Annotated in this window: 52 protein-coding genes and 1 tRNA gene (2 of these 53 cut by a window edge); 26 read left to right on the forward strand and 27 right to left on the reverse strand. The window is 68.8% G+C overall.

What is annotated here, in order from left to right:
- From kdpB to AC2EWF_RS05555, 4 genes are all read right to left on the reverse strand, one after another.
- Nucleotides 1-215, reverse strand: partial view of a potassium-transporting ATPase subunit KdpB gene (kdpB, locus tag AC2EWF_RS05540; RefSeq protein ID WP_483638372.1) — the 5' end (the start) only. It extends 1858 nt beyond the left edge of the window; the window shows 215 of its 2073 coding nt (coding positions 1-215); its start codon is at nucleotides 213-215; the stop codon falls past the left edge of the window.
- Nucleotides 216-236: 21 nt separating this feature from the next.
- Nucleotides 237-2051, reverse strand: a complete 1815-nt coding sequence (kdpA, locus tag AC2EWF_RS05545) for a potassium-transporting ATPase subunit KdpA (protein ID WP_483638373.1) — start codon at nucleotides 2049-2051, stop codon at nucleotides 237-239.
- Nucleotides 2048-2140: a K(+)-transporting ATPase subunit F gene (gene kdpF / locus AC2EWF_RS05550; RefSeq protein WP_426662427.1), complete on the reverse strand. Its 93-nt coding sequence runs from the start codon at nucleotides 2138-2140 to the stop codon at nucleotides 2048-2050. The genes kdpA and kdpF overlap by 4 nt, the downstream gene beginning before the upstream one ends.
- A 271-nt stretch (nucleotides 2141-2411) precedes the next feature.
- Nucleotides 2412-3392, reverse strand: a complete 981-nt coding sequence (locus AC2EWF_RS05555; RefSeq protein ID WP_483639114.1) for a VTT domain-containing protein — start codon at nucleotides 3390-3392, stop codon at nucleotides 2412-2414.
- A gap of 143 nt (nucleotides 3393-3535) precedes the next feature.
- Here AC2EWF_RS05555 and AC2EWF_RS05560 point away from each other — a divergent pair, with 143 nt between their 5' ends.
- On the forward strand, nucleotides 3536-4537 hold the full coding sequence (locus AC2EWF_RS05560) for a polyprenyl synthetase family protein (RefSeq protein ID WP_483638374.1): 1002 nt from the start codon (nucleotides 3536-3538) through the stop codon (nucleotides 4535-4537).
- An 8-nt stretch (nucleotides 4538-4545) separates the two neighbouring features.
- Complete coding sequence (locus AC2EWF_RS05565) at nucleotides 4546-5112, forward strand: NUDIX hydrolase (RefSeq protein WP_483638375.1); 567 nt, start codon at nucleotides 4546-4548, stop codon at nucleotides 5110-5112.
- Between the two features lie 66 nt (nucleotides 5113-5178).
- Here AC2EWF_RS05565 and bla read toward each other — a convergent pair whose 3' ends face one another.
- The 8 genes from bla to rsmD all read right to left on the reverse strand — a co-directional run bounded on the left by bla (nucleotide 5179) and on the right by rsmD (nucleotide 12038).
- A complete protein-coding gene (bla, locus tag AC2EWF_RS05570) occupies nucleotides 5179-6066 on the reverse strand; it encodes a subclass B3 metallo-beta-lactamase (protein WP_483638376.1) in 888 nt (295 codons plus the stop codon).
- A gap of 96 nt (nucleotides 6067-6162) precedes the next feature.
- Entirely contained in the window at nucleotides 6163-7221 is a 1059-nt protein-coding gene (locus AC2EWF_RS05575) for a TMEM43 family protein (RefSeq protein ID WP_483638377.1), read from the reverse strand.
- Nucleotides 7221-8087 (reverse strand): MBL fold metallo-hydrolase, encoded by an 867-nt coding sequence (locus AC2EWF_RS05580; protein ID WP_483638378.1) that lies wholly within the window; start codon nucleotides 8085-8087, stop codon nucleotides 7221-7223. The genes AC2EWF_RS05575 and AC2EWF_RS05580 overlap by 1 nt, the downstream gene beginning before the upstream one ends.
- Before the next feature lie 161 nt (nucleotides 8088-8248).
- Nucleotides 8249-9973, reverse strand: coding sequence for a gamma-glutamyltransferase (ggt, locus tag AC2EWF_RS05585; RefSeq protein ID WP_483638379.1), 1725 nt, complete (start codon nucleotides 9971-9973; stop codon nucleotides 8249-8251).
- 21 nt (nucleotides 9974-9994) lie between these two features.
- Nucleotides 9995-10255 (reverse strand): YfhL family 4Fe-4S dicluster ferredoxin, encoded by a 261-nt coding sequence (locus AC2EWF_RS05590; RefSeq protein WP_483638380.1) that lies wholly within the window; start codon nucleotides 10253-10255, stop codon nucleotides 9995-9997.
- A 106-nt stretch (nucleotides 10256-10361) separates the two neighbouring features.
- Nucleotides 10362-10868, reverse strand: coding sequence for a hypothetical protein (locus AC2EWF_RS05595; RefSeq protein WP_483638381.1), 507 nt, complete (start codon nucleotides 10866-10868; stop codon nucleotides 10362-10364).
- Nucleotides 10861-11415 (reverse strand): pantetheine-phosphate adenylyltransferase, encoded by a 555-nt coding sequence (gene coaD / locus AC2EWF_RS05600; protein ID WP_483638382.1) that lies wholly within the window; start codon nucleotides 11413-11415, stop codon nucleotides 10861-10863. Before coaD ends, AC2EWF_RS05595 begins: the two co-directional genes overlap by 8 nt.
- 32 nt (nucleotides 11416-11447) lie before the next feature.
- Complete coding sequence (gene rsmD / locus AC2EWF_RS05605) at nucleotides 11448-12038, reverse strand: 16S rRNA (guanine(966)-N(2))-methyltransferase RsmD (protein WP_483638383.1); 591 nt, start codon at nucleotides 12036-12038, stop codon at nucleotides 11448-11450.
- A gap of 233 nt (nucleotides 12039-12271) precedes the next feature.
- Between rsmD and ftsY the strand changes: the two genes are divergently transcribed.
- From ftsY to AC2EWF_RS05635, 6 genes are all read left to right on the forward strand, one after another.
- Nucleotides 12272-13345, forward strand: coding sequence for a signal recognition particle-docking protein FtsY (gene ftsY, locus AC2EWF_RS05610; RefSeq protein ID WP_483638384.1), 1074 nt, complete (start codon nucleotides 12272-12274; stop codon nucleotides 13343-13345).
- Nucleotides 13346-13654: 309 nt separating this feature from the next.
- The gene (locus AC2EWF_RS05615) at nucleotides 13655-14761 is read left to right on the forward strand and encodes an AsmA family protein (protein ID WP_483638385.1); all 1107 of its coding nucleotides are present in this window, start codon (nucleotides 13655-13657) and stop codon (nucleotides 14759-14761) included.
- Nucleotides 14758-15804, forward strand: coding sequence for an A/G-specific adenine glycosylase (gene mutY / locus AC2EWF_RS05620; protein ID WP_483638386.1), 1047 nt, complete (start codon nucleotides 14758-14760; stop codon nucleotides 15802-15804). Before AC2EWF_RS05615 ends, mutY begins: the two co-directional genes overlap by 4 nt.
- Nucleotides 15801-16079 carry an oxidative damage protection protein gene (locus AC2EWF_RS05625; RefSeq protein WP_483638387.1) on the forward strand — a complete coding sequence of 93 codons (279 nt, stop codon included), beginning with the start codon at nucleotides 15801-15803 and terminating at the stop codon, nucleotides 16077-16079. Before mutY ends, AC2EWF_RS05625 begins: the two co-directional genes overlap by 4 nt.
- Nucleotides 16080-16160: 81 nt before the next feature.
- Nucleotides 16161-16236 (forward strand) — tRNA-Phe (locus tag AC2EWF_RS05630).
- 193 nt (nucleotides 16237-16429) lie between these two features.
- A complete protein-coding gene (locus AC2EWF_RS05635; RefSeq protein ID WP_483638388.1) occupies nucleotides 16430-16888 on the forward strand; it encodes a hypothetical protein in 459 nt (152 codons plus the stop codon).
- Between the two features lie 24 nt (nucleotides 16889-16912).
- Here the strand turns inward: AC2EWF_RS05635 and AC2EWF_RS05640 are convergent, their stop codons facing one another.
- Nucleotides 16913-18481 carry an MASE1 domain-containing protein gene (locus AC2EWF_RS05640; RefSeq protein ID WP_483638389.1) on the reverse strand — a complete coding sequence of 523 codons (1569 nt, stop codon included), beginning with the start codon at nucleotides 18479-18481 and terminating at the stop codon, nucleotides 16913-16915.
- A gap of 470 nt (nucleotides 18482-18951) precedes the next feature.
- Between AC2EWF_RS05640 and AC2EWF_RS05645 the strand changes: the two genes are divergently transcribed.
- A complete protein-coding gene (locus tag AC2EWF_RS05645) occupies nucleotides 18952-19209 on the forward strand; it encodes a hypothetical protein (RefSeq protein WP_483638390.1) in 258 nt (85 codons plus the stop codon).
- Nucleotides 19210-19331: 122 nt separating this feature from the next.
- Here AC2EWF_RS05645 and recQ read toward each other — a convergent pair whose 3' ends face one another.
- The 4 genes from recQ to lptF all read right to left on the reverse strand — a co-directional run bounded on the left by recQ (nucleotide 19332) and on the right by lptF (nucleotide 24505).
- Nucleotides 19332-21146, reverse strand: coding sequence for a DNA helicase RecQ (gene recQ, locus AC2EWF_RS05650; RefSeq protein WP_483638391.1), 1815 nt, complete (start codon nucleotides 21144-21146; stop codon nucleotides 19332-19334).
- A gap of 125 nt (nucleotides 21147-21271) precedes the next feature.
- Nucleotides 21272-22291, reverse strand: coding sequence for a low-specificity L-threonine aldolase (gene ltaE / locus AC2EWF_RS05655; protein WP_483638392.1), 1020 nt, complete (start codon nucleotides 22289-22291; stop codon nucleotides 21272-21274).
- Nucleotides 22292-22301: 10 nt separating this feature from the next.
- On the reverse strand, nucleotides 22302-23396 hold the full coding sequence (lptG, locus tag AC2EWF_RS05660; protein WP_483638393.1) for an LPS export ABC transporter permease LptG: 1095 nt from the start codon (nucleotides 23394-23396) through the stop codon (nucleotides 22302-22304).
- Nucleotides 23393-24505: an LPS export ABC transporter permease LptF gene (gene lptF, locus AC2EWF_RS05665; RefSeq protein ID WP_483638394.1), complete on the reverse strand. Its 1113-nt coding sequence runs from the start codon at nucleotides 24503-24505 to the stop codon at nucleotides 23393-23395. Before lptF ends, lptG begins: the two co-directional genes overlap by 4 nt.
- Nucleotides 24506-24600: 95 nt before the next feature.
- Between lptF and AC2EWF_RS05670 the strand changes: the two genes are divergently transcribed.
- Together AC2EWF_RS05670 and AC2EWF_RS05675 are read left to right on the forward strand one after the other, a co-directional pair.
- Nucleotides 24601-26088 (forward strand): leucyl aminopeptidase, encoded by a 1488-nt coding sequence (locus AC2EWF_RS05670; RefSeq protein ID WP_483638395.1) that lies wholly within the window; start codon nucleotides 24601-24603, stop codon nucleotides 26086-26088.
- Nucleotides 26089-26106: 18 nt separating this feature from the next.
- The gene (locus tag AC2EWF_RS05675; protein WP_483638396.1) at nucleotides 26107-26529 is read left to right on the forward strand and encodes a DNA polymerase III subunit chi; all 423 of its coding nucleotides are present in this window, start codon (nucleotides 26107-26109) and stop codon (nucleotides 26527-26529) included.
- A gap of 16 nt (nucleotides 26530-26545) precedes the next feature.
- Here the strand turns inward: AC2EWF_RS05675 and AC2EWF_RS05680 are convergent, their stop codons facing one another.
- Nucleotides 26546-30154 (reverse strand): hybrid sensor histidine kinase/response regulator, encoded by a 3609-nt coding sequence (locus AC2EWF_RS05680; RefSeq protein WP_483638397.1) that lies wholly within the window; start codon nucleotides 30152-30154, stop codon nucleotides 26546-26548.
- A 158-nt stretch (nucleotides 30155-30312) separates the two neighbouring features.
- Here AC2EWF_RS05680 and AC2EWF_RS05685 point away from each other — a divergent pair, with 158 nt between their 5' ends.
- From AC2EWF_RS05685 to AC2EWF_RS05695, 3 genes are read left to right on the forward strand one after another with little or no spacing between them, the layout of a single operon-like run.
- Nucleotides 30313-30954, forward strand: coding sequence for a YceI family protein (locus tag AC2EWF_RS05685; protein ID WP_483638398.1), 642 nt, complete (start codon nucleotides 30313-30315; stop codon nucleotides 30952-30954).
- Nucleotides 30951-31523 carry a cytochrome b gene (locus AC2EWF_RS05690; RefSeq protein WP_483638399.1) on the forward strand — a complete coding sequence of 191 codons (573 nt, stop codon included), beginning with the start codon at nucleotides 30951-30953 and terminating at the stop codon, nucleotides 31521-31523. Before AC2EWF_RS05685 ends, AC2EWF_RS05690 begins: the two co-directional genes overlap by 4 nt.
- Nucleotides 31520-32077, forward strand: coding sequence for a YceI family protein (locus AC2EWF_RS05695; RefSeq protein ID WP_483638400.1), 558 nt, complete (start codon nucleotides 31520-31522; stop codon nucleotides 32075-32077). Before AC2EWF_RS05690 ends, AC2EWF_RS05695 begins: the two co-directional genes overlap by 4 nt.
- A 70-nt stretch (nucleotides 32078-32147) precedes the next feature.
- Here AC2EWF_RS05695 and AC2EWF_RS05700 read toward each other — a convergent pair whose 3' ends face one another.
- Nucleotides 32148-32384: a glutaredoxin family protein gene (locus AC2EWF_RS05700; protein ID WP_483638401.1), complete on the reverse strand. Its 237-nt coding sequence runs from the start codon at nucleotides 32382-32384 to the stop codon at nucleotides 32148-32150.
- Nucleotides 32385-32459: 75 nt separating this feature from the next.
- Between AC2EWF_RS05700 and AC2EWF_RS05705 the strand changes: the two genes are divergently transcribed.
- A complete protein-coding gene (locus AC2EWF_RS05705) occupies nucleotides 32460-33842 on the forward strand; it encodes an L-serine ammonia-lyase (RefSeq protein WP_483638402.1) in 1383 nt (460 codons plus the stop codon).
- Nucleotides 33843-34033: 191 nt separating this feature from the next.
- Nucleotides 34034-35698 (forward strand): APC family permease, encoded by a 1665-nt coding sequence (locus tag AC2EWF_RS05710; protein ID WP_483638403.1) that lies wholly within the window; start codon nucleotides 34034-34036, stop codon nucleotides 35696-35698.
- On the opposite strand, the gene AC2EWF_RS05715 is transcribed toward AC2EWF_RS05710, so the two are convergent.
- The 4 genes from AC2EWF_RS05715 to ubiH form a co-directional block, all read right to left on the reverse strand.
- Complete coding sequence (locus tag AC2EWF_RS05715) at nucleotides 35685-35930, reverse strand: hypothetical protein (RefSeq protein ID WP_483638404.1); 246 nt, start codon at nucleotides 35928-35930, stop codon at nucleotides 35685-35687. The two genes, AC2EWF_RS05710 and AC2EWF_RS05715, sit on opposite strands and share 14 nt — an antisense overlap.
- A gap of 436 nt (nucleotides 35931-36366) precedes the next feature.
- Entirely contained in the window at nucleotides 36367-37161 is a 795-nt protein-coding gene (locus AC2EWF_RS05720) for a dienelactone hydrolase family protein (protein WP_483638405.1), read from the reverse strand.
- A gap of 46 nt (nucleotides 37162-37207) precedes the next feature.
- Complete coding sequence (locus tag AC2EWF_RS05725; RefSeq protein ID WP_483638406.1) at nucleotides 37208-38416, reverse strand: UbiH/UbiF/VisC/COQ6 family ubiquinone biosynthesis hydroxylase; 1209 nt, start codon at nucleotides 38414-38416, stop codon at nucleotides 37208-37210.
- Nucleotides 38413-39636 carry a 2-octaprenyl-6-methoxyphenyl hydroxylase gene (gene ubiH / locus AC2EWF_RS05730; RefSeq protein ID WP_483638407.1) on the reverse strand — a complete coding sequence of 408 codons (1224 nt, stop codon included), beginning with the start codon at nucleotides 39634-39636 and terminating at the stop codon, nucleotides 38413-38415. Before ubiH ends, AC2EWF_RS05725 begins: the two co-directional genes overlap by 4 nt.
- Before the next feature lie 98 nt (nucleotides 39637-39734).
- Between ubiH and AC2EWF_RS05735 the strand changes: the two genes are divergently transcribed.
- The 9 genes from AC2EWF_RS05735 (at nucleotide 39735) to AC2EWF_RS05775 (ending at nucleotide 49215) form a co-directional block, all read left to right on the forward strand.
- A complete protein-coding gene (locus AC2EWF_RS05735; protein WP_483638408.1) occupies nucleotides 39735-40334 on the forward strand; it encodes a hypothetical protein in 600 nt (199 codons plus the stop codon).
- Nucleotides 40335-40336: 2 nt separating this feature from the next.
- Entirely contained in the window at nucleotides 40337-40909 is a 573-nt protein-coding gene (locus AC2EWF_RS05740; protein ID WP_483638409.1) for a cob(I)yrinic acid a,c-diamide adenosyltransferase, read from the forward strand.
- A 9-nt stretch (nucleotides 40910-40918) separates the two neighbouring features.
- The gene (locus AC2EWF_RS05745) at nucleotides 40919-41842 is read left to right on the forward strand and encodes a histone deacetylase family protein (protein ID WP_483638410.1); all 924 of its coding nucleotides are present in this window, start codon (nucleotides 40919-40921) and stop codon (nucleotides 41840-41842) included.
- 369 nt (nucleotides 41843-42211) lie between these two features.
- Nucleotides 42212-44641, forward strand: coding sequence for an LPS-assembly protein LptD (locus tag AC2EWF_RS05750; protein ID WP_483638411.1), 2430 nt, complete (start codon nucleotides 42212-42214; stop codon nucleotides 44639-44641).
- A 31-nt stretch (nucleotides 44642-44672) separates the two neighbouring features.
- Nucleotides 44673-46037, forward strand: a complete 1365-nt coding sequence (locus AC2EWF_RS05755; protein ID WP_483638412.1) for a peptidylprolyl isomerase — start codon at nucleotides 44673-44675, stop codon at nucleotides 46035-46037.
- A gap of 11 nt (nucleotides 46038-46048) precedes the next feature.
- Nucleotides 46049-47119, forward strand: coding sequence for a 4-hydroxythreonine-4-phosphate dehydrogenase PdxA (gene pdxA, locus AC2EWF_RS05760; RefSeq protein ID WP_483638413.1), 1071 nt, complete (start codon nucleotides 46049-46051; stop codon nucleotides 47117-47119).
- 5 nt (nucleotides 47120-47124) lie between these two features.
- Nucleotides 47125-47922 carry a 16S rRNA (adenine(1518)-N(6)/adenine(1519)-N(6))-dimethyltransferase RsmA gene (rsmA, locus tag AC2EWF_RS05765; protein WP_483638414.1) on the forward strand — a complete coding sequence of 266 codons (798 nt, stop codon included), beginning with the start codon at nucleotides 47125-47127 and terminating at the stop codon, nucleotides 47920-47922.
- A 44-nt stretch (nucleotides 47923-47966) separates the two neighbouring features.
- A complete protein-coding gene (gene apaG / locus AC2EWF_RS05770; protein WP_483638415.1) occupies nucleotides 47967-48350 on the forward strand; it encodes a Co2+/Mg2+ efflux protein ApaG in 384 nt (127 codons plus the stop codon).
- 13 nt (nucleotides 48351-48363) lie between these two features.
- The gene (locus AC2EWF_RS05775; protein ID WP_483638416.1) at nucleotides 48364-49215 is read left to right on the forward strand and encodes a symmetrical bis(5'-nucleosyl)-tetraphosphatase; all 852 of its coding nucleotides are present in this window, start codon (nucleotides 48364-48366) and stop codon (nucleotides 49213-49215) included.
- Between the two features lie 236 nt (nucleotides 49216-49451).
- Here the strand turns inward: AC2EWF_RS05775 and secA are convergent, their stop codons facing one another.
- A complete protein-coding gene (secA, locus tag AC2EWF_RS05780; RefSeq protein ID WP_483638417.1) occupies nucleotides 49452-52163 on the reverse strand; it encodes a preprotein translocase subunit SecA in 2712 nt (903 codons plus the stop codon).
- A 202-nt stretch (nucleotides 52164-52365) separates the two neighbouring features.
- Between secA and AC2EWF_RS05785 the strand changes: the two genes are divergently transcribed.
- Complete coding sequence (locus tag AC2EWF_RS05785) at nucleotides 52366-52821, forward strand: DciA family protein (RefSeq protein WP_483638418.1); 456 nt, start codon at nucleotides 52366-52368, stop codon at nucleotides 52819-52821.
- A gap of 72 nt (nucleotides 52822-52893) precedes the next feature.
- On the opposite strand, the gene lpxC is transcribed toward AC2EWF_RS05785, so the two are convergent.
- The 3 genes from lpxC to ftsA form a co-directional block, all read right to left on the reverse strand.
- A complete protein-coding gene (gene lpxC, locus AC2EWF_RS05790; RefSeq protein WP_192164673.1) occupies nucleotides 52894-53808 on the reverse strand; it encodes a UDP-3-O-acyl-N-acetylglucosamine deacetylase in 915 nt (304 codons plus the stop codon).
- A 450-nt stretch (nucleotides 53809-54258) separates the two neighbouring features.
- Nucleotides 54259-55440, reverse strand: a complete 1182-nt coding sequence (ftsZ, locus tag AC2EWF_RS05795; protein ID WP_483638419.1) for a cell division protein FtsZ — start codon at nucleotides 55438-55440, stop codon at nucleotides 54259-54261.
- Nucleotides 55441-55706: 266 nt separating this feature from the next.
- On the reverse strand, nucleotides 55707-56521 hold the 3' portion of the coding sequence (gene ftsA / locus AC2EWF_RS05800) for a cell division protein FtsA (RefSeq protein WP_483639115.1). 421 nt of this gene lie beyond the right edge of the window; 815 of the gene's 1236 nt are visible here — the last part of the coding sequence; its start codon lies off the right edge, out of view; its stop codon occupies nucleotides 55707-55709.

Here is a 56521-nt window from a genome sequence, read left to right on the forward strand (position 1 = left end):
AGGCTGACCCAGAAGATGAAACCTGTCGGCGCCTCGCCGTGTCCGGCCAGCGCCTGCACCCACAGCAAGGTGGTGAGCACGCTGCACACGAACACCACGAACATCACCGGGTTCTTGAACTGCACCCGCGGGGACAGCTTGCGGAAGGCGTCGGCCACCGCGTTGAGGACCAGCTCGCGGTCGAAACCGCGCACGGCATGGGTATGCGAAGTCATGGATTCTTTGTCCCGGATGGATCAATGCGCCGACATCAGGTATTCGGCGATGGGGCCAAGCGCCAGCGCCGGCAGGAAGGTGAGTGCGCCGACCACGATCACCACGCAGGCCAGCAGGGTCACGAACAGCGGCGTGTGCGTGGGCAGCGTGCCGGCGGATTCCGGCACATGGCGCTTGGCGGCCAGCGCGCCGGCCATGGCCAGCATGGCGATGACCAGCGGGAAGCGCGCGAGGAACATGCATACGCCCAGCAACACGTTCCAGAACGGCGTGTTGGCGGACAGCCCGGCAAAGGCGCTGCCGTTGTTGTTGGAGGCCGAGCTCAGCGCATACAGGATCTCGCTGAAGCCGTGCGCACCCGGGTTGGCGATGCCCGCCACGCCGGCCGGCGCCATCACCGCAATGGCGGTGCCCACCACCACCAGCACGCAGGGCACCAGCACGGCGAGGCTGGCCATCTTCATTTCGAAGGCCTCAATCTTCTTGCCCAGGTATTCGGGCGTCCTGCCGACCATCAGGCCGGCAATGAACACCGCCACCACGGCGAAGGCGAGCATGCCGTACAGGCCGCAGCCGACGCCGCCGAAGATCACTTCGCCCAGCTGCATCAGCCACATCGGCACCAGCCCGCCCAGCGGGGTGAAGGAGTCGTGCATCGCGTTCACCGAGCCATTCGAGGCGGCGGTGGTCGCGGTGGCCCACAGCGTGGAGTTGACGATGCCGAAGCGGGTCTCCTTGCCTTCCATGTTGCCGCCGGCCTGCAGCGCCGAGGCATGCTGGTCAACGACGTGCTGCGCCACCAGGCCGTGCAGCGCCGGGTTGCCGGCCTGCTCGGCCACGGTGCAGGTCAGCAGCAGCGGCACGAAGATCACCAGCATCGCCAGCAGCAACGCCCAGCCCTGGCGGCGGTCGCCGACCATCTGGCCGAAGGTGTAGCAGAGCGCCGCGGGAATCAGCAGGATGGCCAGCAGCTCGGCGAAGTTCGACAGCGGCGTCGGGTTCTCGTACGGATGCGCCGAATTGACGTTGAAAAAGCCGCCGCCGTTGGTACCGAGCTGCTTGATCGCGATCTGCGAGGCGGCCGGCCCCATCGGCAGGGTCTGCGCGGTCACCGCCACCTGGCGCGTCTCGACCTTGCCGGCAGCGTCCTTGAGGGGATTGCCGGCGGCATCCTTCAGCGTCTCGACATAGCTGGAGGCCTGCACCACCGGCACGTCAACATAGGGCTTGAAGTTCTGCACCACGCCCTGCGAGACCAGCAACAGCGACAGCAGCAGCGACAGCGGCAGCAGCACGTACAGCGTGCTGCGCACCATGTCCACCCAGAAGTTGCCCAGGCCCTGGGCGCTGCGGCGGCTGAAGCCGCGGATCACCGCCACCAGCACCGCCACGCCGGTCGCCGCCGAGAGGAAGTTCTGCACCGCCAGGCCCAGCATCTGGGTCAGGTAGCTCATCGTCGATTCGCCGCCGTAGCCCTGCCAGTTGGTGTTGGTGGCGAAGCTGATCGCGGTGTTCATCGCCGAATCCGGCGACACGGCGCCCAGGTGCTGCGGGTTCAGTGGCAGCCACTGCTGCAGACGCTGCAGCGCATACACCACCAGCAGGCCGAGCACATTGAACAGCAACACCGCCAGGGCGTAGCGCTTCCACCCCATGTCCTCAGCCGGATCGATGCCGCAGAGGCGGTAGAGAACGCGCTCCACCGGCGCACCGAAACGGGTGACCCGATTGGGCGCGTCGGCGAAAACCCGGGCCATGTAACCGCCCAGCGGCTTGACCAGCAGCAGCAGCACGGCCAGGTAGAGGCCCAGCTGGATGAAATCGTTGGAGGTCATTCGAACCACTCCGGCTTGAGCAAAGCCACACACAGATAAACGGCCAGGCCCACCGCAATCGCGGCAGCCACGACGTAGACGACGGTCATTGGAATTCCCCTCGGGGTAGAACTCGGATGCGGGATGGGGCGCGCCGGCGCAGCGGCCTAGCGATGGCGGCCCAGGCGGTCGCAGATCAGCAGGAAGCCGAGACTGGCCGCGGAAAGCACGAAGGCGAGCAAAAGATAGATGACGTCCATAACACCGCGCCGCTGAAAATGTCGGCGGAAACTGTAGGCGCCGGTGCGTAAGAAGGGGATAGCGAATCGCCCGGGCGGCATATAGAACGCGTAAATTTTCGGGGCCGCCGGCGCCGGTGCCTCAAACGGTCGTTCTCGTCGCCACGGTCGTCCCGGCGAGCACGCCGTCGTTCGCCGATGCCAGCCGCTGCACCGCCTGGCCGGCCGCCTCCCAGCCATCCAGGCCGCCCCGCAACGGCCGCACGCGACGATAGCCGCGCTTGGTCAGCGCCTGCGCGGCGTGCGCCGCGGAGACCTCGTTCGGGCAGTTGCAATACACCACCAGCTCGCGGTCGAAGGGTATGGCGACGACCGCCTGCACAACGCCCTCGACATCGGCGAGCACGGCACCGGGAATGATCCGGTCATCCAGCTCCCGGGACACCGCCGAACGCACGTCGATCACCACCGGCGCACGGCCTGCCGCGATCGCCTCGGCGAGTTCCTCGGCGCCGATCCGTGCCATCCGCAGCGAACGCAGCAGGCGCTCGCGCCGCCACCACCTGGCGAGCACATAGGCCGCGAGCAGCACCACCGCTGCCTCCACCGCCACCGTGCCGGCATCGGCGACGGCGTCGAGCACGCGGTCGACCTCGCCCGCAAAGACGTAGCCGAGTGCGACCGCCACGCCTGCCCAGAGCAGCGCGCCCAGGCCGTCGAGCAGCACGAAGTTCCGTGACGGCAGGCCCATCGCCCCGGCCAGCGGCGGCGCCAGCATCGACAGGCCTGGCACGAACTTGGCGACCAGCAGCACCTGGCCGCGCCAGCGCTGGAAGCGCAGCTCGGACTGCTTCACGCAGGAATCCGGCGACAGCGAGACACGGCAGAGCGTGCGCATCACCCCTGCGCCGTAACGCCGCCCCGCCAGGAACCACGCCAGGTCGCCCAGCAGGCTGCCGACCACCGCCGCTGCCACGATGCCCGCCAGCGAGAGCCGGTCGCCCGCCGCCAGCGCGCCGGCCACGACCAGGGTGGGCACCGCCGGCACCGGCGCGCCCGCCTGCGTCGCCAGAACGTTGAGGAACACCAGCAGCAGGCCGTACTGGGCGATCAACGCAATGATTTCGTGAGCCATCGGGCGAATCCCCTGCAACGGCATGCCGTGGACGCATCATTGGGCCGGCCGGCGCGGCTTGCAATCGCCCTCCGGATGATGGTTCGCGGCGACCTGCCCCTATAATCACCGGACCCAGACCGCGACAGCCCATGAACTCGATTCCAGCCGACGTCAACCGCCCCGCCGACTTCGCCGCCGTGCGCGCGCTCGCCGACGCCGACATGCGGCGCATCGACCAGCTGATCCGTACGCGGCTGGCCTCCGACGTGGTGCTGATCAACCAGATCGCCGACCACATCATCGCCGGCGGCGGCAAGCGACTGCGGCCGATGCTGCACGCGCTGGCCGCGCGCGCGGCGGGCTATCGCGGCGAGCAGCACGTCAAGCTGGCCGCGGTGATCGAGTTCATCCACACCTCCACCCTGCTGCACGACGACGTGGTGGACGAATCCGGCCTGCGCCGCGGCCGGCAGACCGCCAACGCGCTGTGGGGCAACGCCGCCAGCGTGCTGGTGGGCGATTTCCTCTACTCGCGCTCGTTCCAGCTGATGGTGGAGCTGGACGACATGCGCGTGATGCGCATCCTCGCCGACACCACCAACACCATCGCCGAGGGCGAGGTGCTGCAGCTGCTCAACATCGGCAACGCCGACGTGGACGAGCACGCCTACCTCGCGGTGATCGAGCGCAAGACCGCGGTGCTGTTCGCCGCCGCCACCGAACTGGGCGGCCTGCTCGGCGGACTGCCCGGGGAGCAGGTTTCCGCGCTGCGCCGGTACGGCATGGAACTCGGCTACGCATTCCAGATCGCCGACGACCTGCTGGACTACACCAGCGACGCCGACACCCTGGGCAAGAACATCGGCGACGATCTCGCCGAAGGCAAGCCCACCCTGCCGCTGATCTACGCGCTGCAGAGCGCCACGCCGGAACAGGTCGCCTCGCTGCGCCACGCCATCGAGCACGGCGGCCTGGACTCGCTGGACCGCATCGTGGCCGCGATCCGCGACTCCGGCGCGCTGGAGCGCACCCGGGAACGCGCCGTCGCCCACGCCGCCGCCGCGCACGAGGCGCTCGCCGCGCTGCCCGCCTCGCCCTACCGCGACGCGCTGGCCACGCTGGCGGACTACTCCGTGCAGCGCACGTTCTGATCCCGCCGATGACGACACCCGACGATTCACGCCCCGCCGATGCCGATGCGCCGGAGGAAACCCTGTACCGGGGCCGCTGGCTGAGCCTGCGCAGGCGCGGACGCTGGGAGTACGCCGAACGCAACAACCCCGGCGGCGCGGCGATCGTGATCGCGGTGACGCCGGACGACCGCGTGCTGTTCGTGGAGCAGTACCGGGTGGCCATCCAGGCCCGCACGATCGAGATGCCGGCTGGCCTGATCGGCGACCTCGACGGCAAGGAAGACGAGGACATGCTGCTGGCCGCGCGGCGCGAGCTGGAGGAGGAGACCGGCTGGCGCTGCAGGCACGTGGCCTTCCTGCACCAGGGGCCGTCATCGGCAGGCATGAGCACGGAGATGATCGCCTACGTGCGCGCGTTCGACCTGGTGAAGACCGGTGCGGGCGGCGGCGACGCCAGCGAAAACATCGTGGTGCACGAGGTGCCCCGCGTCGAAGCGGGCGACTGGTTGTTCGCGCGCGCCGCCGAAGGCTATTCCATCGACCCCAAGTTGTTTGCGGGCCTGTGGCTGCTGGAGCACGCATCCGCCCGTTGAACAGGCCGCGGAGATCCGCGGCATTGCCCGCCAGCGGCCGTCCTGCACGGCGCCGCCCTCCCGGAATCACCGCTTCGCGGCCTGCTCTTGCGCCAGGCGCGCATCCAGGTTCTTCGCCGCGTCGGCGGCATAGTCGCGACAGGCCGGCGGGTCGACCAGCGGCGCTACGTCCGTCGGCGATTTGCGCTGCGCCACTTTCTCCCAAAAGCCGCTGGCGTCGGGGTGCGGGGTCAGCAGGATGTCGCAGGGCAAGGCCGCCACGGTGGCGAGGCTCCTGCGGAAGGCGGCCACATAGGCGGGGTGGTCGGTGAAGCGGTAGCCTCGTGCGCTGATCGCGCTGAGGCTGTCGGCGTAGGCGATGTGCAGGCAACGCCGGCCCGTGCAGGATTCCCAGGTCCACGAGGTGCTACCTGGCGTATGGCCGGGGGTGTAGTGCGCGGTGACGGCCATGCGGCCGAGCTCCAGGGTTTCGCCGTCGCGCACCACGTGCACCTGCTTCACTGGCGTGTAGCGGGGAGCCAGTCCGTATTGCGGATCGCCGGGATCTGCGCCGCCCAGCTCCAGTTCGCGCGCGCCGGCGGCGCTTGCCAGCACCTGTGCGCCGCTGGCTGCCTGCAGCGCGACGATACCGCCGGCATGGTCGCTGTGGGCGTGCGAGTTGAGGATCCACTTCACGTCGCGCACCCGGAAGCCGAGTTCACGGATGTGCGCCTCGATCTGCGCCGCGGATTCGGGCAGGTCGCCGTCGAACAGCGCCAGGCCCTGCCCGGTGTCCAGCAGGATCGAGGAGAGGCCGTGCGGTCCCACGTACCAGGTGTTGCCGTAGATGCGGAACGGCTTTTGCGGCGCGTTCCACTGGCTGCGGTCGATGTCGTACGGGGATTGCGCCGCAAGGGCCACCGACCAAGCCAGGGTCAGCGCCAGAATGGCGCCGGACAGCGAACGCAGGTGCATGGGGAAGTCATCCTTGGAAACGGATCTGCAGCATGTCCGCCGCCGCGGGTCTGCCGCGGGCGCGATCCTGACATTTCGCCGATGGCGACCGGCGATTCAGTGGTGCTGGTGATGGCGCGGGCGTGACGCGCGATGCCACCAAACCAGCAGCGCCAGCCCGACCAGCGCGACGACGAACCAGGCGATGGCGGATGCCGTGCTGCTGCCCAGCCACGGCATGGCGGCGAACACGCCCACCACGAGCAGGCCACCGCCCAGGGCCAGCCGCGGGTCGATGCGCGTGGCATCCCGCTGCCGCAACAGCAGGCCCATGCCCAGCACCGCCAGCAGCACGGCGAGGATGCGCCGCGGCCAGACCAGCAGCGGCTGCGCCGCCATGTCGGGACGCATATCCAGCAGCGCGCTGTCGCCGACGTTGACCTCGTAGTCCTTGCCGTCGACCGCGTTCGGCACTGTCACGAGACGATCGCCGTCGACACGTGCAATCACCGTCACTTCCTGCAGCGGCACCGCGCTCCAGCTCACGCGCACGTCGCCGAGCCGCGGGTCGCCCGGCCTGGTGCTGGTGACCAGCGCGCCGTCATGTAGCGAAAAACTGGCGGCAAGGTTCGCCGGCAACGCCTTCGCGTCGGGCGCCACAGGCTCGCTGCCCGGCAGGGCATGCACCAACGCGGGATCCAGCTTGTAGCCTCCCAGCTCCACGCTGCCGGCATCGAAGCGCTTGCCGGCGAGCGGGAACGGCCCCGGGTTGGCGTGACCCTGCGGCTGCGCGAAGCGGCTGGAATCCTGGGGCGTGTCCGCCCAGTCCAGCTCGTAGGTGACGTTGCCGCCGAGGCGCAGTTCGCGCCACTGGAACATCTGCACGCGGCGCGACAGCACCGGCGTGGCCGCCTGCTGGTTGAAGTCGGCGTCGTAGGGCGACTCCACCACCCGCGGCGTGCCGCTGATGCGCACCATCCGGCCCTGCAGGCCATCCTGCGGCTCCATGCTGTGACCGAGGTCGACTACCCCGCCACCATGCAGCTGCAACGCCAGTTGGTAGTTGCCCAGGCTACGCTCGGTCCACGCGGCCAGCACGATGCCCAGCACCAGCGATGCCAGGCCGACCGCGATGGCCTGCGGACCGCGCAAGGCGGTGATGCGGCCAAGGGACATCATCCGGGGCTCCCGTGCAGTTCAGGCAGCTCGTCCGCGCAGCCATAGCGACCACGCTCGTCGCGCTGCACGCGCGCCGCGGCGCAGGCATGGTCGTGGGTGAAGAACAGTCGCACGCCACGCGTCAGCTTGTCGTCAAGGAAGGCGCGCTTCTCGTCGATCAGCTTCTCGGGGTAACGGTCGTAGCCCATGGTGATCGGCAGGTGCACCCACGCACGGCCGGGGATCAGGTCGGCGCAGAACGCCATGCCGGCGACTTCGGCCAGCATCAGGCCCGGCGTATGGCCGTCCGAATAGGTGAAACGCACCGCCTCCCCCAGCACCTTCGCGTGCTCGCCCTCGACCAGTTCCAGGCGGCCGCTGTCCATGAGCAGCTGCGGCAGTTCCGGAATGAACGAGGCGCGGTCGCGCGGATGCGGCCTCAATGCGCGCTGCCAATGTGCCGCACCCATCACGAACGTGGCGTTGGGGAACAGCAGACGCGGCGACTGTCCCTCCTCCCACGCCGCCAGCAGGCCGCCGGCATGGTCGAAGTGCAGGTGCGACAGCACCACCGCGTGGATGTCCTCGTGCGCCAGGCCCGCTGCGGCCAGCGAGTCGAGCAGCACGTGGCGATCCTCAATCACGCCGTAGCGCTCGCGCAGCGACGGGTCAAAAAACGCGCCGATGCCGGTCTCGAACAGCACGTTGCGCCCCGGCACGCCGTTCACCGCGAGGCCTTTCACCAGCAGGCAGCGGCAGGCCAGCGGGATGCGGTTCTGCGCGTCGGGCTGGATCCAGCGCGACCACATCGCCTTCGGCGCATTGCCGAACATGGCGCCGCCATCCAACCGTTGCGAATTGCCCAGTAGGGAGAAAAGCTCCACGTCAGCTTCCTCGCGTTGCCGGCGGATTCGCCTGGGGCGCATCCGGACGCCGCAGGCGGCCCCGCGCACAGCGCAGGGCGAGTCCCAGGGACGGGCCGGCTATCGCCACGCCGCCGTCGAGCCGCCGCGGGTTGCCGGGCAGCGGGAAAAGCTCCACGGAATTACTCCACCTTGCCCAGTCCGGACGGCCGGCGCGGGTCGCTGGCGGCGTCGAGCTTGTTGTCGCGGTGGTCCCAGGTCACCACGTTCATGAAGCCCCAGGGTTCGCGCGGCTTCAGCGTGTAACCCATCTTCCTGAGTTCGGCGCTGGTGGCGGCGTCGAACACGCCGTCCTCCACGAACACCTCGTCGGGCAGGAACTGGTGGTGGAAGCGCTTGTCGGCCACGATCTGCTGCGCGCTCTGGCCGTCGATGAAGTGCAGGATGCCTTCCAGCACCTGGGTGATGATGGTGGAACCGCCGGGCGAGCCGATCACCGCGCTGCGGTCCTTGCCGATCACGATGCTGGGCGACATCGAGGACAGCATCCGCTTGCCGCCCACCGGCGCGTTCGCCTTGCTGCCGAGCAGGCCGTAGACGTTCGGCTTGTTCGGCACCAGCGCGAAATCATCCATCTCGTCGTTGAGCAGCACGCCGGTGCCCTTGGCGACGAAGGTGGAGCCGAGGATGTAGTTCACGGTGGAGGTGATCCCCACCATGTTGCCGTCTTTGTCGATGATCGAGAAATGCGTGGTGTGCATGCCCGGATCGTGCGACGGCCCGTGCGGCAGCATGGAAGACGGCGTGGCCTGGTCGGGCAGGATGCTCTGGCGCAGGCCGTCGGCGTAGTACGGCGACAGCAGCATGTCCAGCGGCATCTTCACGAAGTCGGGATCGCCAAGGTAATCGTTGTGGTCGCGGAACGCGCGGCGCATCGCCTCGATGGTGTAGTGCGCGCGGTGTGCCGGGTCCATCTTCGCGAGGTCATAGCCGCGAAGGATGTTGAGGATCTCGGCGATCGCCACGCCGCCCGAGGACGGCGGCGGCGCGGTGACGATCTTGTAGCCCCGGTAGTCGATCGTGATCGGCGTGCGCTCCTTGGCGCGATAGTTCGCCAGGTCCTGCAGCGTCCAGTTGCCGCCGGCGGCACGCACCGCATCTACCAGCTTCTGCGCCGTTGCTCCGCGGTAGAAGCCGGCGTCGCCTTTCTCGGCGATCAGCTCCCAGGTGCGCGCCTGCTCCGGATCGCGCCAGATCTCGCCCGCCGCCGGCGGCTTGCCGCCCGGCAGGTACTTGGCGGCGGAGGCCGGCCAGCGCTCCAGGTTCTTCTGTTCCCCGGCGATCGACTGCAGCAGGCGCGGATCGGGCTTGAAGCCTTCGCGTGCGGTGCGGATGGCAGGCGCCAGCGACACGCTGAGCGGCAGCTTGCCGAACTTCTCAGCCAGCAACACCAGGCCGGCCGGTTCGCCGGGAATGCCGGCGGACAGCGGCCCCTTCAGCGCCGCATCGCGGTTGGGCGTGCCGTCGGGGTTGAGGTAGTCCTTGGGGTTGACCGCCATCGGCGCGGTCTCGCGCGCATCGATGAACACGTCGCGGTTGTCCTTGGCGATGTGCAGCGTGGCCATGAAGCCGCCGCCGATGCCGGAACTCTCAGGCTCCACCACCGACAGCGTCGAGGCCACCGCCACCGCCGCGTCGAACGCGTTGCCGCCCTTGGCGAGCACCTCGAAGCCGGCGTTGGTGGCGAGGAAGTTCGCGCTGGCGATGCCGGCATGGCCGGGACGCTGCACCGGCTGGGCCGTCGCCGCGACCGGCGCGGCCTTGGGCGTGCCGTCTGCGGCGAAGGCCGCACTGCCGGTCAGCAGCAGGCTCAGCAACAACACGCGACCGTGCATCTGGAACTTCATGCGGCGAACTCCTTGGCTGGTTCAGGCGTCGGTGCTCGAGCCCGTCAGGTGGCGATATTTCAGTTCGAGCGCTTCGCGCGACTCGGTGTGCTCGGGGTCGACGATGATGCATTCGACAGGGCACACCTCCACGCACTGCGGCTCGTCGTGGTGGCCCACGCACTCGGTGCACAGCGCCGGGTCGATGACGTAGTACTCCTCGCCCAGCGAGATCGCCTTGTTCGGGCAGACCGGTTCGCAGACGTCGCAGTTGACGCAGGTGTCGAGGATCTTCAGGGACATGGGGACAAGCGGGGAACGAGGGACGAGTAGCGGAAAGCGGACAAGGGCCACGCGTCGGTCGCGCACCCTGCCTCGCTCAGCGCCACCCGTCCCTCGCTCCCGTCTCTCACATCTGCACGAAACGGAACGTGGCGCCGGTCGGCTTGATCACGTCCTCGACACGCTGCTCGTCGGCCTTGTCGCCGATGAACAGCACGATCACGTCCTTGAAGGTGCCGGGCTTGGCGTCCTTGAACGCGGCCACGACCATGTCGGCGGTGGTGGCGGACACCGGGCCGGCAAAGGCCAGCAGGTTGCCCGGCAGCACGCCGCGAGCCACGGTGTCCTGCACGTTCTGCAACTGGCGGTCGTTCTGCGCCTTGTCGTCGTCGGTCTGGCCCGGGGTCACCAGGTAGGCATACGGCTGCTGCGCGGCCATGCCCTGCAGGTTCTTCTGCACCAGCTGGCCAAGGTAGGCGTTCCAGCCCTTGGCGTCGGTGATGCTGGTGGGCTTGGCGGGTCCTGCAGCCTGTGCGGCGGCCTGCTGGTCCTGGTCGGCGCCCTGCTTGGAGCAGCCGCCTAGGACGAGGCCGGCGGCCAGCGCGATGGCGGCGATGAGAGCGAACTTACGCATGATGGTCACCTTCGGTTTCGGGTTGCTTGGGGAGGCCGCCGCTGCGGCCCTTGTGCCAGCGCTGACGCATGGCCTGTTGCACCGCCGGATGCACGAAACCGGAGATATCGCCGCCGAGGCGGCCGATCTCGCGCACCAGCGACGAGGAAATGAAGCTGTATTGCTCCGCCGGCGTGAGAAACAGTGTCTCCGCCTGCGGGATCAGATGCCGGTTCATGCTGGCCAGCTGGAATTCGTACTCGAAGTCCGACACCGCGCGCAGCCCGCGGATGATCACCCCCGCACCGATCTCGGCCACGAAGTCGGCCAGCAGGCTGTCGAAGCCGCGCACCTCCACGTTGCGCAGGTCGGCCAGCGCCAGGCGCGCCAGTGCGATGCGCTCGTTGAGGCTGAAGCCCGGCCCCTTGCTCGAACTGTCGGCCACCGCCACCACCACGCGGTCGAACAGGGGCGCGGCACGCGCGACCAGGTCGGCATGGCCGTTGGTGATCGGATCGAAGGTGCCCGGGTACACGGCCAGGCGGGGATTGCCGGAGGGTTTGTTCACGGGCGGGGAGCGCAGCGGAATCAGGCCCTAGCTTAGCAGGGTGTGCCGGGCCGCAGACCGCCCGCCGGCACCCGTCGGTACAGCGCAAAACGCACCTCGCCGGCGTGCCCCTCGCGATGCAGCACCCAGTCCGCCGGCACGGCGGGGATGGACGCGCGCGGCGACTCCACGTAGATCCACGCCCGTTCGGCCAGCCAGCCGCCCCGCTCCAGGTGTTCGGCCAGTCCGCTCCACAAGTCCAGCGCGAACGGCGGGTCGAGGAACACCAGGTCGAACGCCCGCGCCGCGCCGCGCAGGAAGGCCTGCGCTTCGACCGCCGCCACCTCGCCCGCCGCGGCCTTGAGCCGGGCCAGGTTGTCGCGCAGCGCCGCTGCCGCCCGCGCATCCGGCTCGACGAAGCAGCTGCTGGCCGCACCGCGCGACAGCGCCTCGATGCCCAGCGCGCCAGTGCCGGCGCAGAGGTCCAGCACCCGGGCACCGTCGATCATCGGCGCCAGCCAGTTGAACAGCGTCTCGCGCACCCGCTCAGGCGTGGGCCGCAGACCGGGCAGTTCGGGCACCTCGAGGCGCGAGTTGCGCAGGCTGCCGCCGATGATGCGGATGCGGCCGGGGCGGCTGTTCAAGGAGCTTCCCGCGGCTCAGCGGCCGGAACGGAAGGGTGCCCTGAAAGACCTCGGGGCACCCTTGCGAGCCACGGATGGCTCGCCGCGACAAGCGTCTCAGCGATTGTTCGTCGGAGGCGAGTCCGGACATGTGCCGGACTCGCCAAGTCGAAAAATCGCCAGGATGGCGATTTTTCGAGGCGTAAGGAACGGGGTGTTAGCATGCCGCCTATTGTCTTTGAATCGCCCCCGCAATGCTCAAGTTCTGGAAGAAGAAGCCCGCCGAGACTTCGCCCGCGCCTCCTGCCGAGGCGCCGGCCACGGGCGTGTTGCAGGAGGCCGCGCCCCCGGCTCCGCCGGTCGCCGTCGCCGAAGTCGCCGTACCCGCGGTCGTCGAAGCGCCCGAAGCGGCACCGGCCAGGCGCGGCTGGCGCGAGCGCCTCGCCGGCAGCGCGCTGGGCCGCGGCCTGGGCAACCTGTTCCAGCGCAATCCCCGGCTCGACGACGACCTGCTGGACGAGCTGGAGACCACCCTGATCACCGCCGACGTGGGCGTGGAAGCCAGCAGCGCGCTGGTGGAAGACCTGCGCCGCCGCATGCACAAGCGCGAGTTCGCCGACGCCGCGGCTTTGCGCGAGGCGCTGCGCGAGGCGCTGGTCACCCTGCTGAAGCCCGTGCAGCAGCCGCTGGAGCCGGCCGGCCGCAAGCCCTTCGTGGTGCTCACCGTGGGCATCAACGGCGTGGGCAAGACCACCACGATAGGCAAACTCGCGCGCCGGTGGCGTGACGAAGGCCACGGCGTGCTGCTGGCCGCCGGCGACACCTTCCGCGCCGCCGCGGTCGAACAGCTCAAGACCTGGGGCGAGCGCAACGGCGTGCAGGTGATCTCGCAGGGCCAGGACGCCGACGCCGCCAGCGTGATCTTCGACGCGCTGCAGGCCGCGCGTTCGCGCGGCGCCGACGTGCTGGTGGCCGACACCGCCGGTCGCCTGCACACGCAGGGCGGGCTGATGGACGAGCTGGGCAAGATCGCCCGCGTGCTGAAGAAGCTCGATCCCGAGGCGCCGCACGAGGTGTTGATGGTGATCGACGGCACCACCGGCCAGAACGCGGTCAACCAGGTGCGGCAGTTCCGCCAGATCGTGGGCGTCACCGGCCTGGTGGTCACCAAGCTCGACGGCACCGCCAAGGGGGGCGTGGTGTTCGCGCTGGCGCGCGAGTTCGGCCTGCCGATCCGTTTCGTTGGCCTGGGGGAGACCGCCACCGATCTGCGCACTTTCGACGCGGCCGCCTTCGTCGACGGCCTGCTGCCCGCCGGCCATGGCTAGGGATGCTCTGGTCTATTCCGCGTACCAGTCACCGCGCTGTATGCGCGCAGCGGTTCGTCGCAGCGGCGACGGCAGACTGGCCGTCTGTCTAGACGCTGGGGCGGAACGCTGCGCGCATACAGCGTGGCCCCAGCGTATTGAATTGGATGATGGGGTGACGTCCAGAAGGCCCGCGGGCTGCGCCGCACGGCTTGAACAGACGGCCAGTCTGCCCTGCGCCACGCGACACAACCCGCGGGACTTCTGGACGTCATGCCGGGTACGTGGAATAGATCAGAGCATCCCTAGGCCGGCGAGTGCGGGCCTGACATGACGCGCGGGCTGCGATGGCTGCTGATCGGCGTGGGCGCACTGGCGTTTGCCGCAGTGTTCACCGTGCTGATCGTGGTCTACCTGCTGCTGCAACCCGATCGCTTCACCGCGATGCTGCAACAGCAGGCGCACGATGCCGGACTGGTGCTGAACCTCGCGCGCCCCGCCAGCCCCACCCTGTTCCCGCGGCCGGCGCTGGACCTGCGCGGCATCACGCTCAACGCCGAGGGCGCGGACAGCCCGATCCTGCTCGCTTCGCGCGGCCGGCTGGTACTGCCCTGGCGCACCCTGCTCGGCGGCCCTACCGCGATCGCGCAGATGGAGGTGGATGCGCCGCGGGTGGATCTGGATGCGCTGCAGGAATGGCTGGCCACCCTGCCGCCGCAGCCGGCCAACGCCGCCCCGATGATCCCGCGCATCGATGCCGGTATCAGCATCGAGCACGGCAGCGTGGTGCGCGGGGATCAACTGCTGCTCAACAACGTGACGCTCTCGGCCGGCACGCTCGCGCCCGGCCAGGAGTTCCCGCTCAGCATGTCGGCCAGCACGGCCGCGGGCGCGCCGCTGCAGCTGCGGCTCACCACCACCCCGCGCATGGAGGGCAACGCGATGCAACTCGACCGCATCCGGCTGCACCTGTCGCAAGGCAGCGGAACCACGCTCGTGCTGAGCGGCAATGCCCGCTGGCACGGCGCCGCGGATGCGGCCGCGCAACTCGGCGGCAAGCTCGACCAGGCCGATGGCGGCAGCTACGACATCGCGCTGGCGCTCACGCCCGCCAACCAGACCGACCCGTTGCTGCTGCAGCTGAAGCTGGACGGCCCGGACAACCACGCCGACCTGCGCCTGCCGCCGCTGGCGCTGGCGCACTGGTGGAGCACGCTCAACACGCCCTCCGACCAGCAAGCCGCACCGCAGCCCGGCATGCCGCCCGGCAGCGGCACGCTGCAGATGGCGAAACTGCAGCTCGGCGGCCTGGCGGTCGAGGGGCTCAGCGTGCAGGCCGGGGACGACGCCCCCGCCGCGGCCGCCACGGCGGCAAAACCCGCCGCTGCTGCGGTCAAGCCCGCTGCCGGCAGCAAGCCGGGCGGCAAGTCGAAGTGAAGCCGTTCGCCGCCGCCCTGCTGGCCTGGTTCGATCGCCACGGCCGCCACGATCTGCCCTGGCAACACCCACGCGACGCCTACCGCGTGTGGTTGTCCGAAATCATGCTGCAGCAGACCCAGGTCGCCACCGTGGTCGGTTACTTCGAGCGCTTCGTCGCCGCGCTGCCCGACCTGCGCGCACTCGCTGCCGCACCCGAGGACCAGGTGCTCGCCCTGTGGTCGGGTCTCGGCTACTACCGCCGCGCCCGCTTCCTGCACCGTGCCGCACAGCTCTGCTTGGAGCGCCATGGCGGCGAGTTGCCACGCGACTTCGATGCGCTCGCCGCCCTGCCCGGCATCGGCCGTTCCACCGCCGGCGCGATCCTCGCCCAGGCGCATGGCGTGCGTTTTCCCATCCTCGACGGCAACGTGAAACGCGTGCTGGCGCGCTACCACGGCGTCCACGGCCATCCCGGCACGAGTGCGGTGGAAAAACAGCTGTGGCGACATGCAGACGCGCACACTCCGGCCACGCGCGTGGCCGATTACACCCAGGCGATCATGGATCTGGGTGCCACCGTGTGCACGCGGAGCAACCCGGGCTGCGCGACCTGCCCGCTGGCCGAGGCCTGCGTTGCCCGGCGCGACGGCCTCGTGGCCCAGCTGCCGTCGCCGAAGCCGACGAAAGTCGCGCCCGTGCATGCGACCGTGATGCTGATACTGCGCGACGCGCACGGCCGCGTGCTGCTGGAGCGGCGCGGCCCGCAGGGCGTGTGGCCCGGCCTGTGGAGCCTGCCCGAAGCCGCCGACATCGACGGCGCGTGGCGCGATGCCAGGCGGCATGCGCACATCGACGATGCGAAGGCGCTCGCGCCGTTCGTCCATGTATTCAGCCACTACAAGCTGCGCGTCGAACCGCTGCTGTTCGACGGCGCGACGGCACCGCGCGGCATCGCCGACAATCCAGCCCTGCGCTGGTGCGGCACCAGAGAACTGGCCGCGCTCGGCCTGCCCGCGCCGGTGCGCAAGCTGTTGCAACAGATCGAAGGAACCACCCCATGAGCCGCACCATCCACTGCGTCAAGCTCGGCATCGACGCCGAGGGCCTCGACTTTGCGCCCTGGCCCGGCCCGCTGGGCCAGCGCATATACGCCGAGATCTCCAGGCCGGCGTGGCAGCAATGGCTCGCCCACCAGACCATGCTGATCAACGAATACCGGCTCAATCCGCTCGATCCCAAGGCACGCAAGTACCTCGCCGGGCAGATGGAGAAATTCCTGTTCGGCGGCGAGGTCGACCAGGCTGCAGGCTTCACTCCGCCCGACCTGCAGTCTTGACGGCAAGGCGTGCATTCGGTCTAATGCACGGCTCCACGCCACACCGACGAGCGTAACGCCCGTCCTGTTGGCAAGGCATCCGGCCGGGTAGCTCAGTTGGTAGAGCAGGGGATTGAAAATCCCCGTGTCGGCGGTTCGATTCCGTCCCCGGCCACCATCGTCATGCATCAGGCGCGCCCATGCGGCGCGCTTCGTTTTTGTGCCTCCGCCGCCCGTTGCTCCGCGACGATGGCCAGGGCGTTGACGCCAGGCGTCGTATGCGGACTGCCAACCCAGGATGCATTTGCCTTGCTTCGGTGGTGGTAGTTTCGACTCGGGCAGATCGCCCTCCACAAATCAAGGGGTCCACCATGCGCATGTTGACTCGTGCAATCTTCGCGGCGTCGTTCGCCGTCGCCACCGGCGCCGTCTTCGCGGCCACTCCCGCCACCGGCCTCGGCCAGTCGTGGCCGAATGCCCAGGACGTCAGCACCAACCCGAATTTCCACGTGTATGTGTTCGCGATGGGCGGCGTCGAATACATCCAGGTCAACGATCTCAACGGCAACGTGCTTGGCAGTGTCGGCACCGCGGGCGGCCAGTTCATCACGCTGCCGATCGGTCGCTTTGCCCAGCAGGTCGTCACGCCCAGCCAGCCGGCCAGCGCACCCACGACCGCCGCCGCCGTGGCTTCCCCAGTCACGGTCTACAACGACGGCACCACGACGGTGACGGCCACGCCCCTGAGTGACGGCACCATGAGCCTGAACGCCGCGGCTGCCGTGGGCACCTGCGATCCGATCGACTGCAGTCTTAAGGGCATTAACTGAAGCTTGCAGCCAGCCGCCTCCACGTCAGGCGTGGAGGTGGCTCGGCTCCAGGAACGAGACCACCACGCGCCTGCCATCGGGCGAGGTGCGTTCGCGCAACCGCCCGCCGTAGGTGGCGGCCCGGTCCGCGATGGCCTCGCGCCCCAGGCCCGTGGCGCTGATGCGCAGGCGCTGCCGCAAGGCCACCCAGTCCACGTGCAGCGATCGTGCCGGATTCCAGCGCAGGTCGATCATCACGACCGCCCAGGCCCGGTCCCTGGTGCCGCAGCGGACCTTCACCAATACGTCCGCGGGCTCGTGCGTCAGGCAGGTTTCCGAGATCGCCTCGCACACCACGCGATAGACGACTAGGCTCAGCTCGCGCGGAACGCTGCCCACGGGGCCGCGCAAGTCACACCAGTACCGGATGCCGGCCTCGTGCAGCACACGGGCCAGGGCCCCCTGGTTCAGGGCACCCGGCAGGCCATGCTCGCGCAGCACGGTGGGACTCAGGCTGTCGGTCAGCAGGAAGAGCTGTTCCTGGGCGCGCTCTGCGTGCCGGCGATAACCGACGTCGTCCGTCACCGGTTGCAGATAACGCAGGCGCCCCAGCATCAGCTTGAAAGCGCCGTGGATCGACTGGCCGAGCTGGTCCAGTGCCTGCGCCGTGACACGCAGCTGGGCTTCGCCCAGGGCCGCATTGCGATGCGCCAAGGCCATGGCCATGCGCGAATCGAAGCGTTCCTGCTCCACCCGCTGCGCCATCGCCGTCATGCGTCCTCCTACCAGCAGCATGGTGGAAATGGACATGGCCACCAGGGTCTCGGCCTGCAGGGTGGCCGGGTCGTTGGTGGCGGGCATCAAGGCCACGATGCCGAGGCTGGCCAAGGTGCCGGCCACCGCCGCGCCCTGCCAGCCGTGCCGGAAAGCCATGAAGATGACCGGCATGAACATGGCCATCTGTGCCATGGCGCGAATCTCGGGATTGTGGTCACCCAGCCAGACCAGGAACGCTATGACCGGAAATACCCCCAGCGCACCTTCGATCAGGAAGCGGCTTTCCTGCAGCGCCAAGAACCAGCGCCGCCACCGCCGATCCGCAGCCACGAAACTCTGGTAGACCACAAGCGCGATCGGCGCCACCGTAAGCACGCCCATGAAGTTGCCAAGCACCATGCGAGCAGTCACCGCGCGGTAATGGACCACATAGCCCGGTGGAAGCGTCGCCAATCGCACCTGCACGATGGTCTCAACCGTCGCAATGATCGAGATGATCAAGGCGCACATCACGAAGATCGGCATGTTGACCGTTCCCCGCGACGGAAACAGCCGCCAGCGCTCCCGGAACCACCACACCACGGGGGCCTCGTAGGCCAGCGATGGAATTGTGTTGAGCACGGTCCAGAGCAGACCAAATTGATCGAAGCAGGTATAGCTGACGTAGGCCTGACAAGCGGTGTCTGCAAAGAAGAGCGCTGGCCAGTAGCGGTATGGCATCAGCATCAAGGCCGCAAGGTGCAGACCGGCCAGGATGACCCAATGCCGGACGGAAACCGCATGAAACAGGGACAGCACAGCCAGGTAGACACCGGCCACCAAGGCCTGCCGCAACACGGTCCCCCACCATGATCCAACGCGCATTGCGTTCCCCCGACTCGATCCTTGCCCCCGCCCCGAAGACCGGATCACGCCACCATCATCGCAGTGCCTATGCTGAACCACTGTCCTGCGGCGTAACCCGGACAAGCATAAAACCGGATGGCGGGCCGTGCCAGCCCGCCGCGGGTCCGGGTTCGCCGCATCGATACTTTTGAAGCAAAAGTAATGCCAGCTTGCCAGCCGCTCGCGAGGTCCATCGTTCCGAAGCTGCAGGCTTGCAAGCCCCAGGGCGCGCCCTCGCGGGGCATCCTGGGCGCCCGCAAGGCATTGCAGACAAAACGGCCCGGCCCATGTGCATGCGACGCAATACCGCCGCCAGGGCGGCTACAGGGGGCAACGGCTGTCACCCGGCTGCCACCCGCGGATCACCGGCGGGCCATCTGCGCCGTCCAGACTGCCCGTCTCGCCTCCCAAGGTCCGCGGCCATGCCGGCGCAATACGTTGCTCCCTCGAAGTTCGGGCTGTTCCGCATCGTGCGGCACGGGCGGCGCTGGCGCAGCCTGCTGGGGGATTGCGAATTGGCGCGGCACGAGGACGTGGCCGCGGCGCTGGCCTATCTGCATGCGAGCTGCAAGCGGGCCCGCCTGCCGACAGCACTGGAGCAATGGCGCTACCTGGGCGAGCCGCCGGCACGGCTGGCGCAGGCCAGCGTCAACGACGGCGACTGGCAACTGGCCGGCTGAGCCGCGATGGTCCGGGGGCAGCGGCGACATTTCCACCGCCGGCGCCACGGGCCCATCCCGGTTTGCCCATCGCCGTGCCGGCGAAGGACGCACCCAGCCCGAAGGCGCGCCGCCGCGGCGACTCACTCGACCGCGTTGATCACCGCGAGGAAATCGCGCCCGTAGCGCTTGAGTTTGGCCTCGCCCACGCCGCTGACCTGGGCCAGTTCGCCCTCGTTCGCCGGCATCGCGCGCAGCATCGCCAGCAGCGTGGCGTCATGGAACACCACGTAGGGCGGCACGCCCTGCTGGCGCGCCAGCTGCGTGCGCAGGGCGCGCAGTGAGTCCCACAAGGGCTGTTCGTAGGCCTCGATGCCGAGGTTGGCGCCGGTGACCAGCTGGCTGTCGCGGCGGTGGCGGGTGGAGCGCACCGGCTTCGCATCTTCGCGCAGCCGCACCTGCTGCTTGCCCAGCAGCACGTCGCGGCTGGCTGCGGTGAGCCGCAGCGTGCCGTAGCCTTCCGCGTCGGTGGCGAGCAGGCCGGCCGCGAGCAGCTGGCGGAACACCGAGCGCCAGCCCTTCTCGTCGAGGTCGGCACCGATGCCGAAGGTGCTGAGCTTGTCGTGGTCAAGCTGACCCATGCGCTCGTTGTCCACGCCGCGCAGGATGTCGATGACATGGCCGGCGCCGAAGCGCTGGCCACTGCGGTACACCGCCGACAAGGCCTTCTGCGCAGGCACCGTGGCGTCCCAGGTCTTCGGCGGCTCCATGCAATTGTCGCAATGGCCGCAGGGACCGTGGTAATCCTCGCCGAACGCGCCCAGCAGCAGCTCGCGCCGGCAGCGCGTGGCCTCGGCGTAGGCCAGCAGCGATTCCAGCTTCTGCCGTTCGATGCGCTTGCGTTCGTCCGCCGATTCGGACTGCGCGATCATCTGGCTCATCGTCACCACGTCGGCGAGGCCGTAGATCATCCACGCCTCGGCCGGCAGGCCGTCGCGGCCGCCGCGGCCGGTCTCCTGGTAATAGCCTTCCATGCTGCGCGGCAGGTCGAGATGCGCCACGAAGCGCACATCGGGCTTGTCGATGCCCATGCCGAACGCGACGGTGGCTACCATCACCACGCCGTCCTCGCGCAGGAAGCGCTGCTGGTTCCTTGCGCGCATGGCGGCATCGAGGCCGGCGTGATAAGGCAGCGCCTCGATGCCGGCCTCGGCCAGCCAGGCGGCGGTGTCGTCCACCTTCTTGCGGCTGAGCGCGTAGACGATGCCGGCCTCGCCGCGGTGACCTTCGAGAAACTGCATCAGCTGCGTGCGCGGGTTGTGCTTGAGCATCACGCGATAGCGGATGTTCGGCCGGTCGAAACTGGAGACGAACTGGCGTGCATCCGCCAACGCAAGCCGCTCCACGATCTCTTCGCGCGTACGCGGGTCGGCCGTGGCGGTGAGCGCGATGCGCGGCACCTGCGGGAACCGCCCGTGCAGCACGGTGAGCTCGCGGTACTCGGGGCGGAAATCGTGCCCCCACTGCGACACGCAGTGCGCCTCGTCGATCGCGAACAGCGCCACCTCGGTCTGTTCCAGCAAGCTCAGGAAACGTCCGGTGAGCAAGCGCTCCGGCGCCACGTAGAGCAGGTTCAATTCGCCTGCCAGCAACTGCTGCTCCACCTCGCGCTGCGATGCCGCATCGAGACTGGAGTTGAGGTACGCCGCCGCCACGCCAGCCGCCCGCAGCGCATCCACCTGGTCCTGCATCAGCGCGATCAGCGGCGACACCACGATGCCGGTACCCTGCCGCAGCATCGCGGGAATCTGGTAGCACAGCGACTTGCCGCCTCCGGTAGGCATCAGCACCAGTGCGTCGCCGCCCTCGGCCACGTGCTCGACGATGGCCTGTTGCTGGCCACGGAAACCGGGGTAACCGAAAACGCTGTGGAGGATATCGAGGGGCGTGGGGCGCATTCGGGGAATGCTAGCAAATGGGAATGGCGTGGTTGGCGTAGCCAGGCGATGCAATGGGGAACGCCAGGTGTTTTCGCACGCCCGAAGCCGTCCTGAATCTGCCGCAGCGATGGACCCCGCCCGACTCAGCTCCGCGCAAAAAATGCGCGAAACGCCTGGGCCACGCGCTCGACACCTTCGTCGTCCACGTCCAGATGCGTCACCAGCCGCAACGTCGGCAGGTAGCCGATGCTGATGCGGATGCCGGCGGCGCGCAGATGGACGTCCAGTTCCCGCAGGCGTTCGACCGGTACGTCGACGAACACCATGTTGGTGTGCTGGCCGAGCAGGTTCACGCCGGCGATTTCGCGCAGGCAGCCGGCAAGGTGGGCCGCGCGGCGGTGATCGTCGGCCAGGCGCGCCACGTGATGATCCAGCGCGTGCAGTCCCGCAGCGGCGAGCAGGCCGGCCTGGCGCCAGCCGCCACCGGCGACCTTGCGCCAGCGCCGCGCCCTCTCGATCAGCGGCGCGGAGCCCACCAGCACCGAACCAACCGGTGCGCCGAGGCCCTTGGACAGGCACACCGACACGCTGTCGAAATGCTGCGCGATGGCGCCTGCACTGACGCCGCCGGCCACCGCCGCGTTGTACAGGCGCGCGCCGTCCAGGTGCAGCGCCAGCCCGCGCGCACGGGCGAAATCGTGGGCCGCGCGCAGGTAATCCAGCGGCAGCACGCGGCCGTGCCAGGTGTTCTCCAGGGCGAGCAGCTTCGTGCGCGCGAAATGCGGATCGACCGGCTTGATCGCCGCGGCGATGCGCGGGAGCGGCAGCGTGCCGTCCTCGTCCTGTACGATGGGTTGCGGCTGGATCGAGCCAAGCACCGCGGCGCCGCCGCCCTCGAACTTGTAGGTGTGCGCATCCATGCCGACGAGGTATTCGTCGCCGCGCTCGCAGTGGCTCATCAGCGCGAGCAGGTTGCTCTGCGTGCCGCTGGGCACGAACAGCGCATCCTCGAAACCCAGGTCGCCGGCCAGCCGGCGCTGCAATGCGTTGACGGTGGGATCCTCGCCGTAGACGTCGTCGCCGACCTCGGCGTCGAGCATCGCGGCGCGCATCGCCGCGGTGGGTCGGGTGACGGTGTCGCTGCGCAGGTCGACCACGTTCATGGCACTCGCCTCAGGCGTGTTTGCGGAAATACAGCCATGCGACCAAGGCCAGCAGGATCGCGGGCAGCAGGTTGGCGGGCAGCGGTGGCAGGCCATAGACAGTGCCGAAGTTCACCATCGCCTTCTGCAGGAAGTACCAGCCGATCGCCAGCAGCATGCCGATGAAGATGCGCTTGCCGAGTCCGCCCGAGCGCATCGCGCCGAACGCGAATGGCATCGCGCACAGTACCAGTACCAGCACGTTGAGCGCGTACAGCGCGCGGCCCCAGAACGCCACCGCGTACACGCCCGGGCTTTCGCCGTTGCGCTCCAGGTAGCTCATGCTGCGGCGCAGGTCGCGCATCGACAGGTACTCCGGCTGGATCACCGATTGCGCCAGCACCTGCGGGTTGAGGCTGGATTGCCACTGCTCGCTGGCTACCGTGCTGCTGTGCGTGCCGGTAGCGCCCAGCGTGGTGCTGCGCACGTCGTGCAGGATCCACTGGCGGCCGTCATGGTCGGCGGTCCTGGCCCAGTCGAAACGGCTGAGCTGGCCGTCGGAAGTGAGCGTGAAAACGCGTACATCGGTGAGCTGCACCGCGTCATGATCGCCCACCCGGCGCACCACGCTGCCACGTGCGTTGATGATGCGGTCGCCGTCGCGCGCCCACAGCCCGCTGCCGGTGGCACCGATGTTGCCGGACTTCATGCGCAGCTGCATGGCCTGCGCGAGCTGGTCGCCCCAGGGCGCGGCAGTTTCGCCGAGGATCACCACGCCCACGATCAGCACCGCGATCACCCCGGTGGCCGAGGCGGCGATGCGCAGGCGCGACATGCCGGTGGCGCGCAGCGCGGTGAGCTCGCCGGTGGCCGCGAGGCCGCCCAGGCCCAGCAGGCCGCCGATCAGCGCCGCAAAGCTGAACATCTCGTAGGCACGTCGCGGCGTGGTCACCAGTATGTACACCGCCGCATTGGCCAACGTGTAACCGTTCTTGCCCACCCGGCCCAGCTGAGTCAGGAAATGCGTCACCGCATCGAAGCCGGTGAGCACCAGCCACACACCAATCACCGAACCGAGCACGCTGAGCGCAACCAGTCGGTCGACTCGCTTGATGGCCAGATTCATGCGCGCAGCGCCTTCTCGTTGCGCGGTTTGCGCGGCGCGTACTGCTTCCGCCACAGCCACGCGGCGAAGGCCAACATCAGCAGGTGCAGCAGCCACAGCCCCGTCTGGTGGTGCCAGTGACCCTTGCCGATCTGCGCCCGCCCAAGCGCCAGCAGCAGGTAGTACAGATAGAAGCTCAGCATGGCCAGCATCAGGCGGCCGTAGCGCGGCTCGCGCGGGCTCTGCCGCGACAGCGGCAAGGCCAGCATCAGCATCACCAGGGTCAGCGCCGGCGCATTGGTGCGCCAGGCCAGTTCGGCAAGCGCTGCCGGATCGGTGGAGCGCGAGAGATCCGTCGTGGACATGCCCTCGGCGGGATCCTCGTCGTCGTCGCCGGTCACGTTGGAGAGCGAGGTGTCGTTGCGCTGGTACTGCATGCGCCGCCAGTTGTCCGCGCCCAGCGGGATGTCGTACTGCCAGCCGTCGCGGAACGCGATGTAGCGGTTCGCGCCGTTGCTTTCCTGGTACAGCTCGCCGTTGCCGGCGGTGACCAGCTTGACGTGCACCTCGCCGTCCTTGCTGGCGCGCTGGGTGGAGACGAAGCTGCGGCCCAGTTTGGTGCCGTCCTGGCTCAGCGTGTCGACGAAGATGATGCCGCCCTTGCCCGGCAGTTCGGTGAAGCGGCCGGCGTCGAGGCCGGCGGCGATCACCGAACGGTTTGCCACGGCGACCATCGCGTTGCTGGTGCGCGCCGCCCACGGCCCCAGCCACAGCGACACCGCACCTGTGATCAGCACCAGCACCACGGCGAGGATCGCCATCGGCCGCAGCAAGCCGTCCGGACCCATGCCGGAGGACATCAGCACGTGCATCTCGCTTTCGCGGTACATCCGGCCCAGCGCCATCAGCACGCCGATCATGCCGGCCAGCGGCAGCATGTTGGTGAGCTGTTGCAGCGTGCGCAGGCCCAGCACCTGGAACATCACGCTGGCCGGGAAGCTGCCCTTGGCCACCTGCTGCAGCACGGTGGCGAACGCGGTGCCGGCCACGATCACCATCAGCACCACCACGGTGGCAGCCACGGTCTGCGCCAGTTCGCGCAGGAAATAGCGGTCGAGAATGCTCAGCATGCGATAAACTTGTGGGCTTCCGTCAACGCCGGCCCCGCCGGCGGATCGCCAGTCTAGCCGGTTCGCCGCTTGCCGCGCCCATGCAGGATCAGCCGATGCCCCTCCAGTTCAGCCTGACCACCGCCGCCCCCGAAACCGCCGACACCGCCTGCGTGCTGGTAGGCGTGTACGAACAGGGCGTGCTGACCAGCGCGGCGGCTCGCGTGGACGGCGCCATCGGCGGCGCGATCAAGCGTCAGGTGGAAAGCGGCGACATCAGCGGCAAGGCCGGCAGCACCACCGTGCTGTACGCGCCCGTCGGCATTGCCGCGAAACGCGTGCTGGTCGTCGGCCTGGGCACGCAGAAGGGTTTCGACGCCGCGCGCTACCAGAAGGTGGCGATCGAGGCCAGCCGCGCGCTGGGCAGGCTGCCGCTCGCCGAAGCGGCGTGGTACCTCGCCGAGGTGGACGTGCCGGGCCGCGATGCCGCCTGGCGCGTGCGCACCGCCGCGCTGGCCGCCGACCACGCCGCCTACCGCTACACCGCCACCTTCAAGCCGCGCGAGAAGAGCGCCCAGCCGGAACTCGCCGCGCTGGCCTTCGCCGCGGGCGCCGATGCGGAAGCCGGCCTGGCGCAAGCCCGCGGCATCGCCGAGGGCGTGCGCTTTGCGCGCGAGCTGGCCAACCTGCCGCCGAACATCTGCACACCGGCCTACATCGCCGATCAGGCGCGGGCCTTCGCCGACGCGCACGACAAGGTCGACTGCCGGGTGCTCGACCACGTGGAGATGGAGCAGCTTGGCTTCGGCTCGCTGCTCGCGGTGGGCCGCGGCTCGGCGAACAAGCCGAAGCTGATCGCGCTGCAGTACCACGGCGGCGCCGAGGACGCGGCACCCTACGCCTTCGTCGGCAAGGGCATCACCTTCGACACCGGCGGCATCAGCCTCAAGCCCGGCCCCGGCATGGAGGAGATGAAGTTCGACATGGGCGGCGCGGCCGGCGTGCTCGGCGCCTTCGTCGCCGCGGTGAAGATGGGCGTCGGACACAACCTGGTCTGCGTGGTGCCTTCGGCCGAGAACATGCCGGACGGCGACAGCTACCGCCCCGGCGACGTGCTCACCAGCCTGTCCGGCCTCACCATCGAGGTGCTCAACACCGATGCCGAGGGTCGGCTGATCCTGTGCGACGCGCTGACCTGGACTGCACGGACGTTCCAGCCGCAGGCGATGATCGATGCCGCCACGCTCACCGGCGCCTGCGTGATCGCGCTGGGCAAGCATGCCAGCGGCCTGTTCAGCAGGCACGACGACCTCGCCGCCGAACTGCTCGCCGCCGGCGAGCAGACGCTGGACCGCGCGTGGCGCATGCCGCTGTGGGACGACTACCAGGCGCAGCTCGACTCCGGCTTCGCCGACGTCGCCAACATCGGCGGCAAGAGCGCCGGCGCGATCACCGCCGCCTGCTTCCTGTCGCGCTTCGCCGAAGGCCAGCGCTGGGCGCACCTCGACATCGCCGGCACGGCCTGGGACGAGGGTCGCAAGGGCCTCGCCACCGGCCGTCCGGTGGCGCTGCTGGCGCAGTGGCTGCTGGATCGCGGCGCATAAGGCGCTCCGGACACCGCCATGCCCCGCGCCGACTTCTACCTGATCGACAAGCCGCGCTTCCGCGAACAGCCGCTGCTGCTGGTCTGCGAGCTGACGAAGCGGGCGTTCGCGGCGCAGCAGCCGACACTGATCCTGACCCGCGACCATGCGCAGGCCGATGCGCTGGATGAATTGCTGTGGGCGTTCGACGAGGATGCCTTCATCCCGCACCAGCTCGCCGGCGACGACGACGACGCGGATACCGCGGTGCTTATCGTGCCGCCGGGCATGGATACGCCGGACCGACCGCTCGTGATCAACCTGCGCGAACACTGCCCGGACGCACACTGCGAGCGCGTGCTGGAGGTGGTGGCCGCCGACCCCGCCGAACGCGACGGCTCGCGCGAGCGCTGGCGCGAGTACCAGCGTCGCGGCTTCGAGATCGCCAAGCACGACATGTAACGAAGCGCCGCTACGCTCAGCCGCCCGCTGCCACCGCGTGTCCGCCCGCCCGGCGCAGCACGCGTGCCAGCATGGCCGCCAGCTCGTCGCCCGTCAGCGGCTTGCGCAGGAAGCCGTCCATCCCCGCCTCGTGCGCCCGCCCCTCGTCCGCCTCGCCCGAGCGCGCGGTCACCGCCACGATCGGCAGGTACTTCTCCCCCTCGCGCCGGCGGATCAGCCGCGCCACCTGGAAGCCGTCCACCCCCGGCAGGTCCAGGTCCAGCAGCACCGCGTCGTAGCGGGTCCGCTCCAGCTCCGCCAAGGCCAGCAGGCCGTTCGCCACGTGGCAGGCCTCGTGGCCCTGCTGCTGCAACAGGCCGGCGATCACTGCCGCCACGATCGGATCATCCTCCACCAGCAGCAGCCGCAGATGGCGCTCGCCGGGTCCGCTCGATGCCTGCGCCTCGCCGGTCGCCTCCCCCACCTCGATCAGCGGCAGGCGCACCAGGAAACTGCTGCCGTGCCCCAGCCGCGACTGCAGCTCGATGCTGCCGCCCATCATCTCCACCAGCTCGCGGCAGATCGCCAGGCCCAGGCCGCTGCCGGCGCGGCGCTGCGGGCTCTCCTCCTGCTCGAAGCGCTGGAACAGGCGTGCCTGGCTGCCCTCGGGAATGCCCGGACCGGTGTCGCTGACGCTGAACAGCAGGCTGTCGCCGCTGCGCGCCGCGCGCAGGGTCACGCTGCCGTGCGCGGTGAACTTCAGCGCGTTGTTCGCGAGGTTCAGCAGCACCTGCTTGATGCGCACCGCGTCGCCGATCGCCTGTGCCGGCAGGTCGTCGGCGATCGCCACCACGAAGCGCAGCCCCTTGCTCCAGGCCTGGCCCTGCTCCAGCTGCGCCACGTCCTCGACCAGCTGGCGCGGATCGAACGGCGCCGGCTCCAGTTCCAGCCGCCCGGCATCGATGCGCACCAGGTCCAGCGCGTCGTTGAGCAGCTTCAGCAGCATGCCGCCGGATCGCTGCATCGCCCGCGTGTAGTCTTGCTGCTTCGCGTCCAGCGGCGTGTTCAACAGCAGCTCGGCCATCCCCATCACGCCGGTCATCGGCGTGCGGATCTCGTGGCTCAGCGTCGCCAGGAACTGCGTCTTCGCCGCGCTCGCCTGCTCCGCCAGCACCCGCCGCTGCTCGATCAGCTCGATCCGGTGGCGCTGCGCCAGCCGCCGCCGCCACGCCCACAGGATCCAGCCCACCACCGCCGCCAGCCCCGCCGCGTACAGCAGCCATGCCCACCACCGCAGCCACGGCGGCGCCTCCACGTGGATGCGCAGCGCCGCCGCCAGATGCGACCACACGCCTTCCGCATTTTCGGCCTTTACCTGCAAGGTGTAGTCACCTGAACGCAGCCCGGCGAATTCGCGCTCACCCCGATCGCCGACATCGACCCAATCGGTATCGAACCCGAGCAGACGGTAGCGGTAACGGTTGGCCGCGGGATTGACGTAGGAGGCAAGCCGGGTTTGCACATGCAGATCGCGGTCGCGCCAGCCGATGCGTACCTCGTGCCCCGGCGCGGCATCAAGCGTCTGGACGTGCCCGGCACGGTTCACGCTGAGCCTGCTGAGCGTCAGCTGTGGAACCACCGCCGGTGTGTCCTGCGGCAGTTCGTCAGGATGAAATGCCACCACGCCGCCGTTGGTGGCGGCGAAGACGCTGCCATCCGGAAACACCGCAGTCGAGCCGTTGGTGAACTCGGTGTTCAACAACCCCTGCGCCACGCCGAAGCTGCTGAAGCGATGCGTGTGCGCATCCATCCGCCACAGGCCGGGGTTGGCGAAAAACCACACGTTGCCCTGCCGGTCGACGCGAATCGACATCAGGTTGGGCAGGAACGGCTGGCGGCGCACGTCGATGGACTGGTCGCGCACCGCCGCGCCGTTGGCGTAGCGGTAGTGCGAAAGCGCGTGCTGCGACACCACCCAGAAACCGCCCGCATCGAAATCGACGGCAAGCACTTCGGCATGCGGCACGCCGGGCACCATTTCCATGCGGCCGCTCTGCGCATCCAGCCGGAGCAGGCCGCCACCGCTTGCGAACCACAGCGTGCCATCGTGCGTCCGGAGCTGGTCGGCGATCGCCACGCTCTCCACGCCCTTCGGCAGCGGTACGTGCGTGATCGCCAGGCTGTCGGGATCGATCGCGAAGATCCCTTCGCCCCAGGAGGCGACGTAGACCCTGCCGTCACCCGGCGCACTGACGAACACCGGACGCGTCATACCCGCCCTGGCGATATCCAGTTCTGTCGCGTTGCCCTGCTCCAGTCGGACCACCGCGCCACTCTCGGTGACCCACAACCGGCCCTTGGCATCCTGCGCCATCGAGGTGATGTTGCTGTGCAGGACATTCGAAAGGTGCTGCACCTCGCCGCTGCGCGTGTCCAACGCGTCGATCCAGCCATTGGAGCCACCGACCAGCAAACGACCGTCGCGACCAGCAAGCACGGTCATCGCGGAAATGCCGATCAGGCTGTTCGGATCGTCCGGGATATGGGTGAAACGCGCGAAGCCGCTCCAGTTCGGCGGCAGGTAGGCCAGGCCGCCCTGATCGAGGGCAAACCACAGGGCACCCTCCCGATCGCGCATCACCTGCCAGATACGCTCGCCGGGCAGGCTGCCCGGCAGCAGCGGGTGGCTGGCGATGTGCTGCAGGCCACCGTCACCGTCGGCGAGCAGGACGCCCTTGGTGCCGGCCAGCCACAGCCGGCCCTGCGCATCGCGCGCACTCGCGGTGATGGAAGCCTTCAGGGCCGTCAACCGCTCGTCGGCGAACGGCCGGGCCACACCATCCTTGCCGATCACCAGCAACCCGCCGTAGGTCGCCACGCGAATCTCGCCCGGGCGGCCCTGGATGCGCCAGATCCTGTGCAGATCGCCGTGAAAACCCGCCGCCACCGGCACGGCATGCATGCTTCCGTCCGGCTCGCGCACGAACAACCCGTCGGTCGCGCCTATCCACAGCCGGCCATCGGCATCGGCCAGCAGGGCACGCACCGCCACGGGGGTAGGCGCACCGGCAGCAGCAGCCGATGATGCCGTCGGCAATGCGACGTGGTCGAAGCCGTCGAGATCCGGGTGCATGCGATCCAGCCCAGCCTGCGTGGCCACCCATACTTCGCCATCAGCGGTCTGCGCGATGCTCCAGACCTCGTTGCCGGCGAGGCTGTCCGGCCTCTTCGCATCGTGCGTCCAGTCGCGGAAGCGGTGGCTACGCTGGTCGTAGACGATCAGGCCGCTGGTGACGCCGCCGGCCCAGACGCGGTTGTCGCGATCGACGTACAGCGCATAGATCTGGTCGGCCGGCAGCGAATCCGGATCGTCCAGCGAATGACTGAACAGCTGGAAGTCGACACCGTCGTAGCGAACCAGGCCTTCGTCGGAGCCAAACCACATCACGCCATTGCGGTCTTGTGCGATGGCATGCACCGCCCCCGAAGGAATGCCGTCGGCCTGGCTGTAGTGACGGAACTGCGGCGTGGGCAGCAGGCCCGTGTCAGGCGCGGCGCTCGTCGCCGCGGCGGGCTGCCCCGCGCCGCCTGCAGCCGACGGCATCGCCGTGGACAAGACGGCTCCCAACACGAGTGATGCAAACATGGCGTATCCCCTGCCGCTCGCCGCATCATGCCAAAACGACGATACCCGCGCGAGCGCGCCCCGCAGCCGCAGCCGCAGCCGCATCGATCCGTGAAGCGAACGCTGCGTTCCGCCGTCACCGCTGGCGCCGGGATCGGCGATCGTCCAGACTCCGCTGCATGTCCCGCCCACGCTCCCCACGCTGGTTGTTGCTGTTGCTGTTGCTGTTGCTGTTGCTGGCTGTGCCGGCCATGGCAGCGTTCGCCGGCACGCACGAGTACCGCTACGACACCGTGCACAGCCAGATCGTCTTCAGCATCGACCACGACGGCTATTCGCGGCCGTTCGGACGCCTGCACATCGCGCGCGGCTGGTTGCGCCTCGATCCGCACGATCTGGCCCACGCGAGCACGGAGCTCGACATCGACCTGGCCGGCCTGGACATGGGCGACGCCGGCTGGAACAAGGCTGTCTGCGGGCACGCCCTGCTGGATTGTGCGCAATACCGCGAGGCGCATTTCGTCAGCCAGTCGGTAGAACGCACCGATGCCAGCCACGGCGTGCTGCGCGGAACGCTCACCCTGCACGGCGTGAGCCGCCCGCTCGATATCCCGTTCCGCCTCAACCGCGTGGCGCGCACCCTGTACGGCCTGCACACCGTTGCCGGCTTCTCGGCCACCGCCACCCTCGACCGCAGCGACTTCGGCATCACGGCCTTTCCCGGCTCGATCGGCCACCGCGTGTCCGTGTGGATGGAGCTGGAGGCCGTCCGCGACGATCATTCTTCCAACGAAACCCCTGCCGCCAAGGACTCTCCATGAAGTTGCGCAGCGACGACCGCCACTGGGGCGCGATCGCCAAATCCTTCCACTGGATCGTGGCGCTGGCCATTCTCGGCAATGGCGTGTTCGGCCTGTGCATGGACCTGGCATCGAACCCGATGCAGAAGATCAACTGGCTGGCGCTGCACAAGTCGATCGGCCTTACCGTGCTGGCGCTGATGCTGCTGCGCCTGGCCTGGCGCTGGCCTGACGGCAGGCCGCGCGAACTGCCCGCGCCGCACTGGCAGCAATGGGCCGCGCGCGCCACCCACGCGCTGCTCTACCTGCTGGCGCTGGCCATCCCGGCGAGCGGCTGGTGGTACAACTCGGTAACCGGCAAACCGCTGCAGTTCTTCAAGCTGTTCAACCTGCCCGGCATTGCGGCAAAGGACGACACACTGCGCCATTTCTCGCATGCGGTGCACGAATACCTGTTCTGGTTCCTCGTGCTGGTGCTGGTGGGACACGTTGGCGCGGCGCTGAAGCACCAGGTGTTCGACGGCGACGATGTGCTGCGCCGCATGCTGCCGTTCGGCAAATTGCGCAACGACAAGGGACAACGCCCATGACGAAGATCCACCGCCTCCGCGCCGGCCTGCTGCTGGCGCTCGCCCTGCCTGGCGCCGCCCTGGCCGCCGACTACACGGTGCAGCCATCCAGCACGCTGGGCTTCACCGGCAGCTTCCAGGGCGCCAGCTTCGACGGCAGCTTCAGGCAATGGCACGCCACGATCAGCTACGACCCCGCCCAGCCCGCGCAGTCGAAGTTCGACGTGACCGTGACCACCGCGAGCGTCGCGGTGAGCGACAAGGACCAGCAATCCGCGCTGCCCGGCAAGGATTTCTTCGACGTGGCGCAGTACCCCAGCGCGCACTTCGTCACCACCGGCTTCCGCAACGTGGGCGGCAAGGTGGTCGCCGATGGCCAATTGACCCTGCGCGGCGTCACCCGGCCGGTGAGCCTCGCGGTAGACTTCAAGCCGCAGGGGAAGAACGCCACGCTGGATGTGGCCGGCACGCTCAAGCGCCTCGACTTCGGCGTCGGCGGCGGCGACTACGCCGACACCTCGGTGATCGGCGCCGACGTGAAGGTGCACGCGCACCTGGTGCTGGCGGCGAAATGAGGCGCCCGCAGGAGCGCACCCTGTGCGCGATTGATCGAAGCGCACAGCGGATCGCGCACAGGGGGCGCTGCTATAAGGCAGCGGCCAGGAAGGCCTGCACTGCCACCGCGTCGAACGGCCAGTCCAGTTCGCGGCCGTCGCGGCCGTCGCGCAGCACCGGCACCCTCGTGCCGTAGCGCGCCTCCAGCGCCGGCGCATCGTCCACCCACACGCTCTCGAACTCCGGGGTCCGCGCCTCGGCCAGCACCGCCAGCGCCAGGTCGCACAGGTGGCAGTAGTCGCGCTGATAGAGGACGAGGTTGGCCATGCGGACGCGGATGGACTGCCAGACAGGAAGTGCCTGCGTAGAATAGCGGCTCCCTCTTCCCACCCGCAGCGCATCATGGCCGTCAGCGTATTCGACCTGTTCAAGATCGGCATCGGGCCGTCCTCCTCGCACACGGTGGGCCCGATGCGCGCCGCAGCGCGCTTCGCCGAGCGCTGGCTGGAGGAGAAGGGCGTGCTGGACCGCGTCGCGCGCGTGCGCGCCGAGCTGTACGGTTCGCTGGCGATGACCGGCCGCGGCCACGGTACCGACAAGGCGGTGCTGCTGGGTTTCGAGGGCCAGCACCCGGACACGGTCGACGCCGATGCGATCCCCGGCATCCTCGAGCGCATCCGCAAGTCCGGCCGCATCCGGGTGCTCGGCAAGCACGAGATCGCATTCGACGAGAAGGCCGACCTGGTGTTCAACAAGCGCCAGAAGCTGCCGTTCCACACCAACGGCATGCGCTTCTCCGCCTATGACGCCGCCGGCAACGAACTGGCCACGCGCGACTACTACTCGGTGGGTGGCGGCTTCGTGGTGAACAACGACGAGGCCGCCGAGGACCGCATCGTCGCCGACACCACCGAGCAGCCCTACCCGTTCACCACCGGCGACCAGCTGCTGGCCTTGTGCGGGAAACACCAGCTCACCATCGCGCAATTGATGATGGCGAACGAGGCCGTGTGGCGCCCCGAGGCCGAGACCCGCGCCGGGCTGGTCACCATCTGGAAGGCAATGGCCGACTGCGTGACGCGCGGCCTGCGCTCGCCTGGCACGCTGCCCGGCGGCCTGCACGTGGCGCGCCGCGCGCCGGCCATGGCCGAGGAATTGCGCAACCAGCCCGAGGCCGCGCTGAAAGACCCGCTGACCATCCTGGACTGGGTCAACCTCTACGCGCTGGCGGTGAACGAGGAGAACGCCGCCGGCGGACGCGTGGTCACCGCGCCCACCAACGGCGCCGCCGGCATCGTGCCCGCGGTGGGCCACTACTACCTCCGCTTCTGCCCGAAAGCGGACGAGAACGGCATCATCGACTACCTGCTCACCGCCGCCGCCATCGGCATCCTGTACAAGGAAAACGCCTCGATCTCCGGCGCCGAAGTGGGCTGCCAGGGCGAAGTGGGCGTGGCCTGCTCGATGGCCGCCGGCGGCCTCACCGCCGCGCTGGGCGGCAGCATCCACCAGGTGGAGAACGCCGCCGAGATCGGCATGGAGCACAACCTCGGCCTTACCTGCGACCCGATCGGCGGCCTGGTGCAGATCCCCTGCATCGAGCGCAACGCCATGGGTTCGGTGAAGGCGATCAACGCCAGCCGCATGGCGCTGAAGAGCGACGGCAAGCACCGCGTAAGCCTGGACAAGGTCATCAAGACCATGCGCGACACCGGGCGGGACATGAAGGACAAGTACAAGGAGACCTCGCGCGGCGGCCTCGCGGTGAACGTGATCGAGTGCTGAGGTCTCCGCGCTCCCGGCGCTTGCGGAATGCGCTTTCCGCCCTGCCCGGCGCCAGCTGCGGCGCCGGATTTCGCGCACATCGCGTACCGCCGCGTACGGCGCACATGACCTTCGCGGGGTGACAGGCGCTCCCCGCTCTGCAACCATCGACCCCTTTCGGGGATGCGCAGCCGCGCGCTTCAGGAGTTTCCATGTCTTCCAGCAGCTCGATCCGCCGCGACGTCGGCCCGTTCGCCCTGATGCTCACCGGCCTGGGCTCGATCATCGGCTCCGGCTGGCTGTTCGGCGCCTGGCGCGCGGCGCAGATCGCCGGCCCCGGCGCGATCTGGGCCTGGGTGATCGGTGCGGTGATCATCCTGTTCATCGCGCTGACCTATGCCGAACTCGGGGCGATGTTCCCCGAGTCCGGCGGCATGGTGCGCTACGGCCACTATTCGCACGGTTCGCTGGTGGGCTTCATCGCGGCATGGGCGAACTGGATCGCGATCGTCTCGGTGATCTCGGTGGAGGCCGAGGCCTCGGCGCAGTACATGTCCTCGTGGAAATGGGCCTGGGCGAAGGACCTCTATCATCAGGTGCCCGGCGGCCACGGCGAGCTGAGCCCGGCGGGCCTCGCCATTGCCGCCGTGCTGGTGATCGCGTACTTCCTGCTCAACTTCTGGAGCGTGAAGCTGTTCGCGCGCTCGAACACCGCGATCACCCTGTTCAAGCTGGTGATCCCCGCGCTAACCGCCGTGTTGCTGATCGCCAGCGGCTTCCACCCTGCGAATTTCAGCGTCGGCATCCACGGCGAGGTGCACTCCATCGACTTCGCCTCCGTGCTCACCGCCGTCGCCATCGCCGGCATCGTGTTCAGCTTCAACGGCTTCCAGAGTCCGGTGAACCTCGCCGGCGAGGCGCACAACCCGGGCAAGAGCATCCCGTTCGCGATCGTCTGCTCTATCGTGCTGGCCACGGTGATCTACGTGCTGCTGCAGGTGGCCTTCATCGGCGCGGTGCCGCGCGAAATGCTGGCCAACGTGGGCTGGCATGGCATCAACTTCAGTTCGCCGTTTGCCGACCTGGCCATCATCCTCGGCCTGCAGTGGCTCGCCACGCTGCTGTTCATCGATGCGGTGATCAGCCCAAGCGGCACCGGCATGACCTACACCGCCACCACCGCGCGCATGCTCTACGGCATGGAGCGCAACGGCACGCTGCCGAAGATCCTTGGCCGCGTGCACCCGAAGTGGGGCGTGCCGCGCCCGGCGATGTGGGTGAACCTCGCGGTGTCGTTCCTGTTCCTGTTCTTCTTCCGCGGCTGGGGCACGCTGGCAGCGGTGATCTCGGTGGCCACCATCATTTCCTACCTCACCGGCCCGGTCAGCGTGATGACCTTGCGCCGCACCGCGCCCGGCCTGCACCGCCCGCTGCGCCTCGCCGGCCTGCCCGTGCTCGCCGGCATCGCCTTCGTGATGTCCACCGAACTGCTGTACTGGGCGAAGTGGCCGCTGACCGGCGAGATCATCCTGCTGATGGTCGTGGCGCTGCCGATCTACTTCTACTACCAGGCGAAAAGCGGCTGGCACGACTTCGGCCGCCAGATGAAGGGCGCCTGGTGGCTGGTCGCCTACCTACCCACGATCGCCTTCGTCTCCTGGGCCGGCAGCACCACCTTCGGCGGCCAGGGCTACCTGCCCTATGGCTGGGACCTGGTGGTGGTGGCGGTGATCGGCCTCGTGTTCTACCTGTGGGGCGTGAAGTCGGGCTGGCGCACGCCGTCCGTGGAGGCCGCCGAACTGGAGGCTGCCGCGCATCCGGATGCACCGGTGGTGCCGCCGGATGAACTGGATGCGGAGCGCATCACCGGACGCTGAGCTTTCTTCCCGGCCTTTTGGCCGGGGCGTGCTGGTCACGCTGCATCAAAGCGGTTTCGTGCGCCTGACGGCGCCCGAGCCACTTTCTCTTTGCGTGCTCAAAGAGAAAGTAGCCAAAGAGAAAGAGCACCCCGGTTGGCGCTTGCCGGGCATCCTGCCCGGCAAGTGCGTGAGGCGGGCCCGGGCTTTTCGAGCGGGCATCCTGCCCGCGCGAAAAGGCGAGGTCATCCATGACCTCGCTCGCTGCGCGGCCTCCTCGTCCCCGCCTCACCGCCGCCCAGGGGCCCCGGAAGAGCGGACGCGCATCGTGCGCGCCAGAAGCGGAAGTGCGGCGAACGTGCAGAGTTTTGCTTTGTTCCGGCCGTTGCTTCTGCGCGCCGGGAGCGCGCTGCTCTACCCGGGGCCCCTATGGCGCGGCGGGTGGGCGAAGGAAAGTCCGCAGGATGGCTCGCATGGATGCGAGCCAGTTTTTCGCCGGCACAGGATGTGCCGTCGAAAAACCCCGTAGCCCACCCGCGCACCCGGAAGGCAGGATGCCTGGAGGGCGCGCCATCGGGGTGCCCCTCTCTTTGGTTACTTTCTCTCGGGCAAGCGAGAGAAAGTGACTCGGGCGCCGACAGGCACTCGAAACCGCTCCGGCCCCCACCGACAAACACCAGGGATCGCGATCAATCTCGCCCCGCAAACGCCTCCCGTAACCACGCATGCATCAACCCGTACGAGCGGGCAGCGATCTTTGCGTCGTACTTGCAGCCCGGCGAGTTCTCGCCCACTTCGGTGAAGCAATGCACCGCGTGGCCCAGCACCACGAACTGCCAGTCGGCGGGGCTCTGGCGCATCTCGTCCATGAACTTGTCGGCGTCCTTCATCGTCCAGGTGTCGTCGGCGCCGTTCATCGCCAGCACGCGGGCCTTGATGTGCTTGGCCATCGAAGGATCGTCGGTGGAAAGGTCACCGTGGAAAGAGACCACGGCGGCCACGTCCGCACCGCTGCGGGCGAGGTCGAGCACCGCCGCACCACCGAAGCAGAAGCCGATGGCGGCGAGCCGCGTCGTGTCGATCGGCGCGTTCCCGGCCTGCGCCCTGAGCTGGGCCAGCGCTTCGTTCACGCGCTGGCGCATCAATGCGCGGTTCGCGTACAGCGGCTTCACCGCGGCCTGCGCCTGCTGGGCGTTGTCCAGCTGCGGGCGCACGTTGGCGCCATACATGTCGGTGAGCAGGATCACGTAATCCTTGCCCGCGATCATCTCCGCCTTCTTGACCGCCTCGTCGTTGACGCCAAACCAGTTCGGCACCATCACCAGGCCGGGGCGCTTCGCGCTGCCGGCGTCGTCGTAGACCAGCACGCTGTGGAAGCGGGTGCCGCCCAGCGTCCATTCGACCGGGCGATGCACCATCTTCGCCTGGGCAGCGAAGGCGAACGCCGAAAGCACCACGGCACTGCAGAATCGAGCGATACGCATGACGGCTCCTCCTGATGGATGTCCCTGGCTTTTCAGGGGACGACATTCAAAGCCCGGCGGCATGCTCCGCCAGGCGGCGTTTCAACGGCACCAGCCGGTCGAGCAGGCGCACCCCGAGGCCGCGTGCGGCGACCAGCGGTGGCGACTGCCACGCATAGACGCGCGCCAGCGCGTCGAAACCGCGCGCATCCAGCGTATCGGCGCTGCGCCGACGGCGCGCATAGCGGCGCAGCACGTGGGCGGAGGCGAAATCGCGGCCCGCGTCGCGCGCGGCGACCAGCACGTCGCGCAATTCGATCACGTCGCGCAGTCCCAGGTTCACCCCCTGCCCGGCCAGCGGGTGCACCACGTGCGCGGCATCGCCGAGCAACACGAAGCGCTCGGCCTGGTAGGTCTCGGCCAACTGCAGCTTGAGCGGGAAGGCGGCACGCCGGGTGGAGGAAACGATGCGCCCCAGCCGGAAATCGCTGGCAACGCCCAGTTCCTGCAGGAAGGTCGCGTCGTCGAGCATCAGCACGCGCCGCGCTTCGGCCTCGGGCAGCGACCAGACGACGGAACTGCGCCCGTCCCCCAGCGGCAGCAGGGCCAGCGGACCGCTGGGCAGGAAGCGTTGCCAGGCTGTCCGTCCATGCGGCCGCTCGGTGGCCACGTGCGCCACCACCGCGCGCTGCGCATAGTCACGGCTGCGGGTGGCGATGCCCATCATCTCGCGCAGCGGCGAAGCGGCGCCGTCGGCGGCCACCACCAGGCGCGCGGACAGGCTTTCGCCGTCGGCCAGCTCCAGCGCCATGCGATCCTCGCGCGGTACGCAGGCTCGCACTTCGGCCGGGCACAGGCGGCGCACGCCGGCAACGTCCAGCGCCTGCCACAGCACCCACTGCACCAGGCTGTTCTCGACGATATGGCCAAGCAGGTCGCGGCCTTCGTCGGCGGCGTCGAAATCGATGGCCGCACCGTTTTCGCTGTCCCATACGTGCATGTGCTCGTAGGGCCCGGAACGCGATTCCCGTATGGACGTCCAGACGCCCAGGTCGTCCAGCAAGGCGACGGACGAGGGCGCCAGGCCCACTACACGCAGATCCACCTCGTCGGCAACGTCCCAGGGTTGCGGCGCGCGCGCCTCCAGCAAGGCGGTGGTGAAGCCGGCGCGGGCCAGCGCCAGTGCAGCGGCCGCGCCCGCCATGCCGCCACCGACCACGGCGACATCCAGCGCGGGGCCGCGGCGCGGCGCGCGGGCATGGTGCGAGACGCTCACGGCAGGCGCTCCAGCACCGCGCGTGGCGGGTCGCCGCGGAAGCCCATGCCGTGCCGCGCTAGCCTGTTCTGCAGCGGCGGCAGGCGATCGTGAGCCAGCAGGGCCAGCGAGCGCAGCGGGGCCAACATCGGCTGTTCGAGGCAGGCGAGGCGCACCAGGCCGTGGCTCATCGCCATGGTGCCCTCGCGGTCGGGCGCGCGGCGGGCGGCGTAGTGCTCCAGCAATCCGGGGGCGCCGGGATCGTCCGCGGCAGCCACCAGTTCGGCGAGGGTCAGCGCATCGCGCAGGCCCAGGTTGAAGCCTTGCGCACCGATCGGATGCACGGTCTGCGCCGCATTGCCCACCAGTACCGCGCGTGGGCCGGTGAGCCGCTGCGCGGCCACGCGACGGATCGCATACGGATGGCGCCTGCCGGGTCGGCCGAGACGCCCCAGCCGCCAGCCGAAGCGCTGCTGCGCCAGCGCGATGAAGGCCTCGTCGTCCATCGCCGCCACGGCGTCGGCCTGCCCGGCGGGCACCGTGAGCACCAGGCCGCAGCGCCCCTCCGCCAGCGGCAGCAAGGCTACCGGGCCGGTGTCCGCGAAGCGCTCGAAGGCGCGGTTTGCATGCCCGCGCTCCGGCGTCACCGTGGCCACGAACAGGGTCTGTTCGTAGTCGTGGCGCTCGACGCCTATGCCGAGCTGGCCGCGCACGAAGGACTCGGTACCGTCGGCGCCCACCAGCAGCCCGGCCTCGATCGTGCGTTCGCCGCCGGCGGTGCTGACGCGGGCGCGCCAGCCTCCGGGCCGCGACTCCAGCGATTCCAGCTTCGCGGGCGCGAGCCGGGTGAGCCGGGTGCAGTCGTCCAGCCGGCGCAGCAGGGCCGCGCCCAGTTCGCGCGCGGGCAGGGTCCAGCCCAGTGCATCGACGCCGTGCCGGGCGGCATCCATGCGCGTACTGCCGAACTCGCCGGCGCGGCTTACGTGGATATGGCGGATCGCCGTCGCCTGCGCTGCGGCATGTGTCCACACGCCGATCGCGGCAAGGCCGTTGACGCTGGCGCGGGCCAGCGCGAGGTTGCGCTCGTCGTAGCTGGGCTGGGCGCCGGCATGCGGCGCAGCGGCCTCGACCAAGGTGGCCTTGATGCCGGCGGCATCCAGCGCAATCGCGAGGCTGGCACCGACCAGGCCGCCGCCGACGATCAGCACGCCGCCGCTGGCGGGGGAGGTGGGAGGATTCATGCGCCGGATGATACGCGCCGGCGGGCCGCCGACGCATCGGGCCGGCCACATTGGGATAAACTGCGCGTCTGAATCCCGCCGAGCTGCACGGAGTACACATGGCAACCTCAACGACCCGACGCCTGGTCATCTTCCTGGGCCTGGCCCTGGTCATGGGCGTCACCCGCGTCCATCCCTCGCTGCTGCACCACGCGCTGTGGGACGCCTCGTGGGGTGTGTTCTTCCTCGCCGGCTTCTGGCTGCGCGGACAGGGTCGCTGGGCTTTCCCGCTGTTGATGGCGGAGGCGGTGCTGATGGACTACCTGGTCATCACCGGCCAGGGCATCGACTTCTGGAGCCACTACTGCGTGTCGCCCGCCTACTGGTTCCTGGTGCCGTCCTACGGCGCGCTGTGGCTGGGCGGCAGCTGGCTGGCGAAGCGCCAGCAGGGCCTGAGCCTCGCCACGCTGGGCCTCGCAATCGCCGCGCTGCTGGCCGCCGAAGGCCTGTGCTACCTGATCTCCAACGGCAGCTTCTACTGGATCAGCGCCAGCGTGCCGGCGCCGCGCAGCTTCGCCGCCTGGTTCGCCAACCTCGGCGACTGGTACCTCCCGTTCCTCACCGGCACCGCCGTCTACGTGGCGCTGGGCGCGGTGCTGCACGCGCTGGCGACCCAGCTGTCGCACGCCCCGCAACGCGGTGGCCAGACCCAGCACTGAGCGTGGGCAACCGCCTTTCCAAGATCTATACGCGCACCGGTGACGACGGCAGCACCGGCCTCGGCGACGGCTCGCGCGTGTCGAAGGATTCGCCGCGCGTGGCCGCCTACGGCACGGTGGACGAACTCAACAGCACGATCGGCATGGTGCTGGCCTGCGAGCATGTCGATGCGGCGGTGCGCGAGGCGCTGACCCAGATCCAGCACGAGCTGTTCGACCTCGGCGGCGAGCTGTGCATCCCCGGCATGGCGATGGTCGAGGACGCCGACATCGCACGACTGGAATCCGCGCTGGACGCGTTCAACGAACCTCTGCCGGCGCTGAAGGAATTCATCCTGCCGGGCGGTGGCATGGCTGCGGCCTGCTGCCATCTCGCGCGCACCGTGTGCCGCCGCGCCGAGCGCGAAGTCATCAAGCTGCGCCATGCGGAACCCGACGTGCGGCCACAGGTGCAGCGCTACCTCAACCGCCTCTCCGACCTGCTGTTCGTGCTCTGCCGGGTGCTGGCGCGCGCCGGGGGCCACGGCGAGGTGCTGTGGCAGCACGAGCGGCGGCGCAAGCCCGCCGCTGGCTGAATCTTCCGCATGCTGCGGCTGTATACGCATCCGGCCTGTCTGGAGCATGACAACGGCCCCGGACACCCCGAGTCGCCGGCGCGACTCGCCGCCGTGCTGCGCGCGCTGGACCACGACCGCCACGCCGCGCTGGATCGCGTCGAGGCGCCGCGCGCCAGCCGCGAGCAGCTGCTGCGCGTGCACGATGCCGCCCATATCGATCGCATCCTCACCGCCATACCGGCGGGGCAGGTGCAGCGGCTGGACGAGGACACCGTGCTCTCGCCCGGCTCCGCCGAGGCCGCCTTGCGCGCCGCGGGCGCCGTGGTGGCGGCGGTCGACGCCGTGCTCGGCGGCGGCCACGTGCGCCGCGCATTCTGCGCGGTGCGCCCGCCCGGCCATCACGCCACCCGCGGGCAGGCGATGGGCTTCTGCCTGTTCAACAACGTGGCGGTGGCCGCGGCACACGCACTGGCGGCCCACGGCCTGAAGCGCGTGGTGATCGCCGATTTCGACGTACACCACGGCAACGGCACCCAGGACATCTTCTGGCACGAACCGCGCGTGCTGTTCGCCTCCAGCCACCAGATGCCGCTGTACCCGGGCAGCGGCGGCCCGGACGAGCGCGGTGCGGGCAACATCCTCAACCGGCCGCTGTCGGCCGGCGACGGCCCCTACCTGTTCCGCGAACTGTGGGAGGGCGACCTGCTGCCGCGGCTGCACGCGTTCAAGCCGCAACTGGTACTGGTGTCGGCGGGCTTCGATGCGCACCAGCGCGATCCGCTGGCCGACCTCTGCCTCGGCAGCGAGGACTATGCCTGGATCACCGCGAAGTTGGTCGAGCTGGCGAACCGGCACGCCGACGGCCGCCTGGTCTCCACGCTGGAAGGCGGCTACGACCTTGCCGCGCTGGCGGCCAGCGCGGCGGCCCACGTCGAGGCCCTGCTCGAATAAACAGCAGCGCAGTCCGGCGGGGCTGCTGCTGTCGGGAACATCTGGCCCAAGCGCAAATCGCGCTGAGCGCAGCGCCCCTCGATGCGGCGCATGCCGGGATCCGCGCCGTGCCTGCTGTCTGAGCCGAACAGCGCTGCGGCAGGCAGTGCAGGCGTTGGCACCGCCCGCCGTCGGGCGATCTCCCGGCGGCCGGGCAGCGAGACGCCGCGCACTGCCCGGGACTGGGCTCCCTAGCCATCCCGCCTCGCACCTGGTCCGTACGGGTTCGTCTAGGATTGAATCCCAGCTTGCGTCAAGCAGGCCTTGCGCCTGCCTGATCCGGGGTGTTTCTGCTAGTTTTACGACCCTCACGACCGCAGGATTCCCATTGTGACGCGCAAGCTCCCCCCACGACGCCTGCTGGCGGTCGCCGCCGCGCTTGCCCTGATCGGCGGACCGGTCGAAGCCATGGGCAGCGGCCAGGGGCAGCACCGCAAGAGTTCGCTGGACGGCAGCGAGCAGGTCTGTCCGCTGGGCTCCTTCCACTGCTCGCCGCGCCCGTACAACTACGCGATGTGCCGCCCGAACGCGATGCTGGAGTTCTACGACCCCGCGTTGAGCCGCGACAGCAGCCTGCGCGACACCAGCAATACCTACGTGACCGCGCAACACGTGGACAGCTCCAACCAGACCGTCTACCACCTTGCCGGCGACGTGCGCATGGAACGCGCCGACCAGCGGCTGCAGGCGGACACGGCCGACTACAACGACGACACCACCGACTACGACGCGCGGGGCAACGTGCGCTACCAGGATGCCGGCCAACTGCTGGCCGCGACCCGCGCCCGCGGCAACAACGACGCCAGCACCGGCATTGCCGACGACGTGCGCTACCAGATGCTGGATTCGCGCGGCAACGGTACGGCCAGCAAGGCGCAGATGTTCGACGCCAACCGCACCCGCTACTCGCAGGCCACCTACTCCACCTGCGACGTGGGCCACCATCTCTGGGAATTCCGCGGCAAGTCGATCAGCGTCGACAAGGAAACCGGCCGGGGCGTGGCGCGCAATGCCACCTTCCGCGTCGGCAGCGTGCCCCTGCTCTACCTGCCATGGTTCAGTTTCCCGGTGGACAACCGGCGCATGACCGGTTTCCTGTATCCCACGTTTGGCCACACCAGCCGCTCGGGCTACATGCTCAGCACGCCGTTCTACCTCAACCTGGCGCCGAACTACGACGCCACGCTGGATCCGCGCATCTACAGCCTGCGCGGGCCGATGCTCGACGGCGAATTCCGCTATCTGGTGCCGGGCAGCAGCGGCGCGTTGGACGTGCAGTACGTGCCGAACGACCACGGCCGCAGCGACCCGCTCACCACGGCCGACACCCAGGGTACGCGGCGCTATCGGATCAACTTCACCGACACCACCCACCTGTGGCAGAGCTGGAACTTCAGCACCTCGATCGACCGCAGCTCCGACAACAATTTCTATTACGACTTCGGCAACGACCTGGGCGGTGCGCCGGTATACCTGCTGGCGTCCTCCGCGCAGATCACCGGCGGCGGCAAGTGGTGGAACGCCTCGCTGGGCGGCGTCGCCTACCAGAACATGAATCCGTTCCTCACCGACGCCTCGCTGCCGTACCGGCAGTTGCCGAACGCGAACTTCAACGTCGATCTGCCGCTGAACCACTGGCTGGAATTCGGCATGACCAACCAGTTCGTGGCATTCCGCAAGCCGGGGGCCGTGGAAGGCAGCCGCGAGGACATCCAGCCCTGGATCGGCGCCGATTTCGGCACGCCGGGCTGGTTCGTGCGCCCACGCGTGGCCTGGCGCTACACCGATTACCAGCTCAGCAACGGCTACCAGAACTACGGCTACTACGGCCTGCTGGGCAACGGCGCGGCGACGCCGTTCACGCAGAAGTCGCCCAGCCGTTCGCTGCCGGTCGTCAGCGTGGACAGCGGCCTGGTGTTCGACCGCGGTACCTCGCTGTTCGGCCAGAACTACACGCAGACGCTGGAGCCGCGGCTTTACTACCTGTACGTGCCCTACCGCCAGCAGGACAACCTGCCGCTGTTCGACACCAGCCTGATGTCGTTCGACTACTGGCAGCTGTTCTCGACCAACCAGTTCTCCGGCGCCGATCGCCAGATGAACGCGAACAACCTCACCGCAGCGATCACCACCCGCCTGCTGGACGACGGCGGCGTGGAGCGCTTGTCGGCGAGCTTCGGCCAGATCCGCTACTTCACCCCGCAGAAGGTGCAGATGCCCGGCGGCACGGTCACCGACTGGTCCGGTTCCGCCTACGTGGCCCAGCTGGACCTGCAGCTCAGCGACCGCTGGCGCGCCAGCAGCTCCTACCAGTGGAGCCCGAACACCCGCCGCACCGACATGGCGATGCTGCAGCTGCAGGGGCGGCTGGGCCTGGACGGGGTGGTCAACTTCGCCTACCGCTACCGCCGCGGGCTGATGGAACAATACAGCGTCTCGGCGGTCTACCCGGTGTCCGAGCGCTGGCGCCTGATCGGCGCGTGGACGTATGCGGAACCGGTCAAGGGCGTGGTCAACCCGCTGAAGGGCACGATCGAGGCGCTGGCCGGCGTGGAGTACGACAGCTGTTGCGTCACCCTGCGGCTGGTCGACCGCAGCTACGTGAACCAGGGCTACTACGGCGTCGCGCCACCCACGACGCCGGGCCAGACCAACCTGCGCGACAACGCCATCATGTTCGAGGTCGTCTTCAAGGGCCTCGGCTCTACCGGCGGCCAGATCGACCCGCTGCTGCGCCGTGATATTCTCGGCTATCAATAAACCGCTGTATCCATCCTCCGGCTGCTCCCTGATGAAGCGATTCCTCGCACTGCTCCTGCCCGCCCTCGTGCTCGCGCTGCCCGCGCAGGCCCAGCTGTTGTCCAACGCCGGCACCAACGCCGCACCGGCCGGCCAGACCCAGCCGCTGGACCGCATCGTGGCGGTGGTGAACGAGGACGTGATCCTGCAAAGCGAGCTCGACAACGCCGTGCGCTCGATCCAGCAGCAATACGCCAGCCAGCCTGGCCAGTTGCCGCCGATGAACGTGCTGCAGCAGCAGGTGCTGGACCGGCTGATCCTGATGAAGCTGCAGCTGCAGAAGGCCGATGACCAGGGCGTGCACGTCTCCGACAGCCAGGTCGACCAAGCCGTGGCCGAGGTGGCGCAGCAGAACAAGATGAGCCCCGACCAGCTGCGCGCCGAAGTGCAGCGCAGCGGCGAGGATTTCGGCGCGTTCCGCCAGCAACTGGCCGACCAGCTCACCGTGCAGCAACTGCACCAGAGCGTGGTGCACGACCAGGTGTCGGTCACCGACAGCGAGATCGACAACCTGCTCGCCAGCCCCAGCTACAAGGCCGGCGAGGTGCACCTGGCGCACATCCAGATCAGCATCCCCTCCGGCGCCGACGCCGCCGCGATCCAGGCCGCCGCCGCCAAGGCCGAGCAGGCGATCAACGCGATCAAGGGCGGCATGGATTTCAACGCCGCGGCGATCCGCTACTCCGACGCGTCCGACGCGCTGGACGGCGGCGACCTCGGCTGGCGCCGCATGGACGAGATCCCGCCGGCCTTCGCCGACACCGTGGCCAACATGAAGCCCGGCGACGTCAGCCCCGCGCTGCGCGGCCCCACCGGCTTCCACATCATCAAGCTGGTCGGCCAGCGCGAGCCGTCCAAGCAGATCGTCACCGAGTACCACGCACGGCAGATCATGCTCAAGCCGAGCGAACTGATGACGCCGGAACAGGCGCAGCAGAAGGCGCAGGAACTGTACGACCAGATCGTCAACAAGCATGCGGACTTCGCCAAGCTGGCGAAGGAAAATTCCAAGGACGACACCACCGCCAACCTCGGCGGCGACATGGGCTGGTTCGCCAAGGACGCCTGGGGCAGCGCGATCGCGCAGCAGCTCGGCCAGCTGAAGGAAAACCAGGTCTCGCAGCCGTTCCAGACCGGCAACGGCTGGGACATCCTGCAGTTGCTGGGCAGCCGCCAGAGCGACCTCACCACCCAGATGGAACGTGACCAGGCGCGCCAGGCCATCGGCAACCGCAAAGCCGAGCAGGCCTACGACGACTTCCTGCGCGACCTGCGTGCGAACGCCTACATCGACGTGCTGGTGCCTGCGTTGCGCGACGAGGTCAACACGCCGGCGAGCGCCGGGAAAGCTTCCTAAGAGCCTCCGGCATGGCGCTCCCGCGGCTCGCCGTCACTGCTGGTGAGCCGGCCGGGGTCGGCCCCGAACTGATCGCGCGACTGGCCGCCACGCCGCTGGCGGCGGACCTGGTGGCGATCACCGACCGCGACCTGCTCGCCCGCGCCGCCGCCCGCTGCGGCCTGCGCCTCGCGCTGGCCGACGACGACGGTTCGCCATGCGCGCATCGGAAACCTGGCTGCCTGCGCGTGCACCACTTGCCGCTGGACGTCGCGGAAATCCCTGGCCGACCCGATCCGCGCAATGCGTCGCACGTGCTCGCCACCCTCGCCGAGGCCGCCGACGGCTGCCTGGCCGGTCGCTACGCCGCCATGGTCACCGCGCCGCTGCAGAAGGCCTCGATCAACGAGGCCGGCATCCGCTTCAGCGGCCACACCGAATTCTTCGCCGAACGCAGCGGCGCGGACGTGGTGATGATGCTGGCCAGCCCCGAGTTGCGCGTGGCGCTGGCCACCACCCACCTGCCGCTGGCCGCCGTGCCCGCCGCGATCACCCCCGACACGCTGGGACGCACGCTGCGCATCGTGCATGCGGAACTGCGCGCGAAATTCGGCATCGCGCAGCCGCGCATCGCCGTGCTGGGCCTGAATCCGCACGCTGGCGAGGGCGGCCATCTGGGCCGCGAGGAACTGGACACCATCATCCCGCTGCTGGACGCGCTGCGCGCCGATGGCATGCAGCTGATCGGCCCGCTGCCCGCCGACACTGCCTTCGTGCCCGCCCAGCGCGCGCGCTACGACGCGGTGCTGGCGATGTACCACGACCAGGCATTGCCGGTGCTCAAGAGCGAAGCCTTCGACCGCACCGTCAACCTCACGCTCGGCCTGCCCTTCATTCGCACCTCGGTCGACCACGGCACGGCGCTGGACCTCGCCGGCAGCGGCCGCGCCGACCCGTCCAGCCTGATCGCGGCCGCGAACATGGCATTGGAACTGGTGGCGCGCCGCAATACCCTTCCCATCCCTCCCCTTCGGGACATACGGGGAGGCGCCGAGGATGGCGCCAGCCTCGGGGAGCAGGGAGAGGGACCAACCCAGCGATGAATCCCATGAACCACGCCCCCGCCCGTCCCAAGAAAAGCTTCGGCCAGCACTTCCTCCACGACCGCCGCTACATCGACGACATCGTGCGCGCGATCGCGCCGCGCACCGGCGATTTCCTGGTGGAGATCGGCCCCGGCGAAGGCGCACTCACCCTGCCGTTGCTGGCCGCCGCGGGCACGCTCACCGCGATCGAACTGGACACCGACCTGATTCCCGCGCTGAGGTCGCGCGCGGCCGAAGTCGGCGAACTGGCGGTGATCCAGGCCGACGTGCTGAAGGTGGACCTCACCGCGCTGGCGCATCGCCATGGCGTGGAGCGCCTGCGCATCGCCGGCAACCTGCCCTACTACATCTCCAGCCCGATCCTGTTCCATTGCGTCGAGCACGCGGCGGCGATCCAGGACATGCATTTCATGCTGCAGAAGGAGGTCGTGGACCGCATGGCCGCAGAACCGGGCAGCAAGGTGTACGGCCGGCTGTCGGTGATGCTGCAGCTGGCCTGTCGCGTGACACCCTTGTTCGAGGTGCCACCGGAAGCGTTCCGGCCGCCGCCGAAGGTGGACTCGGCGGTGGTGCGCGTGGTGCCGCTGGCACCGCACGAACGCCATGACGCCGATCCCGAGCTGCTGCATGCGGTGGTGAAGGCCGCCTTCGGGCAGCGGCGCAAGACGCTCTCCAACGCGCTGCGGCAGCTTCTCGACGCCGACGCGATCCGCGGTGCCGACGTCGACCCGCGCGCACGCGCCGAGACGCTGGCGCCCGGGGATTTCGTACGCCTCGCCAAGAGGCTCGCCATGCGCTGATCCACGCGGGCGACGCGCGGCGCGGCAAGCCTTACAATCGGCACATGAGCGAAAACAATCCCTACACCATCGATGTGCAGGTGCGGACACGTTTCGTCCCCGATCAGTCCCGCCCCGACGACAATCGCTACGTGTTCGCCTACACCATCACCCTGCACAACACCGGCAGCGTACCCGCGCAACTACTGACCCGGCACTGGGTGATCACCGACGCCAACGGCAAGGTGGAGGAGGTGCGCGGCGACGGCGTGGTGGGCGAGCAGCCGTGGATGCGGCCGGGTGACGACTTCGAGTACACCTCTGGCGCGGTGCTGGAAACCCCGGTGGGCACCATGGGCGGCAGCTACCTGATGCTGGCCGACGACGGCACCCGCTTCGAGGCGCCGATCCCGTCGTTCACGCTGTCCATTCCGCGCACGCTGCACTGAAGGCGACGCCAGGATGGCCACTTACGCGATCGGCGACGTGCAGGGCTGCTACCCGGAACTGCAGCGCCTGCTGGACAAGCTGCGTTTCGACCCGGCGACGGATCGACTGTGGTTCTGCGGCGACCTGGTGAATCGCGGTGGCCAGTCGCTGGCCACGCTGCGGTTGATCCACGGCCTGCGCGAGCAGAGTGTCGTCACCCTGGGCAACCACGACCTCAGCCTGCTGGCGATCGCGCTGCGCAAGCCCGAGGCCCAGGCCAAGGTGAACCCCGAGCTGCGCGAGGCGCTGTTCGCCGACGACGCACCGGTGCTGTTCGAATGGCTGCGCTCGCAGAAGCTGCTGCACCACGACGAGCAGCTCGGCTGGACCATGATCCATGCCGGCCTCGCACCCTCGTGGACGCTGCGCCAGGCACAGAAGGCTGCGCAGGAAGTGGAGCGCGAGCTCTCCAGCCCGCGCCACCCGCGCATCCTCCGGAACCTGTTCGGCAACCGTCCGGCCAGCTGGTCGAGCCGCCTGCAGGGACTGGACCGCCACCGCGCCACGATCAACCTGCTCACCCGCATGCGTTACTGCGACGTCAACGGCCGCATCGACTTCGAGGGCAAGGGCGAGCCCGGCACCCAGCGGCCAGGACTGTATCCCTGGTTCGAGGTGCCTGGCGTACGCCGGCGCGAAACGCGCATCGTCTGCGGCCACTGGTCCGCGCTTGGTCGCTTCGCCGGCCTCGGCATCTACGCGATCGACACCGGCTGCGTGTGGGGCGGCCAGCTCACCGCGCTGCAGCTGGACAGCGAGGAACCGCGCTACGTCACCGTGAATGCCGAGCCGCACCGCAGGCGGCCACCCGGCGGCGGTGACTGACCGGCCGCAAGCGGCCGGTCAGTCACCGCCGCGATCCATGGATGGATCACACGCTGCGCGGCAGCCGCCGCGCACAAACAGCGCAGGCTTTTGATTTCCACTCGGCATTCCCAAAGCCCCCTGCAGACATGCGCCATGAAAAACCCCGCCGAGGCGGGGCTTTCCTTTGAGGAGTACGGCCACGGATGGCCGCCCATTTGACCTTCGCGATCAGGGACGACCGCAAGGAGAAGTCCTCAGGCCAACTGCCCGTGGCAGTGCTTGTACTTCTTGCCCGAGCCGCACGGACAGGGTTCGTTGCGGCCCACGCGCGGCCCGTCCGGCTGCTGCAGCTGGAGACCGCTGGCCGGGTCGGCTTCGAGGCCGCCGGCGGGGGCACCGCCCCCGCTGGCGAGCATCTGCCGCTGCAGGCGCTCGGCGAGGCGCTGCTGCTCGGCCTCCATCGCGGCGACTTCCTCCTCGCTGCGGATGCGGATGCGCGCCAGCATCTGCACCACCTCGGCCTTGATGCGGTCGAGCATGTCCGAAAACAGCCGGAACGACTCGCGCTTGAATGCCTGCTTGGGATCCTGCTGCGCATAGCCCACCAGGTAGATGCCCTGGCGCAGGTAGTCCATGTTCGCCAGGTGCTCTTTCCAGGCATTGTCGACCACGGTCAGCATGATGTGCTTCTCGAGCGCCCGCATGGTCTCGGCGCCGATCTGCGCCTCCTTCGCCTGGAACAGCTCGTCGACCCCGCTGCGCACGTGCTCGAGGAGCATCGCTGCGTCGACTTCCGACTGCTGCTCCAGCCAGCGCGGCAGGTCCTGCGCCAGGCCGAACCTGCTTTCCAGCTCGCGGTCGAGACCGGGAATGTCCCACTGCTCGTCGATGCTGTCCGGCGGCACGTGTTCGCGCACGATGCTCTCGACGACGTCGTGGCGGATGTCGGCGACGGTGGCGGACACGTCCTCGCCCTCCAGCAGCTCGTCGCGCTGGCGGTAGATCACCTTGCGCTGGTCGTTGGCGACGTCGTCGAACTCGAGCAGGTGCTTGCGGATGTCGAAGTTGTGCTGCTCGACCTTGCGCTGCGCCTTCTCGATCTGGCGGCTGATCATGCGGTCTTCGAGCGCGTCGTTCTCCTTCATGCCGAAGCGCTTCATCCAGCGGATCAACCCCTCGCCGCCGAAGATGCGCAGCAGGTTGTCCTCCAGCGACAGGTAGAAGCGCGAGGAGCCCGGGTCGCCCTGGCGACCGGACCGGCCGCGCAGCTGGTTGTCGATGCGGCGCGACTCGTGACGCTCGGTGCCGATGATGTGCAGGCCGCCGGCGGCGAGCACCTGCTCGTGCAGCTTTTTCCAGTCGGCCTTGACGCGGGCGCGATCCGCCTCGGCGGCTTCCGCCGGCAGTGCGGCCAGTGCCGCCTCCAGACTGCCGCCGAGCACGATGTCGGTGCCGCGGCCGGCCATGTTGGTGGCGATCGTCACCTGCCCGGGTGCGCCGGCCTGGGCCACGATGTGCGCCTCGCGCTCGTGCTGTTTCGCGTTCAGCACCTCGTGCGCTACCTTGGCCTTGCGCAACTGCTCGGACAGCAGTTCGGACACCTCGATCGAGGTGGTACCCACCAGCACGGGCTGGCCACGCTTGTGGCAGTCCTTGATGTCCTCGATCACCGAGTTGTACTTGGCCTGCTGGCCGAGGAAGACCAGGTCGGCGTTGTCCTTGCGGATCATCGGCTTGTGGGTGGGGATCACCACCACTTCCAGGCCGTAGATGCTCTGGAACTCGAACGCCTCGGTGTCGGCCGTGCCGGTCATGCCGGACAGCTTCTTGTACATGCGGAACAGGTTCTGGAACGTCACCGTGGCCAGGGTCTGGTTCTCGCGCTGGATCGGCACGCCTTCCTTCGCCTCCACCGCCTGGTGCAGGCCGTCGGACCAGCGCCGGCCCGGCAGGGTGCGGCCTGTGAACTCGTCGACGATGATGACCTCGCCGTCGCGCACGATGTAGTCCACGTCGCGCTGGTAGATCGCGTTGGCGCGCAGCGCGGCATTGAGGTGGTGCACCACGGCGAGGTTCTTCGAGTCGTACAGGCCGCTGTCCTCGCTGATCACGCCGGCCTCGCGCAGCAGTTCGTCAGCGTGCTGCATGCCGTCCTCGGACAGGTGCACCTGCTTCTGCTTTTCATCCACCCAGTAGTCGCCGGCGCCCTCCTCCTCCTGCTGGCGGATCATGCGCGGCACGATCCGGTTCACCGCGATGTACAGCTGCGGCGAATCCTCGGCCGGGCCCGAAATGATCAGCGGCGTGCGCGCCTCGTCGATCAGGATCGAATCCACCTCGTCCACGATGGCGTAGTTGAGGCCACGCTGGTAGCGCTGCTCCTTGCTCAGCGCCATGTTGTCGCGCAGGTAGTCGAAGCCGAACTCGTTGTTGGTACCGTAGGTGATGTCGGCGGCGTAGGCCTTGTGCTTGTCGGCGTGGTCCATGCCCGGCCACACCACGTCGGTGCTGAGGCCGAGGAAGCCGTACAGCTTGCCCATCTGCGACGCGTCGCGGCGGGCCAGGTAGTCGTTCACCGTGACCACGTGCACGCCCTTGCCTTCCAGCGCGTTGAGGTACACCGGCAACGTGGCCACCAGGGTCTTGCCTTCGCCGGTGCGCATCTCGGCGATCTTGCCCTGGTGCAGCACCATGCCGCCGATCAGCTGCACGTCGTAATGGCGCATGCCGAGCACGCGCTTGGCGCCCTCGCGCACCACGGCGAAGGCTTCGGGCAGCAGCTTGTCCAGCGTTTCGCCCGCGGCGACGCGCTGCTTGAATTCCTCGGTCTTGCCGCGCAGTGCCGCGTCGTCCAGCTTCTCGAACTCGGGTTCCAGCGCATTGATGCGCGCCACGATCCGCGACAACTGGCGCAGCACCCGCTCGTTGCGGCTGCCGAAAATGCTGGTGAGGGCACGGTTGAGCATCGATCTTCCGGATGGCAAGGACAGAGGGCCGCGCCTTGGCGCGAACCAAACGGGCATGTTACTACACGGGCCCGGACGGCAGGCAGGACGAGGTCCCGGCGATCTCCCGGCATGGCGGCGCCGGCAAGCGGATTCAAGAGCGCCGATCGCGGCCAGCGGCGGGTATCATCGACGCACCGACCCAATCCGGAGCGTTCGGACCATGTCCCGCGCCGTCTCGCGCCCCCGCGGTCCGCAAGCACTCGGCGCCTGCGGATCCTTCGCCACGCTGGCCGGCAAGGCTGCCGCGCTGGACGCGCTGGATCGTGCGTTGCGCCAGACCTTGCCGAACCCGCTGCGCGACGAGGTGCGCTTTGCCAACCTGCGCGGCGGGCGGCTGCTGTTCCTTGCCTCGACGCCCGCCTGGGCCACGCGGCTGCGCCTGCTGCAGGCGCGGATTCTCGCGACCGCGCGCCATCTCGACATCCGCGCCGAGACCCTCGGCGTCAAGGTGAGCCCGCTGCCGCGGGTCGAGTTGGAACCCGAACGCACGCGCACGCTGTCGCCGGCGGCCGCCGACCACCTGCGCGCGGCGGCCGCGGCCGCCTCGGACCCGGAATGGCGGGAATTGTTCGGTCGGCTGGCCGCGCTGGCCAAACCCGACAAGCCCTCACGCTGAGCCATGCGACAAAAGGCCGCCGCATGCTGGATGCGGCGGCCTTCGTTTGTCTGTTGCCGGTGGCCCGGGCGGTCAGATCGCCTGGGCGGGATGGGCGTAGGAAATCGGCGAGGTGGCCGGATCGTCCTGGTAGCTGACTTCTTCCCAGGCCGACGCGTCGGCCATCAGGGTACGCAGCAGCTTGTTGTTGAGCTCGTGGCCGGACTTGTGCGCGTGGTAAGCGCCGATCAGGCTGTGACCGAGCAGGTAGAGGTCACCGATCGCGTCGAGGATCTTGTGCTTGACGAACTCGTCCTCGTAGCGCAGGCCGTCCTCGTTGAGCACGCGGTAGTCATCCAGCACCACGGCGTTGTCCATCGAGCCGCCCAGCGCGAGGTTGTGCTCGCGCAGCATCTCGATGTCGCGCATGAAGCCGAAGGTACGCGCGCGGCTCACTTCCTTCACGAACGAAGTGGTGGAGAAATCGATCTCGGCGCGCGAGGTGCGCTTGGAGATGATCGGATGATTGAACTCGATCGAGAAGCCGACCTTGAAGCCCTCGAACGGTTCGAAGCTGGCCCACTTGTCGCCTTCCTGCACCTTCACCGGCTTCTTGATCCGGATGAAGCGCTTGGCCACGTTCTGTTCCTCGATGCCGGCGGACTGCAGCAGGAACACGAACGGGCCGGCGCTGCCATCCATGATGGGAACCTCCGGCGCCGAGAGGTCCACGTAGGCGTTGTCGATGCCGAGGCCGGCCATCGCCGACAGCAGATGCTCGACCGTGGCGACGCGCACGTCGCCGTTCACCAGCGTGGTGGAAAGACGGGTGTCGCCGACGTTGTCCTGGCGCGCACGGATGTCCACCGGCGGATTGAGGTCCGTGCGACGGAACACGATGCCGGTGTTGGGCGCCGCGGGCCGCAGGGTCATGTACACCTTGTCACCGGTATGCAGGCCCACGCCGGTGGCGCGGATGATGTTCTTGAGCGTGCGCTGCTTGATCATTGTCGTTGGTACCTGCCAAGTAGCAGCCAATCAGGGGTCGGATGCTAACACAGTTTTAACCAGCTGCAATAGCAAACCGTACCGTACAGTCTGGTCGAGCCTTCATGCGTCCTTCATCCCGGAAGGGACGCCCGCGAACATGGTCCGCTCGCCAGGCGAGCAAGGGCGACACGATACCCCGGGCCGGGACGGGATTCCGGCGCCGGGGTAACGGATCCACCGATCCGGGCCAATGCCCGGGACAGCCGATCATGCGCCTTCCATGACGCATCAGTCTTGCGGATTCCAAGCCCGAACGCGCCAGGCGGCCATCCGCTGACCGCCACGGCTGCGCTCTGCGGCAACAGATCCGGGTTCACCCTTCATGTTTTTGCAATGACCCGTTGGGCAGGCGTTTTGTTCCACTCCTTATTAACAAGCACGGGACGCGAGGTTCAGGCGTCGATGGCTTCAGTCGGCCTGGCGGCGCAGGAAGGCCGGAATATCCAGGTATTCCAGGCCGTTATCCTGGCTACGGGCCGGGGCTTCGCTGCGCGGATTGGCGCTGATCGCCGCTTCCGGCTGTGCGTAGTCCACCACCTCGTTGCCGGTACCGGTACGCAGCACCACCGGACGCGGACGCTGGCGCAACTCCACCTGCTTCTGCTCAACCATGCGCACGTTGCGCGAGGCGGGGGCGCGATTGAGGCCGGTGGCGACCACGGTGACACGCACTTCGTCCTTCAGCTCCGCGTCGAGCGAGGTGCCGATCACCACGGTGGCGTCCTCGCTGGCGAAGTCGTGGATGATGCGGCCGATCTCGTCGAACTCGCGCATGGTGAGGTTGGGTCCGGCGGTGACGTTGACCAGGATGCCGCAGGCGCCGTTGAGGTTGACGTCTTCCAGCAGCGGGTTCTTGATCGCCTCCTCGGCCGCGGCCTGGGCGCGGTCGTCGCCGCTGGCGGTGCCGGTGCCCATCATCGCCAGGCCCATCTCGCTCATCACGGTGCGCACGTCGGCGAAGTCGACGTTGATCAGGCCCGGTGCGGTGATCAGGTCGGCGATGCCCTGCACGGCGCCCTGCAGCACGTTGTTGGCGGCCTTGAACGCATTGATCAGGGTGACCTCGCGGCCCAGCACGCTGAGCAGCTTCTCGTTCGGCACGGTGATCAGCGAGTCGACGTGCTGGCTGAGGTCCTCGATGCCCTTCATCGCCACCTGCATGCGGCGCCGCCCCTCGAACGGGAACGGCTTGGTGACCACCGCCACGGTGAGGATGCCCTTCTCCTTGGCCAGCTGGGCCACCACCGGCGCAGCGCCGGTGCCGGTGCCGCCGCCCATGCCGGCGGTGATGAACACCATGTCGGCGCCTTCCAGCATCGCCTCGATGCGCTCGCGATCCTCCAGTGCGGCCTGGCGGCCGACTTCGGGGTTGGCGCCGGCGCCCAGGCCCTTGGTGACGTTGGCGCCCAGCTGCAGGTGGGTGCGTGAGTTGCAGCTGGTCATCGCCTGCGCGTCGGTGTTGGCGACGATGAACTCCACGCCCTCGATGTTGGCATTGATCATGTGCGCCACGGCATTGCCGCCGCCGCCGCCCACGCCGATGACCTTGATGACTGCGTTTGGTGCAAGTTTCTCGATCAGCTCGAACATTTCCCGTCCTCCAGAGTTGTTGTCGTTGTAACCACGGCTGGCGACTCCTGTCGCTGCGTGGTGGTGGGCGGACATCCCGCCGCCCGTGGCCGCGCCTCCTGCGCCGCCGTATTCCATTGGCCGATCGCACACCGTCCTGGCAGTCGATCGGCCCGGCCAGCCCGGCGCATGTCCGGACCGGCCTCCGTGGCCAGGCATCCGAAGCCTGATCACGGGCACCCCATCCCTGGGTTTGCCGGGCGTCCCGCATTTCGCGGGGGCACCCGCTAGAAGTTCTTCGTGAGCCAGTTGCGCCACTTGCCGAGCAGGCCGCCGACGTTGCCGAGCGCCGGATTGCCGCCGCGTACCGGCGCGTTGTGGCGCGAGCCGTGCAGCAGCAGGCCCACACCGGTGGCGTGCAGCGGGCTGCTGATCACCTCGCCGAGGCCGCTGATCTCCTGCGGCACGCCGAGGCGCACCATCTTGTGGAAGATCTCCTCGGCGAGCTCCAGTGCGCCTTCCATCTTCGAGGCGCCGCCGGTAAGCACCACGCCGGCCGCCACCAGGCTGTCGTAGCCTGAACTGCGCAACCGGTCCTGCACCATCTCGAAGAGTTCCTCGTATCGCGCCTGCACGCTTTGCGCCAGCGCCTGCCGCGCCAGCCGGCGCGGCGGGCGGTCGCCCACGCTGGGCACCTGGATGGTTTCCTCGGCGTGCGCGAGGTCGGTCCGCGCGCAGGCGTACTTGATCTTGATTTCCTCGGCATGCGCGGTCGGCGTGTGCACGCCGTAGGCGATGTCGCCGGTGACCTGGTCGCCGCCGATCGGCAGCGAGGCGGTGTAGCGGATGGAGCCCTGGGTGTAGATCGCGATGTCGGTGGTGCCGGCGCCGATGTCGACCAGGCACACGCCCAGTTCACGCTCGTCATCGGTGAGTACCGCCTTCGCGCTGGCCAGCGCCGAAGGCACCAGCTCGTCCACCGACAACCCGCAGCGCTGGATCGACTTGGTGATGTTCTGCACCGCGGCCGCCGCGCCGGTGACCAGGTGCACGTTCGCCTCCAGCCGCACGCCACTCATGCCGACCGGGGCGCGGATGCCGT

This window comes from Rhodanobacter sp. sgz306013 (genome assembly GCF_057031145.1).

Excerpts from the sequence above, each read along its gene's own strand:
- kdpA (WP_483638373.1), bottom strand. The coding sequence starts at position 2,051 with ATGACCTCCAACGATTTCATCCAGCTGGGCCTCTACCTGGCCGTGCTG.
- kdpF (WP_426662427.1), bottom strand. The coding sequence starts at position 2,140 with ATGACCGTCGTCTACGTCGTGGCTGCCGCGATTGCGGTGGGCCTGGCC.
- AC2EWF_RS05560 (WP_483638374.1), top strand. The coding sequence starts at position 3,536 with ATGAACTCGATTCCAGCCGACGTCAACCGCCCCGCCGACTTCGCCGCC.
- AC2EWF_RS05565 (WP_483638375.1), top strand. The coding sequence starts at position 4,546 with ATGACGACACCCGACGATTCACGCCCCGCCGATGCCGATGCGCCGGAG.
- bla (WP_483638376.1), bottom strand. The coding sequence starts at position 6,066 with ATGCACCTGCGTTCGCTGTCCGGCGCCATTCTGGCGCTGACCCTGGCT.
- AC2EWF_RS05575 (WP_483638377.1), bottom strand. The coding sequence starts at position 7,221 with ATGTCCCTTGGCCGCATCACCGCCTTGCGCGGTCCGCAGGCCATCGCG.
- ggt (WP_483638379.1), bottom strand. The coding sequence starts at position 9,973 with ATGAAGTTCCAGATGCACGGTCGCGTGTTGTTGCTGAGCCTGCTGCTG.
- AC2EWF_RS05590 (WP_483638380.1), bottom strand. The coding sequence starts at position 10,255 with ATGTCCCTGAAGATCCTCGACACCTGCGTCAACTGCGACGTCTGCGAA.
- AC2EWF_RS05595 (WP_483638381.1), bottom strand. The coding sequence starts at position 10,868 with ATGCGTAAGTTCGCTCTCATCGCCGCCATCGCGCTGGCCGCCGGCCTC.
- ftsY (WP_483638384.1), top strand. The coding sequence starts at position 12,272 with ATGCTCAAGTTCTGGAAGAAGAAGCCCGCCGAGACTTCGCCCGCGCCT.
- AC2EWF_RS05615 (WP_483638385.1), top strand. The coding sequence starts at position 13,655 with ATGACGCGCGGGCTGCGATGGCTGCTGATCGGCGTGGGCGCACTGGCG.
- AC2EWF_RS05625 (WP_483638387.1), top strand. The coding sequence starts at position 15,801 with ATGAGCCGCACCATCCACTGCGTCAAGCTCGGCATCGACGCCGAGGGC.
- AC2EWF_RS05635 (WP_483638388.1), top strand. The coding sequence starts at position 16,430 with ATGCGCATGTTGACTCGTGCAATCTTCGCGGCGTCGTTCGCCGTCGCC.
- AC2EWF_RS05645 (WP_483638390.1), top strand. The coding sequence starts at position 18,952 with ATGCCGGCGCAATACGTTGCTCCCTCGAAGTTCGGGCTGTTCCGCATC.
- recQ (WP_483638391.1), bottom strand. The coding sequence starts at position 21,146 with ATGCGCCCCACGCCCCTCGATATCCTCCACAGCGTTTTCGGTTACCCC.
- ltaE (WP_483638392.1), bottom strand. The coding sequence starts at position 22,291 with ATGAACGTGGTCGACCTGCGCAGCGACACCGTCACCCGACCCACCGCG.
- lptG (WP_483638393.1), bottom strand. The coding sequence starts at position 23,396 with ATGAATCTGGCCATCAAGCGAGTCGACCGACTGGTTGCGCTCAGCGTG.
- lptF (WP_483638394.1), bottom strand. The coding sequence starts at position 24,505 with ATGCTGAGCATTCTCGACCGCTATTTCCTGCGCGAACTGGCGCAGACC.
- AC2EWF_RS05670 (WP_483638395.1), top strand. The coding sequence starts at position 24,601 with ATGCCCCTCCAGTTCAGCCTGACCACCGCCGCCCCCGAAACCGCCGAC.
- AC2EWF_RS05675 (WP_483638396.1), top strand. The coding sequence starts at position 26,107 with ATGCCCCGCGCCGACTTCTACCTGATCGACAAGCCGCGCTTCCGCGAA.
- AC2EWF_RS05680 (WP_483638397.1), bottom strand. The coding sequence starts at position 30,154 with ATGTTTGCATCACTCGTGTTGGGAGCCGTCTTGTCCACGGCGATGCCG.
- AC2EWF_RS05685 (WP_483638398.1), top strand. The coding sequence starts at position 30,313 with ATGTCCCGCCCACGCTCCCCACGCTGGTTGTTGCTGTTGCTGTTGCTG.
- AC2EWF_RS05690 (WP_483638399.1), top strand. The coding sequence starts at position 30,951 with ATGAAGTTGCGCAGCGACGACCGCCACTGGGGCGCGATCGCCAAATCC.
- AC2EWF_RS05695 (WP_483638400.1), top strand. The coding sequence starts at position 31,520 with ATGACGAAGATCCACCGCCTCCGCGCCGGCCTGCTGCTGGCGCTCGCC.
- AC2EWF_RS05700 (WP_483638401.1), bottom strand. The coding sequence starts at position 32,384 with ATGGCCAACCTCGTCCTCTATCAGCGCGACTACTGCCACCTGTGCGAC.
- AC2EWF_RS05705 (WP_483638402.1), top strand. The coding sequence starts at position 32,460 with ATGGCCGTCAGCGTATTCGACCTGTTCAAGATCGGCATCGGGCCGTCC.
- AC2EWF_RS05710 (WP_483638403.1), top strand. The coding sequence starts at position 34,034 with ATGTCTTCCAGCAGCTCGATCCGCCGCGACGTCGGCCCGTTCGCCCTG.
- AC2EWF_RS05715 (WP_483638404.1), bottom strand. The coding sequence starts at position 35,930 with ATGGATGACCTCGCCTTTTCGCGCGGGCAGGATGCCCGCTCGAAAAGC.
- AC2EWF_RS05720 (WP_483638405.1), bottom strand. The coding sequence starts at position 37,161 with ATGCGTATCGCTCGATTCTGCAGTGCCGTGGTGCTTTCGGCGTTCGCC.
- ubiH (WP_483638407.1), bottom strand. The coding sequence starts at position 39,636 with ATGAATCCTCCCACCTCCCCCGCCAGCGGCGGCGTGCTGATCGTCGGC.
- AC2EWF_RS05735 (WP_483638408.1), top strand. The coding sequence starts at position 39,735 with ATGGCAACCTCAACGACCCGACGCCTGGTCATCTTCCTGGGCCTGGCC.
- AC2EWF_RS05745 (WP_483638410.1), top strand. The coding sequence starts at position 40,919 with ATGCTGCGGCTGTATACGCATCCGGCCTGTCTGGAGCATGACAACGGC.
- AC2EWF_RS05755 (WP_483638412.1), top strand. The coding sequence starts at position 44,673 with ATGAAGCGATTCCTCGCACTGCTCCTGCCCGCCCTCGTGCTCGCGCTG.
- pdxA (WP_483638413.1), top strand. The coding sequence starts at position 46,049 with ATGGCGCTCCCGCGGCTCGCCGTCACTGCTGGTGAGCCGGCCGGGGTC.
- rsmA (WP_483638414.1), top strand. The coding sequence starts at position 47,125 with ATGAACCACGCCCCCGCCCGTCCCAAGAAAAGCTTCGGCCAGCACTTC.
- apaG (WP_483638415.1), top strand. The coding sequence starts at position 47,967 with ATGAGCGAAAACAATCCCTACACCATCGATGTGCAGGTGCGGACACGT.
- AC2EWF_RS05775 (WP_483638416.1), top strand. The coding sequence starts at position 48,364 with ATGGCCACTTACGCGATCGGCGACGTGCAGGGCTGCTACCCGGAACTG.
- secA (WP_483638417.1), bottom strand. The coding sequence starts at position 52,163 with ATGCTCAACCGTGCCCTCACCAGCATTTTCGGCAGCCGCAACGAGCGG.
- AC2EWF_RS05785 (WP_483638418.1), top strand. The coding sequence starts at position 52,366 with ATGTCCCGCGCCGTCTCGCGCCCCCGCGGTCCGCAAGCACTCGGCGCC.
- lpxC (WP_192164673.1), bottom strand. The coding sequence starts at position 53,808 with ATGATCAAGCAGCGCACGCTCAAGAACATCATCCGCGCCACCGGCGTG.
- ftsZ (WP_483638419.1), bottom strand. The coding sequence starts at position 55,440 with ATGTTCGAGCTGATCGAGAAACTTGCACCAAACGCAGTCATCAAGGTC.